This is a genomic window from Komagataeibacter xylinus (genome assembly GCF_009834365.1).
Classification (GTDB): Bacteria; Pseudomonadota; Alphaproteobacteria; order Acetobacterales; family Acetobacteraceae; genus Komagataeibacter; species Komagataeibacter xylinus_D.
Genome location: NZ_CP041349.1, coordinates 57,672 through 113,812, shown reverse-complemented (window position 1 = coordinate 113,812; position 56,141 = coordinate 57,672). Strand labels below are relative to the sequence as shown.

Below are 56,141 nucleotides of genomic sequence, written 5' to 3'. Positions count from 1 at the left end.
TCTATGGCGACGAAAAGATGCAGCTTGCCTTCAGCGGTCTGGACCTCGGCGATGTCGAGGTGGAAGAACCCGATCGGGTAGCGTCTGAAGCGCTGACGCTTCGGTTTGTCCCCTTCAATGTCAGGCAGGCGTGACATCCCATGACGCTGAAGACAGCGATGCAGGGCTGAGCGTGTCAGATGCGGGATGGTGGCCTGCAACGCATAAAGACAATCGTCCAGCGGCAGTAAGGTATGTCGCCGGAAAGCTACGACCATCGCTTCGTCCGTCTCGGACAGAACCGTTGAGCGCGGCTTTTGGGGACCGGTCTTCTGATCCTCGACAGTCGGACGATTCCGCCATTTCGCCACCGTTTTTGGATTGATCCCAAACTTCTCGCTCAGCGCCGAGAGCGAAGCCTGCGATCGCTGTATTGCTGCTCGCACCGCGTGCGTGGTCGTGGCGCTGCCATGACGTATCTGTCCCATAATGCTTCCTTCCACTCACGTGAAAATACCACACCATCAAACCCTGGGACTAAACACCTAAGACGTAAAAGAACGTCACAAACAAGGATTATCCTTCTGACACAACATTCAATGGAAATTCCGCGGCTTCACCACGATATTCTCTCGCAAGCGACCCTGCTCAGGGTCGGGGGAAGCGTGCAACGACCGATTTCCCACATCGGCCAGGAGAGGGGAGAGATCAACAATTTCACGCGTCACGAGATGCACCACCTCCCCTTCCTTCTGCAGCCGTCCCACAACCCCCAGCATCTGGCCTGACAGGACCACACGACGAAAGCGCTCGAACATATCAGGCCATATGATGACATTGATCGCTGCCGTTTCGTCCTCCAGCGTCATGAACACCACGCCCTCAGCCGAACCGGGCCGCTGGCGGACCAGCACCAATCCTGCCACCGACAGGCTGCTCCTGTCCCGTGCCTCCAGGGCCTGCCGGCACGTCACCATCCCGCGCTCGATGAGATCAGGGCGCAGGAAGACCAAGGGATGATCCCGCAGGGTCAGGCCGGTGCGGTTGTAATCCCGTGCGACCTCAGCCCCGTCCCGCATGGGCTGGAGCAGCACATCAGGTTCTTCCGCCTCACGCATGACGGCGGCTGCGGCAAACAGCGGCAGGGGTTCGTCACGTAGTGCTTTGATCGCCCACAGCGCCTCACGCCGGGCCAGGCCCAGCCCCGGCCGGAAGGCGTCCGCCTCGGCCAGATGGGTCAGGGCTGCCCCCTTCACCCCTGCCCTACGCCACAAATCGTCGACCGAGGCAAAGGGCCGGTTGCCCCGAGCAGCTACGATCCGGGCGGCCTCCTCATTGGCCAGCCCTTTTACCAGGCTCATACCCAGACGGACGGCAAACAGCCCGTTATCCCACTCCGGGCCTTCAAGCGTGCTATCCCAGCGCGAGGCGTTGATACAGATTGGCCGGATCTTGACCCCATGCTCGCGGGCGTCGCGCACAAGCTGGGCCGGAGCGTAGAAGCCCATGGGCTGGCTGTTCAGGAGTGCTGCCAGAAACACATCCGGATGAACGCATTTCATCCACGATGACGAATAGGCCAGAATGGCGAAGCTGGCCGCATGACTTTCCGGAAAGCCGTAACTGCCAAACCCCTCCAGCTGTTGAAAGATGCGCTCGGCAAAGGTCTCGGGATAACCCCGCGCCGTCATCCCCTCGATCAGGCGCGTGCGGAAGCGCGAGACGGTACCGGTATTCTTGAAGGTGGCCATGGCGCGGCGCAGCTGGTCGGCCTCGGATGCCGAAAACCCGGCACAGACCATGGCGACCTGCATCACCTGTTCCTGGAACAGCGGAATGCCCAAGGTCTTCCTGAGCACCTTTTCGAGTTCCGGCGTCGGGTAGATTTCCTTTTCCTGTCCGGCCCGCCGGCGCAGATAGGGATGCACCATGTCCCCCTGGATGGGACCGGGTCGGACGATGGCCACCTCGATCACCAGATCATAGAACACCCGGGGCCTGAGACGCGGCAACATGGACATTTGCGCCCGGCTCTCGATCTGGAACACCCCGATCGTGTCAGCCTTCCGGATCATGGCGTAGGTGCGCGGATCCTCGGCCGGGATGGTCTGCAGCGTGTAATGCTGTCCCTTGTGTTCGCCCAGAAGGTCCAGCCCTTTCTTCATGCAGGTCAGCATGCCCAGCGCCAGCACATCGACCTTCATGAATTTCAGGACATCGATATCGTCCTTGTCCCATTCGATGATCTGGCGAGCGTCCATGGCCGCCGGTTCGATCGGCACCAGTTCATCCAGCCGGTCATGGGTCAGGACAAACCCGCCGGGATGCTGCGACAGATGGCGCGGCACGCCGATCAGGCAGCGCGCCAGATCCAGCGTCAGCCGGATGCGCCGGTCGGACAGGTCGATCCCCGTCTCATTCAGCGCGTCCTCATCCAGCTTCCGCCCCCAGCCCCAGATCTGGCCGGACAGGGTGCGGATCAGGTCTTCGGGCAGGCCCATGACCTTGCCGACATCGCGCAGCGCGCCCTTGGCGCGATAGCGCGTAACCACCGCCGTGAGAGCGGCGTGGTTGCGGCCATAATGACCGTAAATCCACTGGATCACCTGCTCCCGGCGCGCATGCTCGAAATCCACGTCGATATCGGGTGGCTCACGGCGCTCTTCGGACACGAACCGCTCGAAGAGCAGTGACGTCCGTGCCGGATCGATGGCGGTAATCCCCAGCACGTAGCAGACAGCGGAATTGGCCGCCGATCCCCGCCCCTGGCACAGGATGCCCTGCGATCGGGCGTAACGGACGATGCTGTGCACGGTGAGGAAATACGGCGCGTAATCCATGCGCCCGATCAGGGCGAGTTCATGGCTGAGGGTTTTCCTGACCTCGGGCGGAATGCCTTCAGGATAGGCCGCTGCCGCCCCTTCCCAGGTCAGGGCTTCCAGCGCCTGCTGCGGTGACTGGCCCGGGACAGACACCTCGTCGGGATACTGGTAGGCCAGGTCATCAAGGCTGAAGCGGCAACGGGCCACGATCTCCATGGTCCGGTCGATCGCCTCGGGATAGCGGCTGAACAGCCGGGCCATTTCCGCGGGCGGCTTGAGGTAGCGGTCCGCATGGCGTTCCCGCGCAAACCCGGCCCCGTCGATGGTGGTGTGGTTGCGGATGCAGGTCACCACATCCTGCAGGATACGCCGGTCATGGGTGTGGAACAGCACGTCATTGGTCACGACCGCTGGCACGCGCGCCTGCTGGGCGAGGTTCGCCAGTTCATACAGCCGCATCTGGTCATTGGGCCTGCGCCGCAGGGTCAGCGCCATATAGGCCCGGTCGACAAAGGCGTCCTTCAGCTTGCGCAGATGCAGGGCGCAGGCATCATCCGCCGTATCCGGGAGCAGGATCGCAAGGAGGCCTTCGCCCCATGCCACCAGATCCTCCCAGAGCAGATGGCATTTCCCCTTCCCGGCCCGCGCCTTGCCAAGGGTGAGTAGCCGGCACAGGCGACCATAGGCGGCCCGATCCGTCGGATAGACCAGTACGGGCAGAAAATCGGCCAGATCGAGACGGCAGCCCACGACCAGGCGGATGCCGGTCTCTTTGGCCGCGACATGGGCCTGCACCATGCCCGCCAGGGAATTGCGGTCGCAGATGCCCAGCGCTTCAATGCCAAGGGCCTTCGCCTGCTCGAACAGTTCAATCGGTGAGGACGCGCCGCGCAGGAACGAGAAATACGTCGTCACCTGCAGTTCGGCGTACTGCACACTCATTCAAAGAGACCGTGCAGGAACCAGCCCTGCGAACCGGTCTCGCCATGTTCGCCATCCCCGGTCCGGTAAACCCAGAATGTTTCCCCGCTGGTGTCTTCCACCCGGAAATAGTCCCGCACGGTGGTCAGTTCGGCATCCCCTTTCCACCATTCGCCAAAGACCCGCTCGGGGCCATCGGCGCATCTGATCCGGCGGCGGATACCACGCCAGATGAAGAAGACCGGCGGATGGTCGGGCAGCACCGCCATGGTCTGGATCGGCTCGGGACGGGGCAGCAGGCGCGTGGGGCGCGGCCAGTGATCCGGCCACTCCCGTGTATCTTCGGGTGCAAGGGCGGCCACGCGGCAGACGGCCCGTTCCGGCACGTCGCTTTCCACCGGGGCGAAGCGATACAGGGCCTGCGTGCCGACACGATTGGCCAGGGTATCGATCAGGTCGGAGACGTCGGCCTCTTCTTCCTCGATCAGGGCGGATACACCCTGGCGGTGCAGGATCGGCTCGGCCAGCGACGCGGTCAGCACCATGCGCTCGATCCCGAAGCCCGGATCGATGGTCTCGATCCTGTCACAGAGCAGACGGGTCAGGCGTCTGACGTCCCGCACCGGCATGGCCGTGGCCACGCGGACGGCCTCGGTGCGGCTGTCCACCCGGTGCAGCAGCAGGTCAAGGCGGCGCACGCCCTGCTCGCGTTCCTCCAGCCCGGCGCACAGGGGCGGCACGAGTTTGGTGATGTAGCGGGCTATGGTCTCGGCGGCACTGATCGGTTCGGCAAAGTTCCGGCTGACCTGCACCGGCGCCTGCAGCCGGACCGGGACAATGGCTTCCGCCTGCCGTCCGAAAGCCTGGTCCAGCCTGCGGGCGACATCCGGGCCGAAGCGCAGGGCCAGCGGCGCGCGCGGCATGCCGGCCAGCGGGCCGATGCGTGACACGCCCAGCCCATGGAGGCCATCAATGATATCCGCTGGCAGGCGCAGGGCTTCAATGGACAGATCAGTGATCGCTGCCGCCGTCTCACCGGGCGGCACGAAGGTGATGCGTTCCCGGCCATAGCGGGCCAGCGCATGGGCCGCACCCCATGTATCGGCAATGGCTGCCCGGGCCGTAATCCCGGACTCCTTCAGGCGGGTGACCATGTTCTCCAGCATGATGGACTCACCCCCATGCAGGTGATCGGCACCGGTCGTATCCAGCACGATGCCGTCTGGCGGATCGGGGGCCACGATGGGGGCGATGCGGTGCTGGAACCACAGCGCCAGCCGCTCCAGCCCTGCCCGGTCACCGTCCGGGTCGGCATCCATGATGAGCAGATCGGGATGGAGCGCCTGCGCTTTCGCGACAGGCGTGCCGGGGCGCAGGCCCAGCCTGCGGGCGGCGAGATCGACCGACAGGATGACCCGTCGCCGCCCTTCCCGTCCGGCCAGCACCAATGGGCAGTCAGGCGCGGGCGCGTCGGTGCCCAGCCGCTTCCTGAGCCGGTCTGTCGGCCAGAGCGGCAGGTAGAGTGAGACGACACGGTGCCAGTCTCCCTTTGGCATCACAGGCCTCCACTTCGAAATCGGCGCATTCGCCCGCGCGGGCACGGATCAGTTCGAGCAGCCAGCGGGACCGGCCGACGCCGGGCACTGGCAGCGACACGGATGGGAGGACCGAGACCCGCCACCGGGTGACCGACGCCGTGGGCTGGCCGAAATCCGCCGCATCCGTCTGTCGCCGCCAGCGCCGTATGGCGATGCCCAGCGCGCCGGATGTCTCGGCCGCCAGTTGCAGGCGGCGTGACGCGGTCATGGACAGGCGGGCGACCTCGGCCACGACCGCCCCCAGCCCCTGATGGCGCAGTGCTTCCTCGAAACAGGCCAGGACATCGACGTCCGAACTGGCCGCGACGTAAATGGTCCGTCGCGCCGACAGGCCGACCTGCTGCAGTGCCGGGGCATACAGGTCCTGGCGGGTGGCGATCCACAGCACCTTGCCCCGTGTCCGGGCTGCGATCCCGGCGGAAAACAGGCCGGATGCTGCTGCATTCAGGGCATCATGGCCGCCGCCCGCCACCTCATGCAGCGCGCCCAGCGCCAGGCCACCATCCGGCAGGCGAGCGTCAATCTCGGGCACACCGAAGGGAAGCGCGCCCCGCCTGCGTCGGCCCTGGCCTTCGAGGCGGCTGACCTGTGCTCTCAGCGCCTCCAGCGCGGGACGGGGTTGGGGTGCGGGCATGGGGTCGGACAGTCCATTCGGGTGTTTCTGGCACAGAATCAGTGATTGTGTTCGTTATTTGTTCTGGCCCGGTGACGAATGTCAACCCATTCTGGAAAAGCGGCTGTGATCCGGACGCGGACGCAGGGCTGCCACACGGTCCAGGCGCGATGAAAACTGTCTGGATTGCAGGGGGTTATCAGGAACAGTCCGGCCATCCCCGTCCTGCAGGGTGGATACCACCCGGCAGGACACCCATATCCGGAATCGCGAAAGGATGGCGTGATGTGCAACCTCTATGCGATGACCAGCAGCCAGCAGGCGATCCGGGAGGCGGCCAGGGTCATGACCGACCGCACCGGCAATCTCCAACCCCTGCCCGAGATCTGGCCCAACACCATGGCGCCCATCGTGCGGAACGCGCAGGATGGGCGTGAACTGGTCATGGCGCGATGGGGCATGCCCACCCCGCCGGGCTACCTGAAAGGCCACAGGGTCGATCGGGGTGTGACCAATATCCGCAATCCCACCTCGGCCTGGTGGAAGCGCTGGGAAGGTGTCGCGCATCGCTGCCTGGTGCCGCTCACGTCTTTTTCCGAACCGGAGCGCCTGCCGGATGGTACCAGCAGGCCCGTCTGGTTTGCCCGCAGCGATGGGAAGCCGCTGGCTTTCTTTGCAGGGATCTGGTGCCAGTGGACATCAGTGCGGAAACTGGCGGATGGCGAGACGACGGATGACCTGTTCGGCTTCCTGACCACCACGGCCAATCGGGAGGTCGGTGCCATTCATCCGAAAGCTATGCCGGTCATTCTGACCCGGCAGGAAGAACTGGATCTATGGATGAAGGGGCCCTTGGACGCAGCACTACAATTGCAGCGCCCCCTGCCTGACAACGCCCTAAAGATGGTAAATGCTCCGCGGTAGGCAATTATTAAATGTCGCTTTGGGGGAGATTCCGGCCAGTCCGCTGTCGGAAAGCACGATCAAAGACCAGCCATTAGAGCGGAACCCTATCTGTCTGGATTGTATCCTGCGGGGACGAAATAGTTGGCGCATTCGATGGGTGGGAACATTTTGGAGATTTCGCCGATGGTGTTCCAGAGGGTTTCGAGAGTGCGGCCTGCGGCCTTTCGCAGATGGGCTTTGAGCTTGGAGAATGCATTTTCGATTGAATTGAAATCCAGGCTGTAAGGCGGCAGGAGCCGCAGCTCCGCACCGACTTTCTCGATCAGGAAGCGGGTTCGATCGCCTTTGTGATTGGAGAGATTGTCCATGATGACGATATGGTTGGGCCTCAGTTCGAGGACGAGAACGCGCTCGATATAGGTCTCGAAGGCGCGGCGATTGACCGGGCCATTCATGACGAATGGCGCGATCATGCCCCGATGAGTCAGTCAGGCGATGACGGTCGTCGTGCAACGATGGCCATGTGGAAAGCCCATCCACAGCTGCTGGCCGCGACCGTGGGTAGGGGCCATGTTGGTCTTGGCCTAGATTTCATCGATAAAGACCAAGAGTGCCGGATCGAGATCAATCTGCCCATCGGACCATGCCTAGCGCTGCATCAGGACATCGGGGCGGTCCAGTTCCGTCGCATGGCGTGCGAAGAAGCGTTGCAGGGTGCCGTGGCCGAAACTGCGACCGCGCTCAATCAATGTCCGGGATATCACCCAGAAGGCCACAGATGAGGTCGTGCTACTTTTCGATCCGTCCCGAACGCCGATCTCCACTCAAAGAACCGGGGTTATGCTGCCCGTTCACATTCCAGAACCCGCCAACGGCTCACGCTGGCCGCGCTGTCGCCAAAACGATCGCTGACAGCGCGATGGCTGGCACCTCCACCACAGCAGAAAGAACTCGAATGCGAAGATCAACAGATATGGCCGCCGCGACGGCCATACCTTACAAAGGATTAGAAAGCGTCAGAAGACAAATCTCTTTTGATCGCAGCCACCTGCCTTTTCCCGGCGTCAGTTTGGGGGGGTGGAGGCGTGCGGCAATCTTCATTGAAGTAGATTGTCCCGTCCTCACCATCAATACATTCGCCCCGCTCGACGGATGCATTCTGTCGATTATAGAGTGTCTCGCGTGCTAACTCCTTCGCACGCCTACGCGACATTCCATCAGCAACATACCTCGCTGCGTGTTCATTAACGAACTCCCGTTCGAGTTCTTCCTGCGCCGCTTCGGCATAAAACTCCGCTAAATAGCTCATGTTTGCCTCTCAGGAAACGCTACCAATGAAATTATTGGGAAGCTATCATAACTGCTCCAAACAAAGAAAGTCAACAATAGACTTAAGACTTGTTAGTTCATTGAATTAAGCCGTTTTCCTCTGGCGCATGGTGGTCCTCATGTGAACGACTGACGGCTTCTGAGTGAGATCGTTTACGTGATCCGCACCGGACGTCAATGGATAGGTGAGCATGATCAGCGAGACTGAATAGCCCCTAGATTTCTGGACGCCCGGGCTCCTAAAAATGAGGACAGGAGGCGTTGATGGGGAAGCCCAATTTCAGTGATGAGTTCAAAAGTGATGCGGTGGCGCAGATTACCGAACGGGGATATGCGGTAGCGGAAGTTTCGCAGCGGCTCGGGGTCAGTACACATTCGCTATATGCGTGGAAGCGGCAATTCGCGAAGATGGCATCAGGCGATACCGGCAAGGATGCCGAGATCCGGCAACTGAAGCGCGAACTGGCCCGGGTGACCGAGGAGCGCGACATCCTAAAAAAGTCACCGCGTATTTCGCCAGGGATGCAAAGTGAGATACGCCTTCATTGCCGAGCATCGCGATCATTTTGGAATTCGGGCAATGTGCCGCTGTCTGGCCGTGCAGCCCAGTGGCTACTATGCCTGGCGGAAGGAACCATTGAGCCGACGGGCTTGCGAGGATGCCCGACAGACCACGTTGATCCGTCAGGCCTGAAACGACAGTGGCAGGGTTTATGGCTACCGTAAGCTGCACGATGATCTGCTCGATCAGGGCGAGACCTGCTGTCCGAACCGCGTGGCACGCCTGACAAAACTGGCTGGCATCAAAGCGCAGATTGGCTACAGGCGGCGGCCAGGTAGCCATAGTGGCAGGCCGTCCCTCGTCATCGACAACACGCTGGCCCGGCAGTTTGATGTCGAGGCACCCGACAGTGTGTGGGTCACAGACATCACCTACATCCGCACCATGGAAGGGTTTGCCTACCTTGCAGTCGTACTCGACCTCTATTCGCGTCGTGTGGTGGGCTGGTCGATGCAGAGCCGCCAGACCTCGGATGTGGTACTGCAGGCGCTCCATATGGCCATCTGGCGACGAAAGCCCAAAAGCCGGGTGCTGATCCACTCCGATCAGGGCAGTCAGTTCACCAGCATGGACTGAACTGCCTTCATACGGGCTCACAATCTGGAACACTCGATGAGCCGCCGCGGCAATTGCCACGACAATGCTGTAGCGGAAAGTTTTTTCTCATCGCTCAAGCGCGAGCGCATCCGGCGTCGAACTTACAAAACGCGCCAGGAAGCCCGGCAGGACGTGTTTGACACCATCGAAATGTTCTATAACCTGGTGCGCAAGCACGTCAGGAACGGGATGCTGTCACCCGTGCAGTTCGAACAACAGCAGATTTTGAATGCTCAAGGCGTCTAGAAAACTAGGGGCTACTCAGGCGGGATCGCTCTTATGGTCTCCCGAAGGCCAAACCACGAATGCTCCAGAGTTAACGGCACCCGAGCGCATTCGTTTCCAACGGCCCAATTCCTTTCTCGCCGCTGCGCGCAACGGCGTCGATTTAGAGCCACTTCCAAGCGCACTGAGTAACTGTTCTCCTGCGGCAAGGCTGTTCCAGTAATAAATCTGCCCTTGTTCCCGAGCTCGACTGAGCTGCGTCAGGCACTCCGTCTCATTTGAGCGGGACGCTTGCCACCACGCAGCTATTATCCCTGCATCGGCCATCCATGGATGTCGCTGAGCGAAGCGCACCACGTACGACCCTAGCTCGTTCCCACGGCCCGCTCGTATAAGAAGCAAAGCAGCCGCTGCTGCTGCCCAGGGATCGTCGCGCGAATGCTGAATTGAACGGATAGCATCGGCCTCGCTGCTTCCTGCTGCCCAACTGAGAATTTCCGAAACCTCGTCGCGGATAGAATGACTCAGGCTTCCAACCATCGCTTCGGATTTTGATTCATAGGGTCGCATGGCCGGCAAACTCGATCCCTGCTCGCGGTAATAAAGTAAGGTTCCACCGCTGAATAAGGGGACATATGAGTGCCATGTATTTCCCAGATCGTCATCGAATTGATAGCCAACGACTGGATGCTCGGACCAGTTTCCGGCTCTGACTAGTTTTGTGATGTTCGGCTGATCGACGTTTTCCAACCTCGATCCGGAGAACCGCCGCCATTGCTTTTTATGCGGCATTCGCATGCGCAAGTTGAAAAAATTGAGGCCTGCGTTTGAGCGGGCAAGCATTTCATTGTGCTCGGTCGATGGCGATTGTTGCTGAACCGGGATAGATCGCCAAGCGCTATGTTCGTCCGACAAACGACCAACGGCAAGGACCATGTGTTCGGAAGATGCATCGACGCGAAATGGATACTCGTAAAATTCGCCGCTACCGAGATTTTTGACATCGGCAATGTAGGATCCGACTTCGAACTCCATGTCCTTCTCATCGCCGTGGCCAGTCAGCAGAAAGCGGTTGACGTCGGTAGGCGCCTTACCTTGGACCGTAACCCGTATAGCCGCCTTTGACGCGGTTGCGAACGTAACGCGATGTTTCATGCTGCATCCTCCGCGGGTGCGGGTCTTAAGGTCACTAGACAGCTCGGCGCTTGCTGACGGAAGGTCTGCGGCGCAAGCGGGACCGCTCCCTCCTGGCATACGCATTCCACGGTCAGGTCTCGGTCCTCGAGATTGATGTCGACCCGCCATACAAACTCAGCAGCGACACTCGACATAATCTCCAGGTCCTGCTGTTTCACCTGAACAGACGCCATTTGGGTGAGATGAATTTCCGGGATTGAACGGACAGTGAGGTGCATGAATGGCTGCGCGACTGTCATCAGTGCCTGTATGTCCGAGTACGGTAGAATTGGCTGCGGTCTCACGACAATCTCGTCGAACATCGTTTCACCCAACTGCCTCAGACCAAATAGGAGCATCTTGCCGGTGACAGCCCATCCGTGGCTTTGTGTCCTCTCAACGCAGCAACCGCTAAGACCTTTTAGAAGAACCTGCGTGAAGAAAGGTGGTTCGAAATCGACCGGCGCCCAAGCCAGATGACCTGTTCGCGCGCCAGCCAGAGCCAGCGGCTCGCAGACGTCTCCCGTTATATCAGCCAAACTCACTTCTTTGAGATCGATATTCTTGACTTCCCACAAGCGGCCGGCAAACTCTGCGACGATCTCCTGACAGGCATCGAAAAAAACCCAGGCGCTTGCCGGGTTGAGGGTCTGCAAAGCCTGAGACAGGTTGCTTGCGCTGAATGATTGGGCCCAAGGACGATTAGTTTTTGACTTTATGTCTTCCAGCAGCCCGACCGCGCCACCTTGGCGATCCGCAATGCCGTGTCCAGAGAAGTAGAAAACGACCGCATCACCTGGCCGAATACGGCCTAGCCATTCATCACCACGGTTACGAAAGTGTTGTTCGTCCGCTGGTTCGACAAGCGTCGTGAGAACCTCATCGCCCAAGACGTTCCCGACATCCATTGAGCCATCGTTGACGGTGGGATCGGACAAGAGCATCTCAAGCGAGCCGAGCGGTGCCACCAGTCGGGCACGATCTTCAAGCAACATATTGGCAAGCGCGATTGCACCAGCCACGGGAGCACGACGGTCTGCTGCATGATTGGCTTGCAAGTATGGATAACGTCCGCAGCCCACTATGAAAGCATGCGTTACCGGGCCATCGATCTGGGCTTCATAAAGCAGTGTCAAGCAAGCAGCCCCGCATCCTTAAGTCGTTTGTTAAGCCTACTGAAGAAGAACGCGTTATCGAAATAGGCATTATGTGCTGTCGATAGACCGGCGGAAGTGCTGATCTCGAAGTCGACCACGCCCGCGATCGTAGGCTCGCTCAGAAATGCGAGCGTATCGGCGTAGTCATAGACATTCCAGTAGTGATCGACGACTACTCCTAGAGGCCTGCCGCTCTTCGAGGCTGAAAATTGCTTGAGTTCGGCGAACAGTCCAACCTGGGTTCCCACTCCGAGGAGCAAGTCGATCTTCAATGGCCGCTTCAGCCGTTCTTCGAGCAAGGCGATATTATTTGCATCCGTTAGCAACTCGTGAAGGATGGATCCCCCATGCTGTGTCCGATCAACACAAGCGGCTCATTGTTGTCGTCGGCCACCATCGCCGCCGCCAGGATCGCTCCGTTGATTTCGGCGCGGACGTGGTCGCTTTGGTCTCGACGGGCGAAGAACATCATCGCGTCGCCCAAGAACTGCGCTAAATACGGTGCAGCAATATCCCGAGCCTTACCAGCGGCGATCGCAACGGGATCTAATTTTGGCAACTTCGGGAGCCAGCCCACGCCAAGCGATTCAACTCTACGCGACGCGCCCACTTCACCAGCAAGCCTCTCTCCCAATTCGTCTTCAGAATGAAGGTTACTCAACCAGCTTGGTATGGGACGGGCATCAGCGTAGCGTGCGGCAGCCATCCAGAAATCTTCTACCGAATGGCGCTCAGCTTCCGACTCGCTGCTCGATACCGCATCGAGAGCTGCAACCGACAACGACGCGACAACTCCCGGAAAGTCTGCCTTTGCAGCCGCCACGATCGAGGCTCTATCGGCCAGTGTGGCAGGCGCCACCAAAGTGCCGAGTGTCTGCGTCTGACCCTTGGACGTCGGAAGTGAGAGCAATGACTTTTCGGCAAGCCCAAATTTCCCCCAGTAAGGAAAACGGATCGTCGCCGTTTGATCAAAGGCAAGGCGATTGAACCTGTCCGCACGCCTGCGCGTCATCTTCTCATAAGCGCCGTCGCCGAGATCTCTGTTGTTCACCCCATGGACGAAAACAACTTGCATCAAACCTCCCGAATGGTCCTTCCAATCACAAAACAGATGTGTCATAAATAATTATGCCAATCAAGTGGAAAAATTAGTTATGGTAAATCAGTCGTCTAGCGTGGACATGGGAGAAATTAGAGATATATCGACAGATCTAGCCCAGTCTATTCGCCTCGGTCTGAAGAGCGAAATTGACGGGATGCGGCTCTTTGCGGCTAAGCTGGTTCGCAAGTATCGCCAGTCGGTGCCAGACCTTTCGCGGCAGATTGACGAATATTTGCAAGCCGCACCCGTGGCATCGCCGATGCGGAAAAAGACGTTACCGAAAGCGGATCAGGAAGTTGCTGCTGAAGGTGACGATGCAGATCAATTAGCGTTGCTACGAATTGACACTGCTGGCGCCGTCGAGCCGCTTCTATCGGGAGCTGTAAGGCTTCCCATCCAGCAGCTGTTAGCCGAGCGTCGACAAAGCAAGAAGCTGCAGGCTCTGGGACTGGAGCCGATACGCTCGGCTGTTTTTGTTGGGCCGCCAGGCGTTGGCAAGACGATGACAGCGAAGTGGATTGCAGCAGAACTCGGCCTGCCGCTTCTCGTCCTGGATCTGACCGCGATCATGAGCAGCTATCTAGGACGCACAGGTAACAATCTGCGCGCCGTGCTCAACTATGCAAAGTCGATACCATGCGTGCTTCTCCTCGATGAAATCGATGCGATCGCAAAGCGTCGCGGCGACATGTCTGACGTTGGCGAATTGAAGCGGCTTGTCACCGTGATCCTGCAGGAGATCGACGCATGGCCATCGACAAGCCTCCTGCTAGCTGCAACGAACCACGCCGAATTGATAGATCCTGCCCTTTGGCGGCGATTTGACCAAACCGTGGAGTTTCCTCAGCCTGACAAACAACGCGTCGAAGAGTTGTTAAGGAAACTCATGTCGGGTGAGGGTCAGCAATTTGATCGTTGGCTTCCAACCATCGCGATGCTTCTTGACGGCTATTCGTTTAGCGACATCGAACGCACGGCCCGACAATTCAGAAAAGCCATAACGCTTAAGACAGCGTCGATCGAAGAGCTGGTCGAAGGTTTGGCGCGTCGGCACGCTGCCGTAATTGACCGCGTCTCCCGACAGCATCTCGCGAAAAAGCTGACACACCTAACGCGTCTGTCACAGCATAAAATTAGCGACATCACAGGCGTCAGTCGTGACACGATCCGTAAATATCAGAAACAGGAGCACATGACCCATGGCGACTAATTTTCTTATCGGTCGTGGGGAGCTTCTAGCACGTCAGGTGCCACCGCCGCGGCGCAAGCCGTCCGAGCCGAGCGTATATTCGCTGAATGAAGCTCGGGAATTGCTCGTACCCCAGTTTACGCAGGCTGTGGAGGTATTCGACAGGACACCTGCCGCGGCGTTCCCTAAAGACATCGCTGTCGGAAAGGTTCTTATCAATCCGAGTTTCATCGCGCGGGCGTATTTCCCTTCTAGCCTACTAAAGGAGGCTGGTCTTGAGGCGGTCGGTAGTAGAACCGTGCACGTAACGCCGAAGCGGTGGACCCGGCAGGGCGTGCCAGAGAAAGTGCCGACGACAGAGCTTTACGTTGCTGGCCGCCGCAAAAATTTTCGTTCGCTACCGAAGCTTGCAATATCTCTAAATGACGATGAGCAAGCAGCTCGGGATCTCACCCATATCGAAGCTTTCTCAGCGACCGATCCCGAAGACAAAGTGAAGGCAGTCGTTCGCGGGCATAAGGAAGCTGTCTACGAGGTCGGTGTCCATCTTCTTGCTGACGATGTCGACTCCGAAGACGTTCAATCAGCCTTTGCAAAGTTCGCTGAGCAGGCCGGTGTCGAGCTCATGGACAAGCTCGGCTTTATCGTCGGTAACCTTTGGTTCCTGCCAGTGCGCGGGAACCGAGGGGGCATCCACAAGCTGAGCGCATTCTCGCTCGTAAGGGTGATCAGGCCGATGCCCGCACTCAGAAGTATGCGACCCATACCGGCTCCGTTGAGAAGCGTAAAAATCACCTGCAGCTTGCCCACAGCGCAGCCTCTATCATTACAACCCCGAGTGGCGATCTTGGACGGAGGACTTCCTGATCATCACGCGATCGGGCCTTGGGTGCGCAACTATGAACTTATGGATCCTGATGCAAACGATCACGCTGACGGCCCTGAACATGGCCTCGCGGTAACCTCGGCCTTCCTGTTTGGACCGATTGAGCCCAATGGCTCAGCAGGTCGTCCTTATTCCTATGTCGACCATCTTCGAGTTGTCGATGAGGCTATCAATCAGGAACATCCTGCACAGCTTTATCGAACCCTTGGCCTGATCGACGAAGTATTACTGTCGAGACAGTACGAATTCATAAACTTGAGCCTCGGTCCCGATGAAATCGTCGACGACGGAGATCCCCATGGCTGGACGTCGCTCATCGACGAGCGACTAAGTAACGGTCGCACTTTCGTCACCGTGGCCGTTGGCAACAACGGCAATGAAGATGCGGAGCTTCAGCTTAATCGCGTCCAGGTTCCAGGCGATTGCGTCAACGTTGTAGCGGTTGGAGCTGCCGATTCGACCAAGAAAGATTGGGAACGCGCTCCATACAGCGCTGTTGGACCAGGCAGAAGCCCAGGCTTTGTGAAACCGGACCTCGTGGCCTTCGGGGGTAGCGCGGGAGAGTATTTCCACGCGCTAACACCAGGCAAGCGTCCATCGCTTTCTCCCCAACTGGGGACCAGTTTTGCTGCGCCCAACCTTCTCCGCAGTGCCGTAGGCATACGCGCAATTTTGGGCAAGGACCTTAGTGTCTTGGCGATCAAGGCGCTTCTCGTCCATAGTGCCACGCAAAATAACTTACCACAGGCTGAGGTCGGCTGGGGATGCGTCTCGGATAAGCTTGCAAACGTGATTACCTGCGGTGATGGCGTGGCGCGGGTTGTCTATCAAGGTGAACTTCGGCCCGGGAAATATTTGAGAGCTCCGCTGCCCATTCCCAAGAAAGGGCTCACAGGGAAGGTGAAGGTGAAAGCGACTTTCTGTTATTCGACACCAACCGACCCACACCATTCCGGCGCTTACACGAGATCGGGGCTTGAGGTGGTCTTTCGACCGAACGATGATCGGCGCAAGGACGGGAAGGCAAATGCTGAGTCTCGATCATTTTTTAATCTGCGAAAATACGCGTCGGAGCAAGAACGCCGCTCCGATTCTGGTAAGTGGGAAACCGTTCTTCATGCGGAGCAATCATTGCTAGGCAAGTCCCTTCGCGATCCAGTCTTTGATATCCATTATATCGCTAGGCAGGACGCAGGCCCCACTACTCGAGCGCGGCCGATCGCTTACGCGCTCGTCGTGACCCTCGAAGCACCCAAGCATGCTGATCTGTTTTCAACAATTCTTACTGAACACACCTCGCTCGTCTCTATCCAACCTGAAATTGCTCTTCCGATCACGGTGTGACGGTTTGTGTGGAGAAGTTATATGCCAGCTAAACCCGTAAAGCTCACGAATGGGCTCGCGTTCGACCAAGCAGGAAATGCCAACGCATTTTATCGGGAGATACTGAACAAAGGGGAGCTAGGAGCTTATTTGAGCGGCAAGGAAGCTTCGACAATCGATGCTCTAATTAGGCGCAGGACTTGTCTTATGAAATCCGGGTCGCTGTATGCGACAAAGGCAGCAGTCAGGAGGTGGCCACCTCGTGACTGCTGGAGAGAGCGGGTCGAGTCAGGATAGGCCATGATGGGCCGCGAATGAGTATGACCGCCTCTTCTTTTCCTCGGGCCTGAACGGATACCTGGGAGAAAATCCCGGATGACAAGCATAGGACAATGGGAAATGGCACAGACATGCTCAAAGCTGGAGAGTCATGACGTTGTTGTTGGCATTGACGTTTCCAAGGATCACCTTGATGCCGCTCAATATCCATCTGGTGACCTGATCCAGACTTCCAACGATACGAAAGGCCTCAGAACGCTTCTACGATGGATTGGCAGGCAACATGCTGTGCATGTTGTCTTCGAGGCGACCGGCCCTTTCCATCGTCAACTGGAGAGTCATCTGGCCAAGGCCGGCATCCCATTTTCACGGATCAATCCGCGGCACGCAAGAAAGTTTGCTGAAGCAACAGGGAAGCTTGCAAAAACGGATCGGGTAGATGCCATGATGCTGGCCAGGATGGGAGCACTTCTTGAACCCAGGACGTCTACGATCTGCAACGAGCTGCAGTCTGCGCTCCAGGAACTGGCAGCTGGACGACGAAATCTGACCCGTGACAGGACAGCCCTGCTCAATCGCCAGCAAAACCTGCAGCTCAGTCTCCTAAAACGTCTGACACGCTATAGACTTCGTCAGATAGAGGCTCAGATCGCAGCCATCGATCAGGCAATCAGCGAACTGATCTCGACAGACGAGAGCCTCTCTCGAAAACGCACCATTCTGGTCAGTATTCCAGGTATTGGAGAGGCCACGGCTGCGATGCTGATCGCTGATATCCCCGAGCTGGGCACACTGGAAAATGGGCAGGTTGCTGCGCTCGCAGGTCTGGCTCCTGTCACCAGGCAATCAGGAAAGTGGCAGGGTAAAAGCTTTATTCGGGGTGGTCGGATTCATGTCAGAAACGCCCTGTACATGCCTGCTCTGGTTGCCATGCGGCATAACCCTGACCTTCGAAGCATTTATCTTAGTCTGACGGATAAGGGAAAGCACGCAAAAGTGGCTCTGACCGCTCTCATGCGGCGTCTCGTCATTCTGGCGAATGTCCTGTTACGCAATGACAGGTTATGGGAACCACGCCACACTTGACCAAGACGGATACTCATTCTTTGAGATAGAAGATGAAACTTGCTGCGATCTGGATTGCGGACATGAACGTGTGAGCGCAGCGGTCGTATCTGGTCGCTATACGTCACCAGGCTTTCAGCTTTGCGAACATGTTTTCGATAAGGTGGCGCTTTTTATAAAGGTTCCAGTTGTAAGATGGCTTTGATTTCTGGTTCTTCCTCGGTGGAATGCAGGCGGTAATGTTTCGTTCGACAAGAAATCGTCTGATCCGGTTGCTGTCATAAACCCGATCCCCGACGACCTCTTCTGTTCCTACCGGCAGGTGCGCCAGAAGAACATCTATCCCTTTGAAGTCACTGACCTGTCCAGCAGTCAGATGAAACCGGATCGGTCGGCCCTGACCATCGCGCACGGCATGGAGTTTTGAGTTCAGGCCGCGTTTCGTGCGTCCGATATCGCGGGGAAAAACCCCTTTTTAAGCAGGGAGGCTGCTGTCCGGTGTGCTTTCAGATGTGTCGCATCGATCACCAGGCGCTTCGAACGGCCAGCCTGTTCTGTCAAGGCGACAAAGATCCGGTCAAAGACACCCAGGCGGCTCCACCGGATCAAGCGGTTGTATAAGAGCCGGTTTGGAAAATCGGTCTGATGCGATTCAAGCTCTGGATGTGGACGCCAGAGCAGAGGGGCCGGATGGCCGGGATTATCAGCAAGACGAAACGCTACCCGTCTGACATGACGGACGATGAATGGGAGCGGATCGCGCCATTGATGCCAAGTCTTGGGCGTCGTGGCCGCCCACGGGAGGTTGAATTCCGTGAGGTGATCAACGCGGTGCGCAATCTCGTTCGTTCAGGCTGCGGTTGGTGGATGCTGCCGATCCACTTCGGGCACTGGCGCACGGTCTATGGCTGGTTCCGGGAACTGGCGCGACGGTTCCTGTTCCAGACTATCCATGACGTTGAACTGATGCCTGACCGGGAGCAGGCAGGCCGCGAGGCTAGTCCGACAGCGGCGGTGATCGACAGCCAGAGCATCAAAGCGCCTCATGCGAGGACAAGGGGTTACGATGCCGGTAAAAAAGTCGTCGGGCGCAAGTGGCATATCGTCGTCGATACGGACGGGCGCCTCCTGATGGTCAACCTGACTCCGGCCGACATCTCCGACAGTGCCGGCGCTCAGATGATCCTGGATGCGATCCGCAAGCGTTGGCCGTGGGTAAAGCATCTGTTCGCCGATGGCGCCTATGACTGCCTGAAGTTGATGGACAAGTCGATTTATCTGGATTTCATCGTCGAGATTATCCGCCGCCGTGACGGAGCAAAGGGCTTCGAGGTGTTGCCGCGATGCTGGGTGGTCGAGAGGACCTTTGGCTGGATGACCCGCTGGCGCCGGCTCGTGCGTGATTACGAGCGCCGCGTCGCCGTGTCACAGGCCATGATCTTCGTCGCCATGGGCGCCATCATGCGAAAGCTCGTTGTCCTCGCAAACGCCCTGCTTCACAAAGATCGGCTTTGGACGCCAAAAGCCGCTTGACCACAACGGATACTCTAAGATCTTTTGCGGACCATACGCTTTCGGGGCATCTTTCCACTGAAGACCGTTGCGGACCACGTAAACAATCCCGCTCAGAACACGACGGTCATCCACACGTGGAGCCCCATGAGCCAGAGGGAAAAATGGCCTGATCCGTTCCATCTGGCTCTCGGACAGCAAAAACATGTCACTCACAGCCTCAACTGCATCGGTAAGCCTGTGAATCACCATGCCCCACTCAGTTCAATAAATTAATAGGTCCTGAGCCTAGCACTACAGTTGCAGTCTATTTTCCGATCCAGAAAAACGACAAAATTACGGTTTTTCTCGCCGTAGATCGCCTGAAATTCGAGCCTTCTGAAAAGTATGGAAGCCATGAACAATTAACGAACAAAACAAACTGCAACTGTAGTGCTAGGACGGCGCCGGATCAGTCCATTTTGTCGGCGCACATCGCGATGCGTTTGCATTCCTTGAGATTACAGAAGAAGTTCTCGATCAGATCCACTATTTATATATTTAGAGCGATCCAGCGGCAGCGGCTTTGACCGATTTGGGTGCTGAGAAGTGACGACCCAGCCGTCATCCCGAGGTGGCTTTCATTTCGGGGTAGCAGCATGCCCTCAGCTGAGCCCCTTCCCTTTTCTCCTCCACCCCGGTACGCCGGAGCACGCTCGTCAAACCCACGTACAGGACAGGTGGTTGCGGGTGTCAGGCACCCCGATTTAAACCTATCGAAGCCAAACTATTGAAATGATAGGATATTCGATAGGCGTGTTGTGGGGAGTGTAACAAAAAAACCTGCCAAGTCAGGAATTTAGCGGGGTTTTTAGGGCATTTCTGGTTGCGGGGGCCTGCAACCAAAGAAAACTGCTGCTTGTCAGTGGGTTCGTAGAGAGGCTCGCTGCATGACATAGTCGATTGATAAACGGTCGTTTTTATTAATGTTCTGTCTCACAAATCGTGCGATCCGCAGCGAGCGCCTATAAAGACATCAGTCAGACAAACCACGCCAAAGATCAATATTTCCCTCACGAGCATAACGATCAATCGTGTGCAGCTCTTCCGCATCAAAGGTAAGATTCTTCAGTGCATCAAGTGAGTCATCAAGCTGTTTGGTATTTCGCGCGCCGACCAGCGCAGACGTAACGCGGGGATCGCGTAGGACCCATGCAATCGCCATCTGCGCCAATGACTGGCCACGGCTACGGGCAATATCGTTGAGGGCACGGATATGGTTGAGGTTTTCTTCGCTCAGCATATCGCGGCTAAACGAGCCACCCGCCGCCGCACGGGACGCTTCCGGAACACCGTTGAGGTATTTTCCGGTCAGCAATCCTTGCGCCAATGGTGAAAAAGCGATGCAACCCGTGCCCAGTTCATCCAGCGTATCCAGAAGCTCCGTTTCGATCCACCGGTTCAGCATTGAATAGGATGGCTGATGGATCAGCAAAGGGACACCGGCCTCCTGAAGTATCCGGGCAGCTTCGCGGGTTCTTTTTGGTCCATAAGACGAGATACCGATATATAATGCCTTGCCCTGACGGTGCATGTGAATCAACGCGCCCATCGTCTCTTCCAGTGGCACATCCGGAGTAGGGCGATGTGAATAGAAGATATCAACGTAATCCAGCTTCATACGCATGAGGCTCTGGTCCAGTGAGGCCAGAAGATATTTGCGTGATCCGCCATTGCCGTATGGTCCCGGCCACATATCCCACCCGGCCTTCGATGAGATGATCATTTCGTCACGGTGACTCTGAAAATCCAGTTCCACGATGCGACCAAAATTTTCCTCAGCAGAACCAGGAGGGGGGCCGTAATTGTTAGCCAGATCAAAATGGGTCACACCACGATCAAATGCCCGCCTGATCGTCGCCCGACCAGTCTCGAAGACATCCTCCCCCCGAAATTGTGCCACAGCCCGAGCGAAATCGGTGGCAGATCCAAGCCTGAGCGACCACACCGCCGGAAGGTTGCCTGTTCATAACGCTGCGATGACGGTGTCCATGTCATGATTGAAAATTCCTTCTGTCTTACAGTCAATTATTGTCAGCTATCTACACAGCCGTTCGCCAACACCCGACTGGTGCACACAAAAGTTAGGTACTTTCCCTGCTCGTCGAAAGGGCCTTACGATGATCTCAATTCAACGTAACATTGAAACAGGATCATCTTTTGCGTCACGTCGATCGCTCCGATCTCGCTGATCTGAATGTATTTCTGGCTATTGCGCGTTGCGGCAGTTTCCGCCTGGCTGCCGTTGACCTGAACCTGACGACTTCCGCGGTAAGCCATGCGATGCGTCGCCTGGAAAGCCGGCTTGGTGTGAGGCTCCTGCATCGGACCAGTCGCTCGGTAGCGCTTACGGCAGCAGGTGACGATCTGTCGAAAGCCTTGCACGTTGGGTTCGAGGCTATTGCCGGCGGATTATCAGCGCTCGAAGGACAACGTACAGAGCCAACAGGGCGCCTTCGTCTTAATGTTTCGAAAGATGCGGGGCAGTTACTGCTAGCATCTGTGTGGGAGGATTTTTTTGCTCGTTTCCCGCTCATCCATCTCGACATCACAGTAGATGATCGTCTCACTGATATCGTGGAAAGCGGATATGATGCCGGCATCAGATTCCTGGACCGTGTGCCGCAGGATATGATCGCCATACCTCTCACCAAACCGCTGCGCTGGGTCGTCGCTGGCGCTCCCGAGTATCTGAACCGTCACGGACGCCCTCTGAAACCCTCGGATATATATCAGCATCAGTGCATTCAGATGCGGATTGGCGATAATTCCACCTACCCCTGGGAATTCGGTAACGGTGACGAGATGATCCGGATCGAGGGCTCTGGTCCGTTACGTCTCAACGATACACAGATGGCTTTGGAAGCTGCCCGACGCGGGCTAGGGCTGGTCTATTGCCTGGAGAGGCGTATCGAAGCGGAGATCGCAGCAGGCACATTGGAAATTGTCCTCCCTGACTGGGCGTCAATGGGCGCACCATTCGCGATCTATTATTCAAGTCGGCGGCATCCTCCATCTGGACTGAGAGAACTGACGCACACAATTCGCATTGCCGAAAAACTTTGACGAAAAAAATCGTCATCTGATCCACTGAGCGCCTGAGGACGGCAGTGTGGTGGGGCAGGCATGATGCGAGGCGACCGGATTGCCGTTCACGACCGTTATGCCAGCAAGGGAACGTAGTCCCTGCCGACTGGCTCTCCCTTGCGGGTCTCGGTCAGTTCTTGCCTCTGATGGGTGCGGAATCGCGTCGGAGAGGCACCCATTACCCGCTTGAAGGCGTTGCTGAAGGCCGCTTCAGATGCGTAGCCGACCGATTGTGCAATCATTGCAATCGTCTTTTCTCCGTCACGGAGCGCACGCTCCGCAAGGTGCATACGCCACTGGGTCACGTAGGCCAGGGGTGTGACACCCGCTATTTCTCGAAACCGGGTTGCAAAGGCTGTGCGGGACATTCCGGCCGCTTTCGCAAGATCCGGCAGGTGCCATTCCCGGGCAGGATCGTCATGAATAAGTGCCAGCGCCCGTGCGATACGCAAATCGCTTATTGCACGGAGCCATCCGGCACCGCTGTTTTCCGACCGCGAAAGATAGCCACGCAGGATCTGTAAAAACATAAGTTGGGCAAGGCCAGAACACGCAAAGCCCGATCCGGCCTCATGACCCCGGAATTCCTCTACGAGCTGGCCGATCAGCCATTGCAGTTTTTCTGCTTCCCGGCCGCCTGCCTGAAGACGGATCAATGAAGGCAGACTGTCCAGAAGAATGCGTCCACTGACGGCGTCAAGATCGACGTGCCCCCCATGAGAAAGAAGTCGTCGCCTTCTCCGATCTGAACCACGGTCGGGGCGCCGATGGGGAAAACTTCCAGCGCATCCAATGGTTGTCGTGTCAGGTCTGTACCGAGCACAAATGATTTCGGCGCTGACAGGAGAACAACGTCCCCGGCCTGAAGCGAAACGACCTTTTCACTTCCTTCAACGCGCAGGAACGCTTTCCCCCTCACAATCGTAAAAAACTTGATCTTCGAAGGCGGGGGAAACGCGAGCGCCCAGACTCCGCCTGTGACGAATCCGCCCGCTGTTGAAGCGCGTGTTTCGGCAAGCGCAAGGATCGAAGAAACAGGATCAAGTGACATAACTGAACTATCACGCATGTATCATGCACGATCAAGCATTCTGCGTTCGGGCATGACGCTCTACAGTCAAGGGCTGTCAGCAGGAGACAGGTTTATGACTACGCCACAGACCCCGATCCATTCCGGCTTCACAGCCTCTTCGACCACCTCGCATGTCATCCGGGGATCAGATCTCGTGGGTAAAGTCGCGATCGTCACCGGCGGCTATTCTGGCCTTGGCCGAGAGACCGCGCGGGCGCTGCTCTCCGCAGGAGCCCGCGTCATCGTCCCGGCACGTGACGTCGAACGGGCGAAATTGGCGCTTGAGGGCCTGAGCAGTGTTGAAATTGAGCCTATGGATCTTCTCGATCCGGCTTCCATCGATGCATTTGCCGCTCGTTTCCTCTCAACCGGTCTTCCCCTTGACATGCTGGTCAATAGCGCCGGCATCATGGCGCTACCTGACCTCACGCTCGATGCACGGGGCTATGAGCTGCAATTCGCGACCAATCATCTTGGTCACTTCCAGCTTACGGCCCGTCTCTGGCCTGCCCTGAAGCAGACGGCCGGTGCCCGCGTCATCTCCGTGTCGTCCATGGGACACCGTTTCTCGCCGCTCGTCTTCGATGACATCAATTTCCGTGACCGTCCTTACGATCCCTGGGCTGCTTACGGGCAATCCAAGACGGCAAATATCCTGTTCGCTGTTGAACTCGATGCTCGTGGCAAGACCGATGATGTCCGGGCTTTTTCGCTCCATCCGGGAGGAATACCGGGGACAGGCCTCGAAAAGCATGTACCGGTCGAAGCATTAAAGGCTGTGGGCGTGATTGATGAATATGGCAATCCCAACATTGATCCCGCGCGGGATGTCAAATCCGTTCCAATGGGGGGTGCGACGCAGGTCTGGTGCGCGACCAGTTCCCGCCTTGCCGAGATGGGAGGCGTATTCTGCGTTGACTGCGATATTGCACCGTTGATGAAGGAACAGTCAGATCAGTTTTCAATTTCCGAAAATCACACTGAAGGACGCGACAAGGGCGTTGCCCCCTATGCGATTGATCCTGCTGCGGCCGCCCAGCTCTGGTCCCTCAGCGAACTGATGACGAGTGTGAAGTTCCCTGCCTGAGCCGGTTCTTCTTCTGCGCGTCAATTATTGCTTCACGATAGGAAAAAAAATCATGTCCAAGACTATTCTGATCACAGGGTGCTCTTCCGGCTTTGGAAAAGCCGCGGCTCACCTGTTCGCGAAACGCGGCTGGAATGTCGTGGCGACCATGCGCCATCCGGAAGCGGGGAAGGAACTGGCAGAACTGCCCAATGTCCTCGTCAATCGCCTGGATGTTCAGGATCACGCAAGCATCGTTGCGTCGATTGCCGAGGGTATCGGCCGCTTTGGAGGGATCGATGCCATCGTGAACAATGCTGGCTTCGGTGTTTATAATATTTTCGAGGCGGTCCCGCTGGAAAAAATGCGGGAACAGTTCGACGTGAATGTCTTCGGCCCAATGGAAGTTATCCGGGCGATCCTTCCGCATTTCCGGGAAAAGAAGGCGGGCATGATCGTCAACATTTCATCCGGGATGGGGATATTCGGCCTGCCGACCGGATCGCCTTATAACGCCTCCAAATTCGCACTTGAGGGCTTCTCCGAAGCCATTCAGTATGAACTGGCTGCTGTAGGCGTCACCGTCAAGATCGTTGAACCAGGTGCGGTGCCCGCGACGAATTTCCCCGCCCGGAGCGCCGCAGAAACAGGCTTCAATCCTGTTCCGGAAGATTACGCGGCTTTCTGCAAGGCAACAGCGGATCTGTTCTCTGGCTTTATCAAGGGAGCGGACAAGGATGCGGTTACCAAGGTTACGGAAACCATCTTCACTGCCGTAACCGACGGGACAGATCAACTCCGCTACCTACCAACGGACGACATCAAACCCCTTGTCACCGCACGCTGGGAAAAGGGAGAAACCGAATATATGGCAATGATGCGTAATACTTTTATGCCAAAGGGCATATAAATTACCGCTCATTAAAGAGTAGGTAAAAAAACGCACCGAACGAACAGGTCGAGAACGAGCAATTCGCAAAACTTCGTTTTTTGGGGCGGTTATCAAATCCGGCCGTTTCGCCAGAATTGGGTAGTCCTGGCGATTGCAGGTCTCGACTTTCAGGCGGGTAATCGGCCAACCTTGAGAAGAGGTAGGGGATGACACGGCTCGGACGCGGCCCTAACGAGATCCGAGCTACGGAACACCGCGTGTATTGATTGCCGATTGACCCCGCACTGGTACTCAATTTTCGGTCTTACCATTACAAACGAAGATCCTCGCATTTCAGACGGGTAGCTATGCGGGGAGAGCGGAATGTCCGGTAGCAGATCGCAATTTGAAATACCGGACACTCATGCAAACCATCAGTCGGCACTGATCGGGGCAGCTAGGCAATGCTCTCTACACCATGCGGGCATCATCACCGTCTTAGATGCCATTCCACGCTATGGGGGCCGATATCGAAAGCGGTCGGCTGGTCGAACACCACGTCGACGGGATCGCTCGCGGGCGCGCCGATAGCCCGTAACAATAGTTTATCTAACAACTGAACCGCCGGTTCGGGTAGCCGCTAGCTGATCGACCGGCTGCAGCTTTGCCCAGGCGGAGCAGCCGAACAGTAACCCGGACTTCGAGAAGGTCACTGTTGCGCGTGTGCCGCCGCTTAGCCTATTCCCCCCTGTTGCCTTTGCTATCGGGCCAAGCATCACCACGCCTTTCCCAATCAGACCGTGCCAGTAAGCCAGCCCTCCGTTCGAAGCCCCTCTACCCGCTGGAATTCCCGAAGGTTCCCCGTCACGACAATCAGCCCCCTGCTTCGGGCATGCCCGGCAATCATGAGATCATATGGACCTATGATACGGCCATTCCGTTCAAGAGCAGCCCGAATATCCGCTGTATGGGCAGCCGCTTCACTATCGAATGGCAGGACTGCCAGCCTTGCCGCGAAGTGCTCAACCTCGCGTCTGGTGCGCACAGGATCAGACGAGCGCTCCGCGCCATAAAGCAGTTCATACAGAACCACGTCCGAGATGCAGAGTTCCTCCGCACAGCTGTTGAATCTCGGACGCAGCCCTTGTGGTCGATCCCGCAACACCCGGATACAGAGATTCGTATCCAGCAGATAACGCAGCATTCAGAGCGCCTCGCGTTCCTGCATGGTCGGCTGGTTTCGCTCCCCCAGATCCACCCCGGGAGCCGCAAAGAAATCATCCCACGCTGCATCGGCCGGTGCGATGATCCGCCGTGAACCTTCGGACACGATGACGACGTCACGCACCTGCTCCCCGAAGGCGACCATCTTCGGCAGGCGCACTGCCTGCGAGCGGTTGGACATAAAGAGTGTCGTACGGGTCAGCATCGGCTATTCCTCCCCATGGATATGCATCACGTATATCCCGTTTAAACGAAGGTGTCCCGTACTTTCGGGCCCCTCCCCGCCACATGCATACAATCCGGACGGGTGATACAGTGGCTCTTCCGCCTGCCCCATGATGGAATCGCTCTCCTCTCTCCCGTAAAGATAAAAAGACAGCATTCTTGACAGACAGGCCACGAACATGGAGTGAGGCTTTCGCCCGCGCAGAAGAACGGGGGCGCCACCTAGCAGCCACCATTCTTGCTGGTCCGGACATGCTGACGGGGGAGGTTTTTACCCACCGCCTTGGCGTGACCGTCTCAGACCTGCGTGATCTGGAACAGGCCCATGCTGTCCTCATTCTGCCAGGCCCCTCACCACGGGGATCGCGCTATCCGGCTTGGCAGATCAGCGCGACGGGACAGCCCTTCCGTGTCCTGCCCGCGCTTTTCGACGCGCTGGGCGATAGCGGATGGACCATTTACCGCTTTCTGATGCAGTCTCATCCCGAACTTGCCGGTCAGACAGCCTTGGAAGCGCTTCGCGATGGCAGGGACGCACTGGTCGTCCGGCTTGCCCACAGCCTTGCGGAAGGAACCTTCGCCTGACCGCCCTTGCTGGTCGAACCTTTTCACTTCACCCCTCGCATACCCTGCGGGTCCGCAACGTGAAACGTAACCCCGACTGTCCGGCTGCCGGTGTCATGGCAACTGGCCCGATCATCCGCCGCAGCTTCAGCACGGTTTCCGTATCATCCCTTTCCCTCAGCGCGGCGATCGGCTTGCGGGCCTGTGTCGTGAAGCGGCGTGGAGCCGTCAGAACCGCACGCTGGTGGGTGCCGGCAATCTGCAGGCTGGCCCGCAGCCGGGCCGCCGGGTCTTCGAGTTGCTGCATACGCGTCTTCAGCGCAGGCGTATAGAGCCCGTCTTCAATTGCCGTCATCACTGACTGGATACGCCCGTTGACTATTGCAAGCTCCTGGCGCTCCCGTTCCATCCGCCTCTCCTGCAGACCGCCCTGCGCCTGTGCCTCCTGCTCCAGCGGATCCGCATGCAGCATGATCGTAACGGCAGCTTCTTCCAGCACTGAATGGATTTCCACATCCATGACCCGTGTCTCTACCGTCCGGCGATTGTCACACGCCTTTTCCCGGGCATGCGCAGCGTAGCCAGAGCGTTGTCGTCCGACATGAACGGTCTCCTCCATCTCACAGTCCGCAGGCCAGCAGGCGACACAACCCGGACGATGCCGGCAGGAGCTCCGCTCCCACGCCTTCACGGCAATCCACACACCTTCGGCAATCGCCCGGCCGCGGTTTTCGATTTCATCCGGATGGAACTGCACGGCCTGCCAGAGCGCGTCACACGATTCGCAAGTCCGGCACCTCGGTCCGGATCTAGCTTTCGGGCGGATTGGCGGCATAGCTTTTACAGCGATCCAGCCCTCACTCAGATCGGCGGGACGAAAATCTTCTCTGGGAACGCCTTTTCGACCACATCCAAGAAAGCACGGACCTTGGCGCCGATGAGACGGCGCGAGCTTTGGAGCGCCCAGATTTCAACCGATGGACCGGTGTGGGTTCCCCAGCAGGCCAGTCGGCCAGCTTCGACATCGTCCGCGACGAGAAGCTTCGGCAGCAGAGCCGCGCCCGCGCCTGCCAGCACGGCATCGCGCACCATCAGGAGTGACGAGAAGCGTATGACCGGTTCCGGCGCGAGGACGCTCTCGGGGGCCGTTCGGGAACTCATACGCCAGATGATGGTTGAGGGAGCAGCGCTCAGCAGGACGGCCTTGACGGGACACACCGCGCCGTCCGTCGTCGGGATGGGCCGCTTCATGTCTGTCGGCGCTACGATCAAACGTTCATCGGTGAGGAAACGGCGGCCGACAAGCATTTCATCCGGCGAGGGGTCGATGCGGATCACCAGGTCGTAGCCGTCTTCGATCGGATCGACCTTGCGATCCTCGGCGGAGATCTCAAGCTGGACTTCGGGATAGGCGAGAGCAAAACGGGCGGCGATCTGGGGAAGTGCGACATGGGCGAAGACCACCGGCGCGCTGACCCGCAATCTGCCCCTCGGGGTCGACGCACCCAGGACGACAGCCTCGCCGGCTTCCACGATTTCCGACAGAAGCCCGTCCGTACGCTCGTGGAGAGCGCGCCCTTCGTCGGTCAATCGCAGGCTTTTGGATCCTCGCTCGATCAGTCTGACGCCGAGGCTCAGTTCGAGTTCGGCGACCCGGCGCGACAGCGTCGCCTTCGGTCGGCCGGTCACACGGCTGGCGCGGCCGAAGCCGCCATGGGCAGCGACCAGATTGAAGGCGGAGAGGGCTTCGAGGTTCATCGCGCTGTTCCGATATTGAGACACGTCATCTCAAAAATGCCGTCTCATATTCTCGATTGGAACGGATATCTTTCTCTTCGAGACACAATATTTTCAGGAGTGTTCACAATGACTATTCTGGTGACTGGCAGCACGGGGACCATCGGGTCCCAGGTCCTGGCCCATCTAGAGGGGCGGAATATCGAGGTCCGCGCCCTGACCCGCTCGCCCGAGAAAGCTCAGCTTCCCTCCGGCGTGACACCGGTTCGCGGCGATCTTGCGGATGTGGATGCGATGCGCGCGGCGCTCAAAGACGTCAGCACGTTGTTCCTGTTGGTCCCGAACGTCGCCGACGAACTGACCCAGGCCATGCTGGCCCTGACGGTCGCGCGCGAGGCCGGCGTCAAGGGCATCGTCTATCTGTCGGTATTCATGGGCGAGGCCTACGCCGACGTGCCGCATTTCGCCGGCAAATTCACGGTCGAGCGGATGATCGAAGCGCTCGACCTGCCTACGACTATCCTGCGCCCGGCCTATTTCATCCAGAATGACCTGCGCCAGAAGGATCCTCTGCTGAAATTCGGTGCGTACGGCGCGCCGATCGGCGCAAGGGGCGTTTCGATGGTCGATATCCGCGACATCGGCGAGGCCGCCGCGATCGAACTGGTTCGCCGGGAGCAGGCCGTGGCACCGCTCGGCCGCGAGACCTATGCGCTGGTCGGTCCGGATGGCCTGACCGGCGAAGGTATCGCCGCCATCTGGAGCGCGGCGCTCGGCCGCTCCATCCGCTACGGCGGCGATGATCTCGGTGTGATGGAACAACGCATGAAGACCATGCTGCCGGCCTGGCACGCCCTCGATCTGCGCCTGATGTTCGCCCGTTACCAGACCGATGGGGCGGTCGCGACGGCAGGCGACATCGCGCACCTGACGAAGTTGCTTGGTCGTGCTCCGCGCTCTTATGCCGCGTTCGCAAAGGACGCCGCCACCCAGTGGGCGAACGGCTGAACGCCGACCCCACGCACCAGTCAGGGAGATGGTTCATGACGATCATCCAGCCTCTTCTGCCCCAGGACGTTGCCGCTGTCGCCGCGATGCGATAGGCCACCTTGGCCCACAAAGGCGAGAAAACCGGCCCCGAGGCACAGCCGATGTTCGACATCCTGCTGGCCGCCACGCCCCCGCTGCGGATGTGCGGATAGAACCCGGGACGCTCGGCGGTATTGCGGGTTTCTAGCTCCGACTACCAACCTATTTAGTCCTGGCATTTGATGGTGTGATATTTTCACGTGAGTGGAAGGAAGCATTATGGGACAGAGACGTCATGGCAGCGCCACAACCATCGCTCGTTCACAGCCCGTTCCGCAAGGCAGACATAGCCATGACGAGCAAAAATAGGACCGGAAATGAAAATGATCTGATCAGGCAGGAAGGATTACGCTTTTCCCACCATCTGCCATTGCGATCGACCCGACCATGAAGCTGGCCTCGTCGGATGCGAGAAAGGCAATCACCCTGGCGATCTCCTCTGGTTGAGCAGCCCGTCCGATAGGAGCGTGTTTGCCATAATCCGCAAGGGCTGATGGGCCGTCTGCATGAATATGATTGAGAATATTGGTTACGGTATCTCCCGCGCCCACTGCATTCACACGGATCCCATGACCAATGGCTTCCACTGCGAGTGTCCGGGTGAACTGGGCAAGGGCACCCTTCGATGCGGCATACGCTGCGATCGATGGAAATGTCTGAAAGCATGCGTAGGATCCGACATTAACGATAGCTCCACTACCGTTCGGGATCATCGCACGCATTAACGATCCGAGATGAATGTCCGGCTCCAGTCCAGATTGGCCGGGAAAGCGGAAGGGCATCTATCTGAGTGTTTACCTTCATAACCGTGTGTGCGTCAGGACGCCGCGATACGCTGTAGCTGGATCGGGTTCATGTAATCCCGGATCAACGTCACCTTGCCGTTACGTCGTGTGATGAACCATACATAGGTAATCTCGCAGGGGGCCCCGTCAGAAATCCGGTTATGGTGGCCTACCGCTTCCACGATTAGTTCTTCGCCGATTTCACGTACGCGCACATCGCTCACTGAACCGAAGCGAATGAATGACGGCAGACGCCGCATGTATGCGGCAATATTATCCCGTCCCGTCAGGCTGGTCGGCATGCCTTCAAGCGCAAATGGAAACTCATGGACGGCATCCGTGGCATAAATCGACATCCAGCCATCGATATCGCCCTTCCTGAGCGCTTCGAGTGCTGTCTCAAGCCAGTGGGGAAGGATAGATGTTGGCGCCATGCACCGCTCTCCGATATGAATTAAGGACCATGAGTCCAGAAATTCCATCCTTAACGGACCGACAGTCCGTAATGCAACGTAAAAATCGGGGGCGGCCGCCTGCGTCATCTGACGATATGCTGGCGGCCGCAGACAGGCTTTTTGCCCAAAGCGAGATTCCGGGTGCCGTGACAATGGATGCGATCGCTCTGGCCGCCTGTGTCGGCAAAGGCACCCTGTTTCGGGCATTCGGCAACCGGGACGGCCTGCTGGATGCGCTTTGGGCTGCCAAAATCGCTACATTGAAAGCTAGTGTTGAAAGCAGTGCCCCCCCATTTGATGCCAGCACTGCACCGCCAGATCGTCTTGTTGCGTTTCTTGATGCCATCCTGATGTTCAAGATTGCGAACAGACATCTGATCCGCGCCCGGGAACTCAGCGGGGGACTACTGCAATCTCCGCATTATCAATGGATGCATGCAGAAGCGAGACGCTGCATTATGGATGCGGCAGATACTGCCGATATGGCTTATGCCACCTATAATGCCCATTCTCTGTTAGCGGGACTGCATATCGACCTGATTGATGAGATGCTGGTACAGGGCCTGTCTCTCGAGACAATCCGGAAATTTCAGGCGACCCGCGCTAGAAATGTTCTTCACCCTTGATAAGAGATTTTTGCTTTAGGGAGAGTGACCGACTGGCAGCTTTGCGTTTTTTTACCAGTCAGATTTCGAGCAGAAAAAGCGATAAGTTGACAGCCGGAATAGGTATCTGAGCGAGCACATGACCTGATGATCATTCAAAAAAAACTCTCATAACTGACCAGAAAGCGACCAGTTCACACGGGCGAACTGGGACCACACATGAACCCAATGGGCGGGGTTGAAACTCCGTGCCCGGTCACATACTGTGCCTGTGGACGTGTAAAAGTCACAGCCCGGTTGGTAGTCCGGGTGGCATTTACGTTCGTGCAAGCTTCTCCGCCTGATCAGGAAGAAGCCACCCGCACGTCCTTTTCTGTGAACAGGAAAGGTGTGTCCTATGTTTATTGCTAAATGGATGATCGCTTTTGTCGCAATTTATGGCGGCCTGGGCGGCTTGATCTTTGACGCGGTGATACCATCAACCGCATGCCAGCACATACGAAATCCGAAGTGGCCACCCCATGCCAAATTCCATAACGGACAGACGATGCTTTTGGGATTTTGCAACGCTGCCATCGCCATTGCACTGCTATTCGCCTTGCCTTCGAGCCTTGGCAGTTTCTTGCTCGCGGCCGCACTTGCGGAAGCCTACTTCCTCTGCATGCTGATGGCACCTGTCTTCCCAGGTACCGCCTGGAGCGACCCTGAGTTCGTGGCTATAAACCCGAAGCCATTCGGCATTCCAGTGCAGAAATTTCTAAGCCTGCTTGCATCCGCTGTTGTTCTGATAGCTGTGCTGATCGTCATCGTATAGCCAATCTGCCGCCATGTCGCAGGATAGGGTAACGTCTCGTGGCATTACACCCTATGCGGCACCCGAATTAGCTAGCACTACAGTTGCAGTTTATTTTCCGGGCCAGAAAAACGAAAAAATTGCGGTTTTTTTTCGCCGTAGACAGCCTGAAATTCGAGCCTTCCGGAAAGTATGGGAACCATAAACAATTAGTGAACAAAACAAACTGCAACTGTAGTGCTAGCTACCGCGAGATTTTGATTTTCAGATCCGAATGGTATTTCGGATAAATTCAGCTGTTATTTCGTTGAGAAAGGTAGGTCTACCGGTGTCATCTGGGACGCGGGACGCCGTTAGCCGATAAAGCAGGCTATGTCACTGGCTCCCTGGCAATGGAGGACCTCATCGCCAGCACTGGGGTCGCGATGCGTACGCTCACAATGCCGTCGTTCATGGACAACATTGCCAGACGCTCTCAAACCATAAAGGAACAGGGGGGTTTTCCTCACCCATCTCTGGCAACCTCAACATGCCAAGCTGTGCCACTCGCGACATTGCTGCGGTGGCAACACGTTGGCTGCTCGACGAGAGCTGGAACGATCAGAAAGATGTCGCGGTGCTGGGCCCCGAGAATATTTCCCTCAACGAGATGGCGGCCATCATGTCGGACGTGCTCGGCAGGCCAGTGCGTTTCGAGCAGGTTGCGTTCGAAGCTTATAAAGCCCGGTTCGTCCGGTATAGCTTTTCCGAGGCCATGGCACGGGGTATGACCGATATGATGTACGCCAAAAATCACGGTCTGGACCTCGGTGTACAGCGTACGACAGAAAACACGACCCCGACGAGTTTCCGTCAATGATGCGAGGATATTCTCAAGCCAGCTGCGCTGAGCCACAGATGATCAAAGCTGCACTTGTTCGGGAGATCGCGGCCTATCTCATTTTGCTTCGGTCAGGGTCAATTTTGCTTTGAACAGACAGCTGACCTCCCGTTCTCCCCACTATACGGCCTGTCTGATCCGCTGCGTCCGGGCATGACAGTTGGGGAGATAGCGCTGCGATCACGCAAACTCGCTTCAAACTGCACCGTGTTGCCGCTCGGGATTACCCGCCTCACAATAATAGAGGGAGGAAGATCAAGGCATCAGAAGCATGACACAACAGAAAAATCCTCGAACGTTACAAACCCTTCAGGATTTCTCGGCTTCTTTTCCGCAGTACAAGTCCTCGCACCACACACTTTGCGGAGGAGTCCAATTCTCAGTGAAAATCAACAAGCATGGTTTTAGCGACCGATGGGGCGGCGGGAGCAGCATCGAACCAATGCGCCGTCAGTTTTCAGACGTCCCGGGATGAAAAGGCATGACAATCCCCATGGACCGGAGAAATGCCAGCCCGCCGACCGCGAGGCCTTTGGTCGCATGGCTGATTTCCGACAGCAAGCCCCTCTACCACTTCCACACCGTCGCCAGCAAAGGCCTCCGGCCAGGATCGATACACGGACGACACATCGAACGACCCTCTGACAGCAGCTTTCATTATCGACACATGCCATCTTTCATTGTCCGTCTGTCAGAGTTTCCACCAAGGCGCGCCACCCTTCCTCAACCGAAGCCCGGCCAGGTTGAAGGGTCATGTCGTCGACAGGAGCGTCCGACTGGATAATGTCATGCGACAGCGTGAGAGCAGGCATGGGGGAGACGGGGCGCATCTTCAATCCATCCGCGACCTGACGAAGCTGTGCCGCGCACTTATCGCCGCCGTGACCGCCGTAGGTGACAATCAGCAGCGGTTTTCCCTTCCACTCTAGATAGCAATGGTCGATGGCGTTCTTCAGCGCGGCCGGATAGCCCCAGTTGTATTGCGGCGACACGAAAACGAAACCATCGGCCTGCGCCACCGTTTCGCTCCATGCGCGCGAATGCCGATGTTCATAAACGCCGTGGGCCGGAAGACCAGGTTCGTCGTCCATGGGCAGAGGCCAGTCCATAAGGTCCACGACATCGATGCGCAGATCCGTCGTTGCCTGTCCGATTGCAGCCACCCATTGCGCGATGACGGGACAATGACGCCCCGCCCGCACACTCCCCATGATCACCAGAATACGGTGTTTCAATTCATCTGCCATGTTTTCGGATTCTTTCCCTGAAGCCAAAGGATAACCTATTTCAGACCGCTCTCATGCCGGGCGCGTTCCATCAGAACCACGAAATCACGGTCGGCATCGCCTGCGCTGATGGCACTTAGCAGGCGATCGCGAACGACCGAAGCATAGGGCAACGGAACGCCATAATCACCGCCGGCATCCATGAACATCTTGACGTCTTTCAGGCCGAGCGTCACCGGTGCACCGGGATAATCATAGTCGTGCTCGACCATAAGCTTGCCGTAGTTCCTGTGAACGGGGGCATTGTAGAAACTGCCCGTCATGACCTCGAAGATTCTGCGCGGATCAGTACCCGCCTTCTCGTTGAGCGCGAACACTTCCGCCATTTGCTCTATGGTCGCGTAGATCATGAAGTTCAGCGATAGCTTGGCGAGATTGGCTTGGATGGGATCATCACCCAACATGAAGATATGCGGGCCGAAACATTTGAGTACAGGCTCCAATCTGTCCAGCGCATCGCCGGCTCCAGCCGCCATGACATATAGCTCTCCTGCTTCCGCCGCAGGCGGCCTACCGAGAACATTGGCACTGACATAAGTTTGTCCGCGCTCCCTATGGCCATCGCGCAGACGGCGTGCCTGAGCAAGCGAGACCGTACTACAGCAAACATGCATAGCTTTCGAGGACAATCCAGTGGCAATACCGTCTTCGCCGAACGTTATTTCCTGAGTGGTCGCATCGTCGAACATCATAGAGAAGACGACATCTATCTCCCGTGCGACAGCGGCAGGCGTTGCCACCAGAACCGCCCCCATTGCCACCAGATCGGCCGCTTTCGCCGCCGTGCGATTATAAACGACGAGATGGTGCCCTGCATTGCGAAGATGTTTCGCCATGGGATGACCCATGGCACCGAGCCCGATAAATCCAATCTTCATAGTAATCTGCCTCTTTCCTTTGATCTCGGGCCCTGGCGCGGACCTGTGTCGTGCCAGAGGACATTCTAAAAATGAATATCTTGGCGTGCGTCCTGCAGTAGGCCACATTCGGACTCATGTGCGCCAAATCGTCCCTGATTCCCTCGGCAACGGAATGTCCTGACGCGGACCTTCCTTGGCTGTTGGGTAGTCGCATGCAGCAGGCAACCCGCCGCATCGCCGACCTCCACGCGCACTCCCGCGGACAGATTTTCGGGATCGGGCACGGTGTCATGGCCATGCGAACCGAGAAAGCCTGCTGGCTGGTCGGGCCGGGACAGGCCTTGTGGCTGCCTCCCTTGTTACAGCACAGGGCCCGCTCCCATGGAGCAATTCGGGGATGGAGTCTGTTCGTCGATCAGAACCGTTCGCGGATATTACCTGCCGATCCCTTTCTCATGCGGGGCACGCCTCTTCTGATTGCTCAGGCGGAGCGCCTGTCACAATGCTCCTCCGGTGAGGTCTGGAACGACGTTCTCGCGCGTCTGGCCGAGACCTTCTGGGACGAGTTTCTTTCCTTGCCCCAAGCGTCGGTTTCCCTGCCCTTGCCTCAAGATGCCCGTTTGCGCCGCGTCGCTGATGCACTCAACGAAAACCCGGCCGATGGACGCGAACAGCAAGATTGGGCTGACGAAGCGTCCATGTCGGTGCGTTCCTTCGTCCGGCATTTCAGAGTGGAAACCGGAATGCCGTTTTCAGCGTGGCGTCAGCGCCTGCGCATATTGAACGCACAGGAGCGGTTGGCGTCCGGCGCGACTGTCACGGGCGCCGCGCTGGGCGTCGGTTACGAAAGTCTGGGGGCCTTTAATGCAACCTTTCGAAAGATCACAGGCTATCCCCCGAGCGCCTACGCGAAGTTGTGCCGTTCGGACGCGTGACCAAATGCCGATGAAAAGCCGGAACGTCCGCCGATCACATCGACGATCAAACTGAACGTCCCTCTTCCGGATCGATCGACGTGACGGCTCCGAGGGCCTCGGCGAACGCGGGCAGAAGCCGCGCAAGATCGTCAATGTCCCGTTTCGTCCATGACTGGAAGATTTTCCGGGCAATACGCGCGCGGGCGGCGTCGACCCTGTCCGTCATCGCCTTGCCTCTGGGCGCGATGACCGCCTCCCGTACCCGCCGGTCTCTGGCGCCAGGGCGACGTTCGACGAGTCCGAGATCATCAAGCTTGGCCACCTGCCGACTGACGGTCGTGTAGTCACGACCCATCCGGTCAGCCAAGTCCACGACGCCGATCGGCCCCAGGCGCTCGATCAGAACCAGTGGCGGAAATAGGGCCCGATCCAGCTTTATCCCGGCCTCTCTGATCATCGTCTCGTCCCGCTGCGGTTGATTCATGATCGCAAGAATATCAAGGAGTGCAGCGTGAAGAGTGCGAAATCTCGGCTCAATGTGTGTATTTTGCATATTTCTGTTGACGACACATCCAAGGTTCGTATATGTGAATTATACACACAATGAGGGTGTCATGCCAGATCATTTTGATACGGACGTCCTGATTGCGGGCGCTGGGCCAGCCGGTCTCACTTTAGCGATTGAACCGACCCGCCACGCGGTCCCCTTTTGTCTTATCGACAAAATGGATGGTCCGTTCATCGGTTCACGTGGCAGAGGCATTCTAGCCCGCACGCTCGATTTTTTTGAAGATATGGGCGTGGCGGAGAGGATCATCGGAACAAAAGGGGATCTCCATGACGATTGGAGACATTTTCAGGACGCTTATGGACTGCAACCCGGAAACTGGGTTTTAGTTCGGCCAGACGGATATATCGGCATGACCGTTCTGACCGAAGCGAGCGCTGAACTGGAGGCGTGTCTCGCGCAGGTTCTTTATGCAAAACACCACTGACATGGCGCGAAAACCCCTTACCCTGCGGGGCTGGGCGACCCCTTTGACTATGGGAAGCTTTTTCCTCATGGCGGGAACCGGCTCCCTCATGTTCTTCTGGTTCGGCAGCGGTCTTCTGGCCGTCGTGCATCGCTGGTGTTCATGGATATTTCTTGTTGCTGCGGGCGGACATATCGCCGCCAATGTTCGCCCTTTCAAAAACCATCTCAAATCCGGCATCGGGGCGGCCAGTGCGGCGACTTTCCTGTTGTTTTTCGGTCTGTCGATGTGGTCGTGGGGACTGGTGACGAAACCGGGTCTCATGAAGCCAGTTATTGCCACGCTTGCTGACGCCCCACTCGACTCGCTTGCAGCCCTGAAGCGGGAGCCGCCGGATACGCTGGTGGCGATACTGCGACAACGGGGATTGGCGCGACAGCGACGCAGTCGGTGCGCGATATCGCGTTGCGGAATGGGCTCGATCCTCAAAAGATCCTGGGAATGATTTTTGTGCCCAGGTAACGGTCGTAGAACGCCCTTATGCAGGCACGACCAGCGCCCGGACAATAGTGCTGTCGATCATCATGTATTCATTGTCATGATCCGCGGCGAGATGGTGAAATATCCTTTCGATCACACCAGCGGCGCAGTCGCTGGTGCACGTTTTTCCAGTCCCCGAAACGGCCAGGAAGAAGGTCTTTTATCCGCTCTCACTGGTCGTCACGTAAGCCATAGCGCCGCAACTGTTGTTCTCCTCCAAAGCCGGAAAAACAGCCAGCACAGAGCGACAGAACGTACAACCCTCACTTCAAGCTCTCAGGGCTTAACTGACGGCACGCCGTAGCATATTCATTCCTAGGTGTTTAGTCCCAGGGTTTGATGGGTTGGATTGATGATGAATCTTTCCGGGTCTGAAGTCCAGATCTTGCAGATGTATTCACAGGGCGTGAGACCTTTGAGGGTCTTGAGCCTTCGTCCAAAATTATAGGCGGCTATGAAATCATTGAGGTGAGACCTCAACTGCTCATGGCTGTCATAATGAAAGCGTTTGACGGTTGCTTCCTTGATCGTGCGGTTCATCCGCTCGACCTGGCCATTGGTCCAGGGGTGATTGGGCTTTGTCAGGCGATGCTCGATCCCGTTGGCCTCGCAGATCATGTCGAAACGCATGGAACGTGACCATGCCATACCGCGGTTACGGGGCTGCTCGGCGAACTGGATGCCATTGTCGGTCAGGATGGTATGAATCCGGTAGGGCACGACACGCAGAAGATGTTCGAGAAACTCCCAGGCGGTTCTTCTGTTGGCCTTGTCCGCGAGTTGCACCACCGCGAACTTGCTTGTCCGGTCTATGGCGACGAAAAGATGCAGCTTGCCTTCAGCGGTCTGGACCTCGGCGATGTCGAGGTGGAAGAACCCGATCGGGTAGCGTCTGAAGCGCTGACGCTTCGGTTTGTCCCCTTCAATGTCAGGCAGGCGTGACATCCCATGACGCTGAAGACAGCGATGCAGGGCTGAGCGTGTCAGATGCGGGATGGTGGCCTGCAACGCATAAAGACAATCGTCCAGCGGCAGTAAGGTATGTCGCCGGAAAGCTACGACCATCGCTTCGTCCGTCTCGGACAGAACCGTTGAGCGCGGCTTTTGGGGACCGGTCTTCTGATCCTCGACAGTCGGACGATTCCGCCATTTCGCCACCGTTTTTGGATTGATCCCAAACTTCTCGCTCAGCGCCGAGAGCGAAGCCTGCGATCGCTGTATTGCTGCTCGCACCGCGTGCGTGGTCGTGGCGCTGCCATGACGTATCTGTCCCATAATGCTTCCTTCCACTCACGTGAAAATACCACACCATCAAACCCTGGGACTAAACACCTAGGGCGTGTCGTCAGTTAGCATCTGCCGCTATGAGGCTTGTACTCCCGCTTGATCTGCGATGTTTTCTCTCTGTTTTCAGGGAGAGAATGAATGCGACGATATGGCCTGAGTGACAGCCAGTGGGAACGGATAAAAGATCTTCTCCCGGGTCGTGAAGGCCATGTCGGCGGAACGGCTGCCGATAACCGTCTGTTTGTGGAAGCAGTTCTGTATCGTTACCGTGCCGGCATTCCCTGGCGTGACCTGCCAGCGCGGTTCGGGGATTGGAAGAATGTTCACAGACGTCTGCGCCGCTGGTGCGAAGGCGGCGTGATCGAACGAATTTTCCGGCATCTGGCCGCCGATCGTGACAACGAATACATGATGATCGACAGCACGATTGTCCGGGCTCACCAGCACAGTGCGGGTGCCCGTAAAAAAGGGGCGCGGATCAGGCCAGCGGGCGGTCCCGTGGCGGACTGACTTCGAAAATCCACGCCATTGTCGATGCCGCAGGAAAGGCGGTCGCCCTGTCCCTGACGCCCGGGCAGAAAGCGGACATCACGGAAGCAGGTCCCCTGCTGGATGAAGTCGACCCTGCAACGTTTATCGCCGACAAGGCTTATGACGCCAATCTGCTCATTGAAACGCTTGAAGCGCGAAAGATCACACCGGTTATCCCTTCAAGGAAAAACCGACGCCATCCACGGAAAATCAGCTTCCAGTTCTACAAAAACAGAAACATCATTGAGCGTTTCTTCGCCAGGCTGAAGCAGTTCAGGGGCATTGCAACACGCTACGACAAGCTGAAGTCAACATTCTTCGCAGCAGTGCAACTCGTCTCCGCCATCATCGGAATTAACTGACGACACGCCCTACTGACTGTCGCTAGGACCGTCCCGATGCCCACCCTCAAGGGGGATGGAGCCGCCAACGCGTGATGACACGTCACATCTGAGAAGAAGGCTCATCCCGTCGAACCAGTGGCAGGAAGATATCGTCGACAATCTCGCGGATGGCGTCATCAGACAAGGGCTGAAATGTCATCATCATCTCATGCCGGGCAAGATCCAATGGAAGTGATGTAATCCGTGGCGTGAGACGGGTTGGATCGATTTCACCCCGTTCGATTGCACGTCCGATGACGGCATGGAACTGGCTGCCGTCTACAATACGTGCCCGTATTTCGGCAAAACTGGACCGTTCGGCCACGAGATCCTTCTGCATGTCGAAGAACAGTTGCAGGTCCCGGGATCCGGCGCGATCCGACATGCAGCGGAGAAGATGACAGAGTTCTTCGCGCAGGCTGCCCATATCTGAAATGACGATATTCGCCCGCGCGAATTGCTGCGCGAGCGCCGCCGTCGCGAGTGCCGTGCGGCTGGGCCAGCGCCGATGCAGCACCGGGCGGCTGGTTTCCGCACGACGCGCGACGTTTTCCATCGTCAGGCCCGCGTAACCATGTTCTGTCAGTTCCGCCCAGGTCGCTTCCAGAATCGCCTCTTCCAGCGCTGCACCGCGTCTTCGTGTCTGTCTTTGAACTCTCATGACTCTCCATTAAGATGCATAAGGAATCTTATTGCCTTTCATTATGCGCCCTATAAGATGCTCAGAGAAGCTTATTCCGAGTAAATATCATGATTACACCAATGGTTCCAGCACAGCGCCGCTCCGTCCTCATCTCCGGCGCCAGCATTGCGGGTCCGGCGCTCGCCTTCTGGCTTGACCATTATGGCTTCGACGTGACGGTGGTCGAGCGGGCACCGACGATCCGGACCGGCGGCTATCCGATCGACGTGCGTGGCACGGCGATCGACGTGGTCGAGCGTATGGGCCTGCTGCCCCAGATCCGCGCGGCCCATATCGCCTCTCGCGCGATGACTTTCGTGGACAGAGCCAGCATGGTCATTGGCAGCGTGCCGATCTACGAGGCGATCTGCAGCGACACCGAACGCGATGTCGAACTGCCGCGCGGCACGCTGACGACGCTGCTCCATGACGCGACACGTAACGGCAACATCGATTACTGTTTCAACGATTCAATCGACACACTTCGTGATGACGGTAAAGGCGTCGATATCGGGTTCGCCAGCGGTCGGCAGGCACGATACGATATCGTCATCGGCGCGGACGGTCTGCACTCACGCACCCGCCGGCTGGTCTTCGGTCCCGAGGCGCCGTTCAACCATTCCCTCGGTTTCTGCTTCAATCTTTTTTCCATGCCAAATGACAAAGGCCTGTCGCATGGCGGGGTCGTTCATGCCGAGCCGGGACGCACGGCCGCCATATGGGCGGTTCAGGACAGTCCGAGGGTCTTCGGCTTTCTTGCTTTTGCAACGGACGAAGCACCGGTTTCCACCAGCCGTGACGCAGAGGAGCAGATCCGGCGTATGAGGGCCGCCTTCGCCGGCATGGGCTGGGAGGTTCCGCGTCTGCTCGACGCGATGGCGCAGGCCGATGATCTGTATTTCGATTCCGTCAGCCAGATCCGCATGCCGCACTGGTCGAAAGGGCGCGTGGCACTGGTGGGCGATGCCGCATTCGCGCCGTCTTTCCGCTCTGGACAAGGCACCAGCCTGGCACTGGTTGGCGCCTATGTGCTGGCAGGCGAACTGGCGACCCGTGACGACCCGCAAGACGCGTTTGCGGCCTATGAGCGCATCGCACGCCCCTTTGTCGAGGCAAACCAGGCACTGGCAACCGATGACAACGGGGCCTTCTTCCTGCCAAGGACGCAAAAGGATATCGAGACACGCGACCACATCCTTGCCGAAATCATACGAAACGGCACGGCTGGCATGTTCGATAACACCAAGGCGAGAGTGCATAATTCGTTACGGCTGTCAGACTACGCGTCTGTGTAACGAAATTACAGGCATTGGCGATCGAGACGGATATTTTCCATGTCCACTACCAGATGTTCTCGCTTGCCATCTCTAACGGCTCGACTACGGCGGAAGTGGTTGGTCCTCTTAGCGCGAGCCAAGCAGACAGACCGCCCAGTGTTTTCAGTATCCGATGAACGATTGCAAAAAAGCCAAATAGAACGTGTTTCAGGAACGATGCTGTGCTGTAGGGTCCACTACAGGACAACAAACTTTGTGCGAGGTGGCGATGCTCTACAGCTAATCCGCACGATGGTCCTGTGTCAGTCTTTGCCAATTCCCATGGGCAAAGGCTGCTTTGTCGGCGTCATCCAGCCCACATTCCGCCAGGAACCGTCGCGCGTCGCCGCCCGGCCGATACTGATAAGGATAATCCGTGGAAAACAGCAGTCTGTCTTCTCCGACAATGCTGGCGGCATGCGCCAGATAGTGGGGGCTGAACATGCCGCTGGCAGTGACGTACAGGTTACGCCGCAGGTAAACCGAGATTGGATGTGCCAGGCCGGACACGCGGTCCATCGCCGCCAGACGCTCGGCATAGAACAGCACAACTTCGCCCCAGTGGCCGAGAATGACCTGCAGATCCGGTAGACGGTCGAACGTACCGGCAAGCACGAGCCGAATGAACTGAATCCCGGCATCGTAGTGCCAGCCAAGGCCATACATGGCGAACGCTGCATCCACTTCCGGTGTAAAATCCGAATAATAGGCTGACCGTACCGCTGAGGCGGGCGTACGAGGGTGGAGCAGGACTGGCACGCCAAGCGCGGATGCGCTCTCGAAAATGGGCCACAGGTCCGAATGGTCAAGGTTGCGGTTTCCCACCCGACCACACAGCATCGTACCCTTGAAGCCAAGCGTCCGGACGCAGCGCTCCAGTTCCAGCGCCGCCTCTTCCGGCTGTCCTACCGGCAACACGGCCAGCGCCTGAAAGCGGTCCGGACGACGGGTGATGACTTCAGCTACGGCATCGTTAGCACGACGAGCCAGCTCAACACTTTCCTGTCCAAGATCATGCAAAGCCGGCGTGGTGAGCGACAGCACCTGAATGTCCAGGCCGGTTTCGTCCATCAAGACAAGCCGCATGTCGGCAAGATCGAACAGGCGTCGCTCAACTTCACCCGAGTGAGCGGCAGCGCTTGGATCTGTCGCGGCCAACCCAATCGCCTCCCAGGCTTTGCGTACGTCCGCCGTCAGATAATGCTCTTCGATGCCGATCAACTTCATTCGTATTCTTTCCTGTCATTCGCGTCGTTCTCCGTGTGCTCACCACGGCACGGTCTTGCCATTTCTGTCGATGAAGCGCAGGCCCGGAGTACCCTGTTGTGCAACGAGTGTAGCGACCAGTTGTGGAATGGTTTCCGCGATACTGAATGGTGCGTCCGGGCCGCCTAACTCCGTGCGGATCCAGCCTGGTGCCATCAGTATCATCGCTCGCTTGTCGTCGCCGTGACGGGCCGCATAGCAGCGCATGTATTGATTGAGCGCGGCCTTGCTACCCCGGTAGACTTCGTGGCCGCCTCTGACGTTATTGGCAATGCTGCCCTGACCCGACGACATGACTCCGATCAGACCGTCAGGACGCACGAGGTCCTGCAGGCCTTCTACAGTGCGCATCACACCAAGTGCGTTGGTGAGCATGACGCGTACGAATTCTTCCGTTGAAGTTTCCGCAATTGTTTCGGACTGATTGTGGTTGGCAGTGCCCGCGTTGACGAATAGCATATCAAAAGCGTGCGCCGAGAACCGATCGCGCAGGGCCGCGATCTGAGCGGGCTCAGTGATGTCGAGGGATTCGATCGTCACCTGCGCAGCATGCGCGTCGGCCAGGTCGTGCAGTTCGGTTCGCCCATGCTCGCGTACCGTTCCAACGACGTGCCAACCCTTCTTCACGAACTCGGCCGCCATGGCCAGTCCGAGGCCACGTGATGCGCCGACAAGGAGGATGGCCGGAGATTGATGATTGAGCGAATTTGTCATGCTGCAGGTCCTTGCATCGTGTCCTTCCATAATTAGACGCCATTATGGAAGGCGCCAGACGCATGGAATGCAAAGTATGATTGCATCAGACGCTATATCCGACAGAAGGAAGCAACTATGCTCTCCTCATGGCCTCCATCGATCTGAACCTGCTGACCGCCCTTGACGTCCTCCTGGCAGAGCGCAGCGTCACGAACGCCGCCAGGCGTCTTGGCTTGAGCCCATCCGCAACAAGCCGAACATTGGCGCGCCTTCGCTCAGTCACAGGTGATGCCCTGCTGGTACAGGCGGGGCGTTCGCTCGTAGCGACGCCTTATGCAGAGCAGCTGGCCGATCGTGTCCATGCGCTCGCACAGGAGGCAAGAACAGTGCTTGCGCCCGCTCCAGGCCATATAGACCCAGCTTTACTGGAGCGGCTTTTTACGATCCGCGCCAACGAAGGGTTCGTGGCACTGTTCGCCCCCGCGCTTGTCGCTGCCATTACCAAAGGCGCGCCCCGGGTCCGTCTTTGCTTCGCTCCCAAGCCCGACAAGGAAGCCACGCCGTTGCGTGACGGAACGATTGATCTGGAAATCGGAACGGCCGGTGCGTCCGCACCAGAGATGAGAAGCCAGCTTATCTTTCGCGACCGCTTTGTCGGAGCGGCGCGTCTGCACCACCCACTGCTCGAAGGTCCGATCACACCACAGCTTTATGCTGCTTGTGGGCACGTCGTCACGTCTCGCCGTGGTGTCTCAAAAGGACCTGTGGATCAGGCTTTGCATGACCTTGACCTGCGACGTGAGATCGTCGTGATCGTGCCGAGCTTTCTTGATGCACTGAATATCGCGCGTCATTCGGACCTGATCGCGCTCGTGCCACATTCCTGCATGAGCGATCGGGTAATGATGGCGAAGGGCCTCCAGAGCTTCGACCTGCCCGTGCCGACACCGGAACTGGCGATCAGCGCCATGTGGCATCCGCGTTTCGACGCCGATCCGGCCCATCGCTGGCTGCGACAGAAAGTCATGGATACGTGCCGGAGGGTGTCATAGGCTATTATAGGGATGTCTGACGCTGACGTTCGCCAGTTTGTCGCAGATCTTGGCAATGCCGAGCGCTTGAGAACTTTAATGAAGGCTGTTTCTGGCAGATAGTATTCCTCGCAACACAAAACGGCAGCAAGCTATCGCGAGATTTTGATATTCAGATCCGAATGGTATTTCGGCTAAATTCAGCTGCTGTTTCGTTGAGAAAGACAGGTCTACCGGTGTCATCTGGGACGGTCTTCGTTGACCGATCTGCAGTATTGTCGCGGCGAACATCCTATGAATCGCCTGAAGGCTGCGCTAAACGCGCTCTCGGACTCGTATCCGAGAGTTTCGGCGATGACTGAAACCGGATCGCCAGCATGCGCCAGTCTGTCGCAGGCCAGAAGCATCCGCCAGCGTGTCAGATATTGCATGGGAGTTTCGCCTGCTACGTCCTTGAAGCGGAGGGCAAAAACCGATCGCGACATGCCTGCCTGTATTGCCAGGTCTCGCAATGTCCAGCGTCGTGCCGGATCAGCATGCATGGCAGTGATTGCAAGACCAAGCTGCTTGTCCGCAAGGGCGAAGAACCATCCCGTGCCTTCGCTGAAACTCTCCGCAAGATTCACGCGCAGAGCCTGTACGAGCATCATATGGGCGAGGTCCTGTGCGATGAGATCGCCACCCGGCTTCTTCTCACGCAGTTCCTGCATCAGACGCTCGACAGACCAACGGAGAAGTACCTGATCAGATTTCTTGAGAAGATGCACAACCGGGGGAAGCAGTCCCAGCAATATATCCGCATGCTTACCGTCAACAGCGAACCGACTGACAAGCAACGAGAAACTGCCGCCCTCGCCGACAGTCGCCACACCGCCGCCCCGAGCTTCAGAGAAGACCGCCGATGCTGCGACCGACGGCAAGGCAAGATCGCTGGCCAGTCGAAACGGCCGTGCGCTTGGGAGGACGAAGCAGTCCCCCTGCTCCAGGCGCATGACGTTTTCAACACCGTCGACGGCCAACCAGCACTCGCCTGACAGAATGACATAGGATTTGATGTGTTTGTGCTGGCCGCCGAACTGGATCGACCATTCCCCTCCAGCATCGAAGCGAGACGAGATGGCGCGATGCGGCCTCAGCAGAGAGAGAAGTTCCGAAAGTGGGTCCATAAGGCATCTCCGGACGATCGCGACGATATGGCGGACCTTGCAGTATAGATGGTCCTGGTGGAAATGACCTATCTCTGGCTTTGCTAAAACTCAGACCACGCTGCGCAGACTTCCATGTTGAGCGCTGCTCTGGTCGGCAGTGAAAGGTTGAGTATCCATGATTGTTGTAACCGCCCCTGCTGGCGATATTGGCCATCAGGTTATGGCCAGACTGCTTGAAGCAGGAGCCCCTGTTCGTGTCATTGCACGCGACCCCTCCAAACTCAGTGAAGACGTGTGCACTCGTGTCGAGGTCGTTCAGGGTTCACACGGCGACGCCAAAGTTGTGGATCATGCGTTCGCCGGTGCAGATGCCCTGTTCTGGTTGGTGGCGGCCGATCCTCAGGCCGCAAGCGTTGAAGCCGCTTTCGTCGACTTCACACGGCCAGCGGCTGCGGCGCTAAAGACCCGGGGAGTCAAACGGATCGTTGTTATCTCGGGTCTGGGACGCGGGACGCCGTTCGCCGATAAAGCAGGCTATATCACTGGCTCCCTGGCAATGGAGGACCTCATCGCCAGCACAGGGGTCGCGATGCGTACGCTCACGATGCCGTCGTTCATGGACAACATTGCCAGACGCGCTAAAACCATAAAGGAACAGGGGGTGTTTTCCTCACCCATCTCTGGCGACCTTAAGATGCCAAGCTGTGCCACTCGCGACATTGCTGCGGTGGCAACACGTTGGCTGCTCGACGAGAGCTGGAACGATCAGAAAGATGTCGCGGTGCTGGGCCCCGAGAATATTTCCCTCAACGAGATGGCGGTCATCATGTCGGACGTGCTCGGCAGGCCAGTGCGTTTCGAGCAGGTTGCGTTCGAAGCTTATAAAGCCCGGTTCGTCCGGTATGGCTTTTCCGAGGCCATGGCACAGGGCATGACCGACATGATGTACGCCAAAAGCCACGGTCTGGACCTTGGTGTACAGCGTACGCCAGAAAACACGACCCCGACGAGTTTCCGTCAATGGTGCGAGGACATTCTCAAGCCAGCTGCGCTGAGCCACAGATGATTAAAGCTGCACTTGTTCGGGAGATCGAGGCGTATCTCATTTTTCTTCGGCCCGGTTCAGTTTTGCTTTGAACCGATAGCTCACCTTCCGTTCTCCCCCCCTTTGTCGCCTGTCGGGTCCACGGAAACGGAGCAGACAGGCGGACAGGTCATCTCATTGCGGACACAGAAGGTATCATTAGCCTGATCGAAATGCGGACATCATCTGAGCGACGACACACCGTGGTTTTTTATCTGGTTGTCGAGAGCTTTCACTAAAGCCACGCTAAATTCCTTATCGGAAAACGGTTGCTGTGCCGTGATGAGTTCCCGGTCGGTCACAACGTTCGGTGTCCAGATCCGGGCTTCCTCGACCGTGGCACCCGCATCCGCCAGCGCCGTAGCAGGATAGAAAAGAACATGCCCGTTGAGCTGATGCGTTTCGGCAAACTGCTCTTCCGGTGTCGAAAAGACGGTCATGTGGTAGCCGGTATAGGGCCACCCTGCCGCTAACCGACGAATATCATTTGTGTTTCCAGCAACGAGCGCCGCATGAAAACCTCTGGCGTCCGGCAGGCTGGAAGCCAGGGCAACCGGACCATGACAGATCAGCCCGGTCGTTTTCCCGGCATTGTGGAAGGCGCGCAGGATCTCACCCAGATCAGGATCGGTCATCAGATCCTCCAAGGGCGCGTGACCGCCGGGAACAACGATCCCGACATACGAACCAATCCCTTCCGCCCGGACTGAGGCGAGGGTGCGCGGATGTTTGAGTGAGTCCAGCCTCTCGACGAACTGTATCGTGTCCTGAAGGGCTTTTTCGCTCCCTCCAAAATATCGGGCAGATGCAGAGTGCGCGTCCCAGGTCACGGCATTGCCTTGCGGGTCAGCGAATACCGGCTCGTAGCCAGCCTGGATCAGCGCTTGCACCGGAACCGCGAATTCATTGAGATAGAAGCCGGTGGGATAGTGTCGGCCGTCGCGCAATGTGAGTTCGTGCACGCTGGAAAGAACGACCAGCACGCGCCCCCTGTTGTGGCTTTGTGCCATGGCCCGATGGCTGAAGCCACAGAAGGTGACAGCAAAGAACAGTGTGGTGACGATGGCGCGCAGCATGAACATCATCCTTTCCATGCGGTGGAAGGCTCGCGGAGCGCCGCCTTGCGACGAGCGACATTCTCCGGATGCTGACCGATCATCAGGCTCCTGTCCAGAACCGCACGAAACCTGAAAATCAGGCCGTTTTTACCGAAAGTGTCCGCTTTGTCACTACATCACGCCCAAACCGGACCTTCCGTTCGCCCCCAATTGCCGTCATCCCGACATAGCATTGTCTCAGGAGTTTCTGCATGCCCGAGGGCAGTGTCCCCTCCCCCGCTCTTTCTCCTGCGCCCGATTACGCCCCGGTACGCCGGAGCACGCCGATTTATGGCTGCGTATGGAGCAGTTGGTTGCGGGTATCGGGCACCCCGATTTGAACCTACCGGTGTTAAGACATTGAAATGATGGATAATTCGATAGGCGTGTGGTGTGTGGAGCAACAAAAAACCCCGCCAAGTCAGTGACTTAGCGGGGTTTTTTATGGTATTTCTGGTTGCGGGGGCCTGCAACCGAAGAAAACTGCTGCTTGTCAGCGGGTTCGTTGAAAGGCTCGTTGCATGACATAGTCGATTGATAAACAATCGTTTTTATCAATATTTTGTCTCGCCTCAGCCTTGCCGGTCAGACCGTGTCAGTCAGCCAGTTTTCGGTTCGAAGACCCTCCACCCGCTGAAATTCCCGCAGATTGCCGGTCACCACAATCAGCCCTTTGCTCCGGGCATGCCCGGCAATCATGAGATCATATGGACCTATGATACGCCCATTCCGTTCAAGATCGGCCCGAATGTCCGCCGTATGGGCGGCCGCTTCACTGTCGAATGGCAAGACCGCCAGCCTTACCGCGAAGTGCTCGACCTCACGCCTTGTGCGCACAGGATCAGACGAGCGTTCCGCGCCATAAAGCAGTTCATACAGAACCACGTCCGAGATGCAGAGTTCCTCCGCACAGCTGTTGAACCTCGGACGCAACCCCTGCGGTCGATCCCGCAACACCCGGATACAGAGGTTCGTATCCAGCAGATAACGCAGCATTCAGAGCGCCTCGCGTTCCTGCATGACTGGCTGGTTCCGCTCCCCCAGATCCACCCCGTGGGCCGCAAAGAAATCATCCCGCGCCGCATCGGCCGGAGCGATGATCCGCCGAGACCCTTCGGACACGATGACCACCTCGCGTACCTGCTCCCCGAAGGCGACCATCTTCGGCAGACGTACTGCCTGCGAGCGGTTGGATAGAAAGAGTGTCGTACGGGTCAGCATCGGATACCCCTCCCTATGGATATATATCATGTATATCCCATTTGGACGTTGATGTCCCGTATTTTTAGGGCCCTACGCACCGACTGCATACAAGCGGGCCGGATGATACAGTAGATCTTCCGCCCGCCCCATGATGGTCTCGCTCTCCTCTCTCTCTGAAAGACAAAAAGACAGCAGTCATGACAGACAGGCCACGAACACGGAGCAACGCTTTCGCTCGGGCAGAAGAACGGGGACGCCACCTGGCAGCCACCATTCTGTCAGAGCAGGACATGCTGACGGGTGAGGCTTTCGCCCACTACCTTGGCCTGACTGTCTCAGACCTGCATGATATGGAACAGGCCCATGCTGTCCTCGTTCTGCCAGGACCTTCACCACGGGAATCGCGCTATCCGGCCTGCCAGATCAGCGCGACGGGACAGCCCTTCCCTGTCCTGCCGGTGCTTTTCGAGACTCTGGGCGACAGCGGATGGACCATTTACCGCTTCCTGATGCAATCTCATCCTGAACTTGCGGGTCAGACAGCCCTGGAAGCGCTTCGCGATGGCCGGGACGCACTGGTCATCCGGCTTGCCCACAGCATTGCGGAAGGAACCTTCGCCTGACCGCCCTTGCTGGTCGAACCTCTTCACTTCACCCCTCGCACATCCTGCGGGCCCACAACGTGAAGCGTGGCCCCGACTGTCCGGCTGCCGGTGTCATGGCAAAGCGACATTCTCTCACCCTTTTCCGATTACGCCTATTTACGCCGCGTCCCGCCCTTCTACCCGGGTCAGTTCTCAGTGAAAATTAACAGCCGGTTGGATGCAGGCAGACACAAGCCATACGATAGTTCTGGACGCGTCAATCAGACTACATGCTGATTCTGTATTGCGGCGGGGCTGACTCTGGCCACGGCGGCGACCCATCTTCCCTTCAGGCGCCTGTATGATGATTCGATGAACGGATGGACCGTCGATCCCGCGTGCCCAGTGGCATGCCTCAGCTAACCGATAGGCTATGAACCGGCCAATGCTCGCCGGTATGGCCTGGTGAAACAGAAAGGATCGTAATGGATGCGCGTTCTTGGACATCCCTGAGCGTACGTGAGGAATTCGTGTGCTTCAAAGCACGCAGGCCGTTCTGCTACGGCATCACGAATTACATCGCCGCCACCCTGTCGGCCAACCTCCTGCTAGCGGTCGGGACCGGCGCGCCAGCCCACGATCAGGTCGTGTGGGATTTGCTGACGTTCCGTCCGACCGCGATCCGGGATAATGCTTCGGAACTGATCGCCCTGGCCGACGGCACAGGTAGCGGGCGCGGTATCGGTACCACGTTGACATCCGATCAAGCCCAACCTTTTCTTCAGAATCTGGCCGCGCGCACCAGCACGATTGCCGCAGTCAGCGGTCCGGTGGACTATATCACCGATGGTGTGACCACTCTGACCCTTTCCGGGGGAGACGCTCGCCTGACACTTATGTCACCGGGGCGGGGCGCACTAGGCGCTTACAGCGGCGTTATTGCCAACGCGGGATCCAAGCCAGAAGCGGTGGCTGCGGCCCATGCGCTGTATGCCGAAGCCGCGCATAGAGCCAGTGCAGCCCGCGAAACCGTCAGCTTCGCGATCGCGTTTATCGATCATCTCTCCGTGATCGAGGTTTATTTGCCTCAGGATCCCTAAAAATAGGTATCTAGTCCTGATCGTGCATATACCTGCTTATTTTTACGCAATCGATGCTGGGACATGGAGCGATTACGGATCCTGCCATGCATGCTAAAATAAAGACCGACAACCAGCAGGGTGCTGACCAGACAGTTGCCCATGCCCAGCAACCCAACGCCAAGGAAATGCCCATTGCGCCCAAGCAACCCGGAAAGCGGGGTCACACTGGCCTGTGATATCATCCACGCCCCACTGCACAGGGTCGCCAGCCTGCCGCTCGGATCCATGCGGCAAGCGATGCCGATCAGATTGGGATAAATGAAAAACCACAATGCATAATTAAGCAGGAACGCCGTGCAGAAGGCGGAAATGCTCCATGGAACGGCCTGCACGACGCAAGCCAGCGCGGTCAGGAGGACGGCGGGCGCCAGCAGACGGAAGGCTGCCCTGCCATCCCCCAGCAGCGAGCCTGCGATACACATTGCAAGGCCACCTATATTGGCAACCGCCGCAAGCCAGCCAAACGCCGTATTCGTCAATCCAGCCAGATGCCCCACATGGGCGGAAAATGGCCATATGGCCAGACTGCCACTGGTATAGAAAACAACGGCGGCAATGATGAACCGGGAATGAACACACGACCGTTCGCCTGACCGGGTTATGGAAACACGATGAGACCGGGGTATGCTCGATCGGGAGGTCGTAAACCCCATAAGGGGTAGGAGGAAAACGACCAGCAGCGCCAGAAAGCCGAATACCCCTGTCCTACCCCCGAGTGCCGCCGCCTGCGGCAGAAGCAGGCTGGCGATGGTGAACACCACGGTCTGCACGATCATGACTAGCGACAGCCTGCGTGCGGGCGCATGCGACCGGGCTGAGCCGATATTGACCACAGCATTTAGCATGCCCAGTCCCGTCCCGGCCAGCAGGCGCAATGCCAGTAGTATACCATAGCTGGCCACAATGGCAGAAGCACCTTGAGCCATGACGACCATGATACCCGCCACCAGTGCCACCCGGCGCAGGTGTAGACCCGCAGCCCATGGCGAGATACCGAACATGGCCCCGGCATAGGCCACCATTTCGACCGTGCTCCAAATTCCTGCCTGAAAAGTGTTGAGGTGTAGGTCGGTCATGAGCGCACTGACCGCGAACGGTCCAAGCGAGTTCATGCTATGGGCCGCGCAGTCAGCGGCGCTGATACCCACCCATTCCCATCGTCCGGCAGTCCCCGCTGGTGCGCGAAGTTCGTTGGTACTGGTCATAGGGAACGGAAGACCTCAAAGCCAAAGCTGCGCAGTTCACCGGGATAGCGGCTGATATTGCCGTTGAAAAATTCCCCAAATGCATTAGTATACGTCAATTGGTTGGTGATGTTATGCATCCAGAAGGCCACTTCAGTTTTCTTGTCCAGCGAATGCCAGGCTACGCGTACATTGCCCATAAGGACTGGTTTCTGTGAAAAAGCGTTGCGGACAAGAGCCTGCGCCTGCGCGGATGAAAGCAGCGCACCCGGTGTGGTGGGCGTGACGTCTGACCATGCCTGAAAACGGTAACGGCTGGTGTAACGCCAGTCTGTCTGGAAGGCGAAGTCACCGAATGAGACGGGCAATGTGTAACTAAGCAGCAGATTGGCGGTGACACGCGGCGCGCGCTCCAGCGGTTGTCCGGACAGATTGACCGGATTGCCGCCATTGAACGGCGTGGGCGCGCTGGCATTGGTAAAGCTGGTGTAATGGGCGTCCTGATAGGTTACACCAAATGTCGCGAGAAAATTGTCCAGCGGTCGTACCTGCCCCTCGAACTCGAAGCCGTTGGATACGGCGCTGGCGGCATTGGTGGTGTGCGTACCGGTATTTTGCAGGATCGTGACCTGCATGTTGTCGTAGTCGTAATGGAAGCCGCTCAGGTTGATCTGGGCGCGTCCCTTCCATAGCCGGGCTTTGACTCCACCTTCGTAATCTGTCAGCGTTTCCGGGTTATACAGGCTAAAATCAGACGCCGTGGCGACATAGGTATTGTAATTGCCAGTACGGAACCCCCGCGCATAGCGCAAATAGCCCATGATGTTGCTGTTGAAGCGGTATTTAAGGCTGGCGTCCTCACTGTCCCTGTTGAACGTCTTTTTCAGCGTCGGCCCGCTGATGGCGCTGCCTGTCGCGGGATCGATATAGGTGTTCGTATTGGTGTTGATGTAGGTCAGCACCCGGTCGGATGTATTATAGGGGTTGCCAGCCTGCGTGGCATAGGCCCACGCCTCGCCATTGGCCTGACGGGTTTCCGATGTGAAACGCGCGCCGACATCCAGCGTCAGCCTGGGCATCAGGTCAACCGAAATGGCGGAAAATACGGCTGCATCCTGCGTGTTGATATTGAAACTGGACGCGTTGCCGCCCGCGCCAAAATCAACCGGGCTGTAGAGTGGCTGCTGGCTGTAGGACTGGGTCAGGTTGCGCATGTAATAGACACCGCCGATGTAGCGTATCTTTTTGCTCTGGGGCGATGCGACGCGGATTTCATTGCTTAGCACACGCGCGACGCCGCCGATGTTTTCCTGATAGTCGATCGGGGCAGGACTGGCGTCATCGTCGGAAAAGACATTGAAGTGATTCCATTCCAGCCCGAAAATATCCGTCAGTGTCCAGCCATGGGCAAAGGCGTACTGTGCATTGACCGACAGCCCCGACCGGCGCGTTGTCGCGTCACTCCGGCCATTGTTCTGCAGGTTGCGGGCCGATGTCTGGGCATAGCCCTGATCATCCTTTCCCCCGGCCAGCAGGCCCACATGGTCCAGTTCCACATCGGTCTTGTTGCGCCCGATATGACCTTTGACGAGTATGCTCAGATTATCAGTGGGCTTGGCCAGTATCTCGCCACGCATGTCGTAATACTGGTAACCGTTGGCATCTTCCTTCCGGTAACTATCATGGTATTGGCCGGAAAAATCCTGGTTGGTGATGGCAAAGCGCGCCATCAGGCGATCCTTGACAATAGGGCCGCCAATCGCCCCTTCCTCCCCCAGCCGCCCATAATTGCCAGCCGTGCCCCGCACGTAGCCGTCCAGATGATTGGTGGGTCGTTTGGTATAGTAATTGACGGTGCCCGCTGTGGTATTCTTGCCCTGCAATGTGCCCTGCGGGCCACGGAATACCTCGACATGGTCCAGATCATAGATCGGTACCCCTGCGAGGCCCCACTGTCCAGAAACACGTCATCTTCCGACACGCCGACCGCCGTGGTCATGTTGGCCGAGAAGTCATTCGTGCCGATACCGCGCAGACGATAGCGCGGATTGGCGGAGCCTGATGTGGTTTCGGCCATAAGCCCCGGTACGTCATGGGCCAGGGTCAGGGCATCCCGCACGCCCGTAGTCTGCAATGTGTTGCCGGACAGGGCGACGATGGAGGCAGGAATGGTGCTTGATCGCTGGGTCCGCCGCGTGGAGCGGACGGTTATTTCCTCCACGCCGCCTGCGTCTTTCCTTGCCGGTCTGCCGCTGGCCATCGTCGTTGCGGGAGCATGGCGCGGCGATTTTGCCCGTTTTGCGGCGGGTTGGGTATCGGTCAGGTCTGCCGCAAAGGATGCACAGACGCAGAGCAGCGTGCCAACCGAAAGGGCGAAGGCGAATGTCGTCACATACGACAGGGTGGGAATACGGTTCATGGCGAATGTCTCACCGGACGCTGGGAGGATAAAGGCGCGCTTCAGCCTCAAGCGTTTCTAGAGGCTTGTGATTACGGATGTATGCGTTGTGGGCATTAGGCAGGGGCTGGTAGTCCCAGTGCGTACAGGTCCCCATCGCCAGCGCGCGGCTGACCAGTTGCCGCCGTTTCTGGCTGGCAATGACATCGCGGGTAATGCGGGCATAATCCCATTTCTTGTGCGTTTCTTCCCTGAAGGCCGCCAGTATGGCTACCGCAGCATTGCTGCCATTCAGATTGCGGGTTTCATCCGGATCATCGTTCAGGTCGAAAAGCTGGTCGGGTTCGCCGGGGGTATGGATGAACTTCCATTGCCCGCGGCGAATCATGCTCACGGGCGCTGTCGTGCCTTCCCCGCAATATTCGCCAAACACGCCATCATGGCCGCCTAATCCATTCAGATGGGGAACAAGGCTGCGGCCATCGGTGCGGGGTGCAGGTGGCGCTCCCGCCAGTGTGCACAGCGTCTCTCCCACATCCACCAGCGAGACCGCATCGCGTACGATGCGGGGACGGAAAAAATCCAGGCCGCTGAATATCAGCGGCACGCGCGACGCCCCTTCATGAAAGGACATCTTGTACCACAGACCGTGCTCGCCCAGCATTTCACCATGATCACTGGTGAATACAATCACCGTGTTGCGGTCCAGCCCCGTTTCCTGCAGCACCGCGCGCAGCCGTCCTACCTGATGGTCGATATAGGAAATCGCGCCGAAATAGGCCCGCCGTGCACGCAGGGC

The 56,141-nt window shown here is 57.7% G+C and carries 52 protein-coding genes and 8 pseudogenes (2 of these 60 cut by a window edge); 23 read left to right on the top strand and 37 right to left on the bottom strand.

Annotated elements, in window-relative coordinates; genetic code table 11:
- From FMA36_RS17380 to FMA36_RS17365, 4 genes are all read right to left on the bottom strand, one after another.
- Positions 1–467 carry the 5' end (the start) of an IS481 family transposase gene (locus tag FMA36_RS17380; RefSeq protein WP_159264208.1) on the bottom strand. The gene continues 493 nt to the left of window position 1, outside the view, so only the first 467 of its 960 coding nucleotides appear in the window; the start codon lies at positions 465–467; its stop codon lies beyond the left edge, outside the window.
- A 108-nt stretch (positions 468–575) separates the two neighbouring features.
- Positions 576–3,743: an error-prone DNA polymerase gene (locus FMA36_RS17375; protein ID WP_159264249.1), complete on the bottom strand. Its 3,168-nt coding sequence runs from the start codon at positions 3,741–3,743 to the stop codon at positions 576–578.
- Positions 3,740–5,278: a Y-family DNA polymerase gene (locus tag FMA36_RS17370; protein WP_276612619.1), complete on the bottom strand. Its 1,539-nt coding sequence runs from the start codon at positions 5,276–5,278 to the stop codon at positions 3,740–3,742. The genes FMA36_RS17375 and FMA36_RS17370 overlap by 4 nt, the downstream gene beginning before the upstream one ends.
- Positions 5,178–5,954 (bottom strand): ImuA family protein, encoded by a 777-nt coding sequence (locus FMA36_RS17365; protein ID WP_010517846.1) that lies wholly within the window; start codon positions 5,952–5,954, stop codon positions 5,178–5,180. The genes FMA36_RS17370 and FMA36_RS17365 overlap by 101 nt, the downstream gene beginning before the upstream one ends.
- A gap of 264 nt (positions 5,955–6,218) precedes the next feature.
- Between FMA36_RS17365 and FMA36_RS17360 the strand changes: the two genes are divergently transcribed.
- Complete coding sequence (locus FMA36_RS17360) at positions 6,219–6,857, top strand: SOS response-associated peptidase (protein WP_159264247.1); 639 nt, start codon at positions 6,219–6,221, stop codon at positions 6,855–6,857.
- Positions 6,858–6,943: 86 nt separating this feature from the next.
- Here FMA36_RS17360 and FMA36_RS17355 read toward each other — a convergent pair.
- A pseudogene (locus tag FMA36_RS17355) lies at positions 6,944–7,832 on the bottom strand (transposase).
- A 13-nt stretch (positions 7,833–7,845) separates the two neighbouring features.
- The gene (locus FMA36_RS17350; protein ID WP_159264245.1) at positions 7,846–8,148 is read right to left on the bottom strand and encodes a hypothetical protein; all 303 of its coding nucleotides are present in this window, start codon (positions 8,146–8,148) and stop codon (positions 7,846–7,848) included.
- Between the two features lie 284 nt (positions 8,149–8,432).
- On the opposite strand from FMA36_RS17350, the pseudogene FMA36_RS17345 reads away from it, so the two are divergent.
- A pseudogene (locus FMA36_RS17345) lies at positions 8,433–9,573 on the top strand (IS3 family transposase).
- 15 nt (positions 9,574–9,588) lie between these two features.
- Here the strand turns inward: FMA36_RS17345 and FMA36_RS17340 are convergent.
- From FMA36_RS17340 to FMA36_RS17325, 4 genes are read right to left on the bottom strand one after another with little or no spacing between them, the layout of a single operon-like run.
- Entirely contained in the window at positions 9,589–10,707 is a 1,119-nt protein-coding gene (locus FMA36_RS17340; protein ID WP_159264244.1) for a hypothetical protein, read from the bottom strand.
- A complete protein-coding gene (locus FMA36_RS17335; RefSeq protein WP_159264243.1) occupies positions 10,704–11,864 on the bottom strand; it encodes a caspase family protein in 1,161 nt (386 codons plus the stop codon). The genes FMA36_RS17340 and FMA36_RS17335 overlap by 4 nt, the downstream gene beginning before the upstream one ends.
- Positions 11,861–12,184 (bottom strand): hypothetical protein, encoded by a 324-nt coding sequence (locus FMA36_RS17330; protein WP_159264242.1) that lies wholly within the window; start codon positions 12,182–12,184, stop codon positions 11,861–11,863. The genes FMA36_RS17335 and FMA36_RS17330 overlap by 4 nt, the downstream gene beginning before the upstream one ends.
- 20 nt (positions 12,185–12,204) lie before the next feature.
- Complete coding sequence (locus tag FMA36_RS17325) at positions 12,205–12,960, bottom strand: hypothetical protein (protein WP_159264241.1); 756 nt, start codon at positions 12,958–12,960, stop codon at positions 12,205–12,207.
- A 79-nt stretch (positions 12,961–13,039) separates the two neighbouring features.
- On the opposite strand from FMA36_RS17325, the gene FMA36_RS17320 reads away from it, so the two are divergent.
- From FMA36_RS17320 to FMA36_RS17310, 3 genes are all read left to right on the top strand, one after another.
- The gene (locus FMA36_RS17320) at positions 13,040–14,197 is read left to right on the top strand and encodes an AAA family ATPase (RefSeq protein WP_240906620.1); all 1,158 of its coding nucleotides are present in this window, start codon (positions 13,040–13,042) and stop codon (positions 14,195–14,197) included.
- Positions 14,187–16,406, top strand: coding sequence for a S8 family peptidase (locus FMA36_RS17315; RefSeq protein ID WP_159264240.1), 2,220 nt, complete (start codon positions 14,187–14,189; stop codon positions 16,404–16,406). The genes FMA36_RS17320 and FMA36_RS17315 overlap by 11 nt, the downstream gene beginning before the upstream one ends.
- Before the next feature lie 378 nt (positions 16,407–16,784).
- On the top strand, positions 16,785–17,750 hold the full coding sequence (locus FMA36_RS17310; protein ID WP_167518068.1) for an IS110 family RNA-guided transposase: 966 nt from the start codon (positions 16,785–16,787) through the stop codon (positions 17,748–17,750).
- A 103-nt stretch (positions 17,751–17,853) separates the two neighbouring features.
- On the opposite strand, the gene FMA36_RS19600 is transcribed toward FMA36_RS17310, so the two are convergent.
- Positions 17,854–18,162 (bottom strand): transposase, encoded by a 309-nt coding sequence (locus FMA36_RS19600; protein ID WP_408885665.1) that lies wholly within the window; start codon positions 18,160–18,162, stop codon positions 17,854–17,856.
- Positions 18,163–18,392: 230 nt separating this feature from the next.
- On the opposite strand from FMA36_RS19600, the gene FMA36_RS17300 reads away from it, so the two are divergent.
- Positions 18,393–19,262 carry an IS5 family transposase gene (locus FMA36_RS17300; RefSeq protein WP_159264322.1) on the top strand — a complete coding sequence of 290 codons (870 nt, stop codon included), beginning with the start codon at positions 18,393–18,395 and terminating at the stop codon, positions 19,260–19,262.
- Here the strand turns inward: FMA36_RS17300 and FMA36_RS17295 are convergent.
- Together FMA36_RS17295 and mgrA are read right to left on the bottom strand one after the other, a co-directional pair.
- A pseudogene (locus tag FMA36_RS17295) lies at positions 19,260–19,457 on the bottom strand (transposase); the annotation flags it as partial. The gene FMA36_RS17300 and the pseudogene FMA36_RS17295 sit on opposite strands and share 3 nt — an antisense overlap.
- A 799-nt stretch (positions 19,458–20,256) precedes the next feature.
- Positions 20,257–21,278 (bottom strand): annotated as a pseudogene (mgrA, locus tag FMA36_RS17290) (L-glyceraldehyde 3-phosphate reductase).
- Between the two features lie 144 nt (positions 21,279–21,422).
- On the opposite strand from mgrA, the gene FMA36_RS17285 reads away from it, so the two are divergent.
- Positions 21,423–22,346: a LysR family transcriptional regulator gene (locus tag FMA36_RS17285; RefSeq protein WP_159264237.1), complete on the top strand. Its 924-nt coding sequence runs from the start codon at positions 21,423–21,425 to the stop codon at positions 22,344–22,346.
- 95 nt (positions 22,347–22,441) lie between these two features.
- On the opposite strand, the gene FMA36_RS19850 is transcribed toward FMA36_RS17285, so the two are convergent.
- A complete protein-coding gene (locus tag FMA36_RS19850) occupies positions 22,442–22,735 on the bottom strand; it encodes a helix-turn-helix transcriptional regulator (protein WP_346766535.1) in 294 nt (97 codons plus the stop codon).
- A 192-nt stretch (positions 22,736–22,927) separates the two neighbouring features.
- Positions 22,928–23,418 (bottom strand): annotated as a pseudogene (locus tag FMA36_RS19845) (cupin domain-containing protein); the annotation flags it as partial.
- Between the two features lie 94 nt (positions 23,419–23,512).
- Between FMA36_RS19845 and FMA36_RS17275 the strand changes: the two are divergent.
- Together FMA36_RS17275 and FMA36_RS17270 are read left to right on the top strand one after the other, a co-directional pair.
- Entirely contained in the window at positions 23,513–24,526 is a 1,014-nt protein-coding gene (locus FMA36_RS17275; RefSeq protein WP_159264236.1) for an SDR family NAD(P)-dependent oxidoreductase, read from the top strand.
- A gap of 52 nt (positions 24,527–24,578) precedes the next feature.
- The gene (locus FMA36_RS17270; protein WP_159264235.1) at positions 24,579–25,415 is read left to right on the top strand and encodes an SDR family oxidoreductase; all 837 of its coding nucleotides are present in this window, start codon (positions 24,579–24,581) and stop codon (positions 25,413–25,415) included.
- 754 nt (positions 25,416–26,169) lie between these two features.
- Here FMA36_RS17270 and vapC (FMA36_RS17265) read toward each other — a convergent pair.
- Both vapC (FMA36_RS17265) and vapB (FMA36_RS17260) read right to left on the bottom strand, forming a co-directional pair.
- Positions 26,170–26,580, bottom strand: a complete 411-nt coding sequence (gene vapC, locus FMA36_RS17265; RefSeq protein ID WP_159264234.1) for a type II toxin-antitoxin system tRNA(fMet)-specific endonuclease VapC — start codon at positions 26,578–26,580, stop codon at positions 26,170–26,172.
- Positions 26,581–26,805, bottom strand: coding sequence for a type II toxin-antitoxin system VapB family antitoxin (vapB, locus tag FMA36_RS17260; RefSeq protein ID WP_159264233.1), 225 nt, complete (start codon positions 26,803–26,805; stop codon positions 26,581–26,583).
- A gap of 272 nt (positions 26,806–27,077) precedes the next feature.
- Between vapB (FMA36_RS17260) and FMA36_RS17255 the strand changes: the two genes are divergently transcribed.
- On the top strand, positions 27,078–27,410 hold the full coding sequence (locus FMA36_RS17255; protein WP_159264232.1) for a hypothetical protein: 333 nt from the start codon (positions 27,078–27,080) through the stop codon (positions 27,408–27,410).
- A gap of 28 nt (positions 27,411–27,438) precedes the next feature.
- Here the strand turns inward: FMA36_RS17255 and FMA36_RS17250 are convergent, their stop codons facing one another.
- Complete coding sequence (locus FMA36_RS17250) at positions 27,439–27,909, bottom strand: hypothetical protein (RefSeq protein ID WP_159264231.1); 471 nt, start codon at positions 27,907–27,909, stop codon at positions 27,439–27,441.
- Between the two features lie 341 nt (positions 27,910–28,250).
- Positions 28,251–29,147, bottom strand: a complete 897-nt coding sequence (locus FMA36_RS17245) for a LysR family transcriptional regulator (RefSeq protein ID WP_159264230.1) — start codon at positions 29,145–29,147, stop codon at positions 28,251–28,253.
- A gap of 108 nt (positions 29,148–29,255) precedes the next feature.
- Between FMA36_RS17245 and FMA36_RS17240 the strand changes: the two genes are divergently transcribed.
- Positions 29,256–30,134, top strand: a complete 879-nt coding sequence (locus tag FMA36_RS17240; RefSeq protein ID WP_159264229.1) for an NmrA/HSCARG family protein — start codon at positions 29,256–29,258, stop codon at positions 30,132–30,134.
- A 413-nt stretch (positions 30,135–30,547) separates the two neighbouring features.
- On the opposite strand, the pseudogene FMA36_RS17235 reads toward FMA36_RS17240, so the two are convergent.
- Positions 30,548–30,931: pseudogene (locus FMA36_RS17235) on the bottom strand (SDR family oxidoreductase); the annotation flags it as partial.
- Between the two features lie 101 nt (positions 30,932–31,032).
- Entirely contained in the window at positions 31,033–31,434 is a 402-nt protein-coding gene (locus tag FMA36_RS17230; RefSeq protein ID WP_159264226.1) for a nuclear transport factor 2 family protein, read from the bottom strand.
- 116 nt (positions 31,435–31,550) lie between these two features.
- On the opposite strand from FMA36_RS17230, the gene FMA36_RS17225 reads away from it, so the two are divergent.
- From FMA36_RS17225 to FMA36_RS19920, 3 genes and pseudogenes are all read left to right on the top strand, one after another.
- Complete coding sequence (locus tag FMA36_RS17225; protein ID WP_159264224.1) at positions 31,551–32,081, top strand: TetR/AcrR family transcriptional regulator; 531 nt, start codon at positions 31,551–31,553, stop codon at positions 32,079–32,081.
- A 376-nt stretch (positions 32,082–32,457) separates the two neighbouring features.
- Positions 32,458–32,874 carry a DUF6640 family protein gene (locus tag FMA36_RS17220; protein WP_159264222.1) on the top strand — a complete coding sequence of 139 codons (417 nt, stop codon included), beginning with the start codon at positions 32,458–32,460 and terminating at the stop codon, positions 32,872–32,874.
- A 314-nt stretch (positions 32,875–33,188) separates the two neighbouring features.
- Positions 33,189–33,712 (top strand): annotated as a pseudogene (locus FMA36_RS19920) (NmrA family NAD(P)-binding protein); the annotation flags it as partial.
- 698 nt (positions 33,713–34,410) lie between these two features.
- Here the strand turns inward: FMA36_RS19920 and FMA36_RS17210 are convergent.
- Complete coding sequence (locus tag FMA36_RS17210; RefSeq protein WP_159264220.1) at positions 34,411–34,980, bottom strand: NADPH-dependent FMN reductase; 570 nt, start codon at positions 34,978–34,980, stop codon at positions 34,411–34,413.
- A gap of 35 nt (positions 34,981–35,015) precedes the next feature.
- Positions 35,016–36,005: an NAD(P)-dependent oxidoreductase gene (locus tag FMA36_RS17205; RefSeq protein WP_346766532.1), complete on the bottom strand. Its 990-nt coding sequence runs from the start codon at positions 36,003–36,005 to the stop codon at positions 35,016–35,018.
- 86 nt (positions 36,006–36,091) lie between these two features.
- On the opposite strand from FMA36_RS17205, the gene FMA36_RS17200 reads away from it, so the two are divergent.
- Positions 36,092–36,814 (top strand): AraC family transcriptional regulator, encoded by a 723-nt coding sequence (locus tag FMA36_RS17200; protein WP_240906618.1) that lies wholly within the window; start codon positions 36,092–36,094, stop codon positions 36,812–36,814.
- A 46-nt stretch (positions 36,815–36,860) separates the two neighbouring features.
- On the opposite strand, the gene FMA36_RS17195 is transcribed toward FMA36_RS17200, so the two are convergent.
- On the bottom strand, positions 36,861–37,349 hold the full coding sequence (locus tag FMA36_RS17195) for a MarR family winged helix-turn-helix transcriptional regulator (RefSeq protein WP_159264214.1): 489 nt from the start codon (positions 37,347–37,349) through the stop codon (positions 36,861–36,863).
- Positions 37,350–37,410: 61 nt separating this feature from the next.
- Between FMA36_RS17195 and FMA36_RS17190 the strand changes: the two genes are divergently transcribed.
- Together FMA36_RS17190 and FMA36_RS17185 are read left to right on the top strand one after the other, a co-directional pair.
- Positions 37,411–37,791, top strand: coding sequence for an FAD-dependent monooxygenase (locus tag FMA36_RS17190; protein ID WP_159264212.1), 381 nt, complete (start codon positions 37,411–37,413; stop codon positions 37,789–37,791).
- A gap of 1 nt (position 37,792) precedes the next feature.
- Positions 37,793–38,275 (top strand): hypothetical protein, encoded by a 483-nt coding sequence (locus tag FMA36_RS17185; protein ID WP_159264210.1) that lies wholly within the window; start codon positions 37,793–37,795, stop codon positions 38,273–38,275.
- A 51-nt stretch (positions 38,276–38,326) separates the two neighbouring features.
- Here FMA36_RS17185 and FMA36_RS17180 read toward each other — a convergent pair.
- Together FMA36_RS17180 and FMA36_RS17175 are read right to left on the bottom strand one after the other, a co-directional pair.
- A pseudogene (locus FMA36_RS17180) lies at positions 38,327–38,474 on the bottom strand (IS5/IS1182 family transposase); the annotation flags it as partial.
- A 151-nt stretch (positions 38,475–38,625) separates the two neighbouring features.
- Positions 38,626–39,585, bottom strand: a complete 960-nt coding sequence (locus FMA36_RS17175; RefSeq protein ID WP_159264208.1) for an IS481 family transposase — start codon at positions 39,583–39,585, stop codon at positions 38,626–38,628.
- A 150-nt stretch (positions 39,586–39,735) separates the two neighbouring features.
- On the opposite strand from FMA36_RS17175, the gene FMA36_RS17170 reads away from it, so the two are divergent.
- Positions 39,736–40,490 (top strand): IS5 family transposase gene (locus FMA36_RS17170; RefSeq protein WP_159264207.1). Its coding sequence is split into 2 segments (ribosomal slippage): positions 39,736–40,066 and positions 40,066–40,490, totalling 756 coding nucleotides; the frame shifts between segments, so codons are not numbered across the junction.
- A gap of 82 nt (positions 40,491–40,572) precedes the next feature.
- Here FMA36_RS17170 and FMA36_RS17165 read toward each other — a convergent pair.
- Positions 40,573–41,172, bottom strand: coding sequence for a TetR/AcrR family transcriptional regulator (locus FMA36_RS17165; protein WP_159264205.1), 600 nt, complete (start codon positions 41,170–41,172; stop codon positions 40,573–40,575).
- Positions 41,173–41,261: 89 nt separating this feature from the next.
- Between FMA36_RS17165 and FMA36_RS17160 the strand changes: the two genes are divergently transcribed.
- Positions 41,262–42,488, top strand: a complete 1,227-nt coding sequence (locus FMA36_RS17160) for an FAD-dependent monooxygenase (protein ID WP_159264203.1) — start codon at positions 41,262–41,264, stop codon at positions 42,486–42,488.
- Between the two features lie 261 nt (positions 42,489–42,749).
- On the opposite strand, the gene FMA36_RS17155 is transcribed toward FMA36_RS17160, so the two are convergent.
- Positions 42,750–43,736, bottom strand: coding sequence for an amidohydrolase family protein (locus FMA36_RS17155; protein WP_159264202.1), 987 nt, complete (start codon positions 43,734–43,736; stop codon positions 42,750–42,752).
- Positions 43,737–43,775: 39 nt separating this feature from the next.
- Positions 43,776–44,489: an SDR family oxidoreductase gene (locus FMA36_RS17150; RefSeq protein ID WP_159264199.1), complete on the bottom strand. Its 714-nt coding sequence runs from the start codon at positions 44,487–44,489 to the stop codon at positions 43,776–43,778.
- A 128-nt stretch (positions 44,490–44,617) separates the two neighbouring features.
- Between FMA36_RS17150 and FMA36_RS17145 the strand changes: the two genes are divergently transcribed.
- Positions 44,618–45,523, top strand: a complete 906-nt coding sequence (locus FMA36_RS17145) for a LysR family transcriptional regulator (RefSeq protein ID WP_159264197.1) — start codon at positions 44,618–44,620, stop codon at positions 45,521–45,523.
- Between the two features lie 218 nt (positions 45,524–45,741).
- On the opposite strand, the gene FMA36_RS17140 is transcribed toward FMA36_RS17145, so the two are convergent.
- Positions 45,742–46,668 carry an AraC family transcriptional regulator gene (locus tag FMA36_RS17140; protein ID WP_159264196.1) on the bottom strand — a complete coding sequence of 309 codons (927 nt, stop codon included), beginning with the start codon at positions 46,666–46,668 and terminating at the stop codon, positions 45,742–45,744.
- A 157-nt stretch (positions 46,669–46,825) separates the two neighbouring features.
- Between FMA36_RS17140 and FMA36_RS17135 the strand changes: the two genes are divergently transcribed.
- Positions 46,826–47,716, top strand: coding sequence for an NAD(P)H-binding protein (locus tag FMA36_RS17135; RefSeq protein WP_159264194.1), 891 nt, complete (start codon positions 46,826–46,828; stop codon positions 47,714–47,716).
- 200 nt (positions 47,717–47,916) lie between these two features.
- On the opposite strand, the gene FMA36_RS17130 is transcribed toward FMA36_RS17135, so the two are convergent.
- From FMA36_RS17130 to vapB (FMA36_RS17120), 3 genes are all read right to left on the bottom strand, one after another.
- Positions 47,917–48,810, bottom strand: a complete 894-nt coding sequence (locus FMA36_RS17130; RefSeq protein WP_240906617.1) for a type 1 glutamine amidotransferase domain-containing protein — start codon at positions 48,808–48,810, stop codon at positions 47,917–47,919.
- 606 nt (positions 48,811–49,416) lie between these two features.
- Positions 49,417–49,827 carry a type II toxin-antitoxin system tRNA(fMet)-specific endonuclease VapC gene (gene vapC / locus FMA36_RS17125; protein WP_159264190.1) on the bottom strand — a complete coding sequence of 137 codons (411 nt, stop codon included), beginning with the start codon at positions 49,825–49,827 and terminating at the stop codon, positions 49,417–49,419.
- Positions 49,828–50,052 carry a type II toxin-antitoxin system VapB family antitoxin gene (gene vapB / locus FMA36_RS17120; RefSeq protein WP_159264188.1) on the bottom strand — a complete coding sequence of 75 codons (225 nt, stop codon included), beginning with the start codon at positions 50,050–50,052 and terminating at the stop codon, positions 49,828–49,830.
- A gap of 179 nt (positions 50,053–50,231) precedes the next feature.
- Between vapB (FMA36_RS17120) and FMA36_RS17115 the strand changes: the two genes are divergently transcribed.
- A complete protein-coding gene (locus tag FMA36_RS17115; RefSeq protein WP_159264187.1) occupies positions 50,232–50,657 on the top strand; it encodes a hypothetical protein in 426 nt (141 codons plus the stop codon).
- Between the two features lie 446 nt (positions 50,658–51,103).
- Positions 51,104–51,718: a hydroxyethylthiazole kinase gene (locus FMA36_RS17110; RefSeq protein WP_010511769.1), complete on the top strand. Its 615-nt coding sequence runs from the start codon at positions 51,104–51,106 to the stop codon at positions 51,716–51,718.
- Here FMA36_RS17110 and FMA36_RS17105 read toward each other — a convergent pair.
- The 4 genes in view from FMA36_RS17105 to betC are tightly spaced (at most 10 nt apart) and all read right to left on the bottom strand, a layout consistent with a single transcriptional unit that may run on beyond the window.
- Complete coding sequence (locus FMA36_RS17105) at positions 51,715–52,965, bottom strand: MFS transporter (RefSeq protein WP_159264185.1); 1,251 nt, start codon at positions 52,963–52,965, stop codon at positions 51,715–51,717. The two genes, FMA36_RS17110 and FMA36_RS17105, sit on opposite strands and share 4 nt — an antisense overlap.
- Entirely contained in the window at positions 52,962–54,752 is a 1,791-nt protein-coding gene (locus FMA36_RS17100; protein WP_240906616.1) for a TonB-dependent receptor, read from the bottom strand. Before FMA36_RS17100 ends, FMA36_RS17105 begins: the two co-directional genes overlap by 4 nt.
- Positions 54,674–55,363: a Plug domain-containing protein gene (locus tag FMA36_RS19590; protein WP_240906615.1), complete on the bottom strand. Its 690-nt coding sequence runs from the start codon at positions 55,361–55,363 to the stop codon at positions 54,674–54,676. The genes FMA36_RS17100 and FMA36_RS19590 overlap by 79 nt, the downstream gene beginning before the upstream one ends.
- 10 nt (positions 55,364–55,373) lie before the next feature.
- On the bottom strand, positions 55,374–56,141 hold the 3' portion of the coding sequence (betC, locus tag FMA36_RS17095; RefSeq protein WP_110560939.1) for a choline-sulfatase. 765 nt of this gene lie beyond the right edge of the window; 768 of the gene's 1,533 nt are visible here — the last part of the coding sequence; the start codon falls outside the window, past its right edge; it ends in the stop codon at positions 55,374–55,376.

Bases quoted from the DNA above. Each gene is read 5' to 3' on its own strand.
- FMA36_RS17205 (WP_346766532.1), bottom strand. From the start codon at position 36,005: ATGTGGCCTACTGCAGGACGCACGCCAAGATATTCATTTTTAGAATGT.
- FMA36_RS17225 (WP_159264224.1), top strand. From the start codon at position 31,551: ATGCTGGCGGCCGCAGACAGGCTTTTTGCCCAAAGCGAGATTCCGGGT.
- FMA36_RS17175 (WP_159264208.1), bottom strand. From the start codon at position 39,585: ATGGGACAGATACGTCATGGCAGCGCCACGACCACGCACGCGGTGCGA.
- FMA36_RS17315 (WP_159264240.1), top strand. From the start codon at position 14,187: ATGGCGACTAATTTTCTTATCGGTCGTGGGGAGCTTCTAGCACGTCAG.
- FMA36_RS17145 (WP_159264197.1), top strand. From the start codon at position 44,618: ATGGCCTCCATCGATCTGAACCTGCTGACCGCCCTTGACGTCCTCCTG.
- FMA36_RS17135 (WP_159264194.1), top strand. From the start codon at position 46,826: ATGATTGTTGTAACCGCCCCTGCTGGCGATATTGGCCATCAGGTTATG.
- vapB (WP_159264188.1), bottom strand. From the start codon at position 50,052: ATGCTGACCCGTACGACACTCTTTCTATCCAACCGCTCGCAGGCAGTA.
- FMA36_RS17185 (WP_159264210.1), top strand. From the start codon at position 37,793: ATGGCGCGAAAACCCCTTACCCTGCGGGGCTGGGCGACCCCTTTGACT.
- vapB (WP_159264233.1), bottom strand. From the start codon at position 26,805: ATGCTGACCCGTACGACACTCTTTATGTCCAACCGCTCGCAGGCAGTG.
- FMA36_RS17190 (WP_159264212.1), top strand. From the start codon at position 37,411: ATGCCAGATCATTTTGATACGGACGTCCTGATTGCGGGCGCTGGGCCA.
- FMA36_RS17365 (WP_010517846.1), bottom strand. From the start codon at position 5,954: ATGCCCGCACCCCAACCCCGTCCCGCGCTGGAGGCGCTGAGAGCACAG.
- FMA36_RS17360 (WP_159264247.1), top strand. From the start codon at position 6,219: ATGTGCAACCTCTATGCGATGACCAGCAGCCAGCAGGCGATCCGGGAG.
- FMA36_RS17105 (WP_159264185.1), bottom strand. From the start codon at position 52,965: ATGACCAGTACCAACGAACTTCGCGCACCAGCGGGGACTGCCGGACGA.
- FMA36_RS17375 (WP_159264249.1), bottom strand. From the start codon at position 3,743: ATGAGTGTGCAGTACGCCGAACTGCAGGTGACGACGTATTTCTCGTTC.
- FMA36_RS17155 (WP_159264202.1), bottom strand. From the start codon at position 43,736: ATGAAGTTGATCGGCATCGAAGAGCATTATCTGACGGCGGACGTACGC.
- FMA36_RS17110 (WP_010511769.1), top strand. From the start codon at position 51,104: ATGGATGCGCGTTCTTGGACATCCCTGAGCGTACGTGAGGAATTCGTG.
- FMA36_RS17220 (WP_159264222.1), top strand. From the start codon at position 32,458: ATGTTTATTGCTAAATGGATGATCGCTTTTGTCGCAATTTATGGCGGC.
- FMA36_RS17275 (WP_159264236.1), top strand. From the start codon at position 23,513: ATGACTACGCCACAGACCCCGATCCATTCCGGCTTCACAGCCTCTTCG.
- FMA36_RS17255 (WP_159264232.1), top strand. From the start codon at position 27,078: ATGCTGACGGGGGAGGTTTTTACCCACCGCCTTGGCGTGACCGTCTCA.
- FMA36_RS17340 (WP_159264244.1), bottom strand. From the start codon at position 10,707: ATGAAACATCGCGTTACGTTCGCAACCGCGTCAAAGGCGGCTATACGG.
- FMA36_RS17130 (WP_240906617.1), bottom strand. From the start codon at position 48,810: ATGCTGCGCGCCATCGTCACCACACTGTTCTTTGCTGTCACCTTCTGT.
- FMA36_RS17210 (WP_159264220.1), bottom strand. From the start codon at position 34,980: ATGGCAGATGAATTGAAACACCGTATTCTGGTGATCATGGGGAGTGTG.
- FMA36_RS17165 (WP_159264205.1), bottom strand. From the start codon at position 41,172: ATGAGAGTTCAAAGACAGACACGAAGACGCGGTGCAGCGCTGGAAGAG.
- FMA36_RS17200 (WP_240906618.1), top strand. From the start codon at position 36,092: ATGCAGCAGGCAACCCGCCGCATCGCCGACCTCCACGCGCACTCCCGC.
- FMA36_RS17270 (WP_159264235.1), top strand. From the start codon at position 24,579: ATGTCCAAGACTATTCTGATCACAGGGTGCTCTTCCGGCTTTGGAAAA.
- FMA36_RS17115 (WP_159264187.1), top strand. From the start codon at position 50,232: ATGACAGACAGGCCACGAACACGGAGCAACGCTTTCGCTCGGGCAGAA.
- vapC (WP_159264190.1), bottom strand. From the start codon at position 49,827: ATGCTGCGTTATCTGCTGGATACGAACCTCTGTATCCGGGTGTTGCGG.
- FMA36_RS17370 (WP_276612619.1), bottom strand. From the start codon at position 5,278: ATGCCAAAGGGAGACTGGCACCGTGTCGTCTCACTCTACCTGCCGCTC.
- FMA36_RS19850 (WP_346766535.1), bottom strand. From the start codon at position 22,735: ATGTCCCGCACAGCCTTTGCAACCCGGTTTCGAGAAATAGCGGGTGTC.
- FMA36_RS17250 (WP_159264231.1), bottom strand. From the start codon at position 27,909: ATGGATGTGGAAATCCATTCAGTGCTGGAAGAAGCTGCCGTTACGATC.
- FMA36_RS17230 (WP_159264226.1), bottom strand. From the start codon at position 31,434: ATGGCGCCAACATCTATCCTTCCCCACTGGCTTGAGACAGCACTCGAA.
- FMA36_RS17300 (WP_159264322.1), top strand. From the start codon at position 18,393: ATGTGGACGCCAGAGCAGAGGGGCCGGATGGCCGGGATTATCAGCAAG.
- FMA36_RS19590 (WP_240906615.1), bottom strand. From the start codon at position 55,363: ATGAACCGTATTCCCACCCTGTCGTATGTGACGACATTCGCCTTCGCC.
- FMA36_RS17350 (WP_159264245.1), bottom strand. From the start codon at position 8,148: ATGAGCTATTTAGCGGAGTTTTATGCCGAAGCGGCGCAGGAAGAACTC.
- FMA36_RS17325 (WP_159264241.1), bottom strand. From the start codon at position 12,960: ATGCAAGTTGTTTTCGTCCATGGGGTGAACAACAGAGATCTCGGCGAC.
- FMA36_RS17195 (WP_159264214.1), bottom strand. From the start codon at position 37,349: ATGCAAAATACACACATTGAGCCGAGATTTCGCACTCTTCACGCTGCA.
- FMA36_RS17160 (WP_159264203.1), top strand. From the start codon at position 41,262: ATGATTACACCAATGGTTCCAGCACAGCGCCGCTCCGTCCTCATCTCC.
- vapC (WP_159264234.1), bottom strand. From the start codon at position 26,580: ATGCTGCGTTATCTGCTGGATACGAATCTCTGTATCCGGGTGTTGCGG.
- FMA36_RS17245 (WP_159264230.1), bottom strand. From the start codon at position 29,147: ATGAACCTCGAAGCCCTCTCCGCCTTCAATCTGGTCGCTGCCCATGGC.
- FMA36_RS17240 (WP_159264229.1), top strand. From the start codon at position 29,256: ATGACTATTCTGGTGACTGGCAGCACGGGGACCATCGGGTCCCAGGTC.
- FMA36_RS17140 (WP_159264196.1), bottom strand. From the start codon at position 46,668: ATGGACCCACTTTCGGAACTTCTCTCTCTGCTGAGGCCGCATCGCGCC.
- FMA36_RS17310 (WP_167518068.1), top strand. From the start codon at position 16,785: ATGGCACAGACATGCTCAAAGCTGGAGAGTCATGACGTTGTTGTTGGC.
- FMA36_RS17150 (WP_159264199.1), bottom strand. From the start codon at position 44,489: ATGACAAATTCGCTCAATCATCAATCTCCGGCCATCCTCCTTGTCGGC.
- FMA36_RS17320 (WP_240906620.1), top strand. From the start codon at position 13,040: ATGGTAAATCAGTCGTCTAGCGTGGACATGGGAGAAATTAGAGATATA.